43 protein-coding genes and 5 pseudogenes are annotated in these 50,646 nt (G+C 57.6%); 25 read left to right on the forward strand and 23 right to left on the reverse strand.

Annotated elements, in window-relative coordinates:
- Nucleotides 1–292 (forward strand): annotated as a pseudogene (locus tag ACI2KA_RS23545) (transposase); the annotation flags it as partial.
- 11 nt (nt 293–303) lie between these two features.
- Here the strand turns inward: ACI2KA_RS23545 and ACI2KA_RS23550 are convergent.
- A pseudogene (locus tag ACI2KA_RS23550) lies at nt 304–1,689 on the reverse strand (hypothetical protein); the annotation flags it as partial.
- A gap of 238 nt (nt 1,690–1,927) precedes the next feature.
- On the opposite strand from ACI2KA_RS23550, the gene ACI2KA_RS23555 reads away from it, so the two are divergent.
- Nucleotides 1,928–3,109, forward strand: coding sequence for a Fic family protein (locus ACI2KA_RS23555; protein ID WP_404504884.1), 1,182 nt, complete (start codon nt 1,928–1,930; stop codon nt 3,107–3,109).
- Between the two features lie 121 nt (nt 3,110–3,230).
- On the forward strand, nt 3,231–4,325 hold the full coding sequence (locus tag ACI2KA_RS23560) for a GSU2403 family nucleotidyltransferase fold protein (RefSeq protein ID WP_404504885.1): 1,095 nt from the start codon (nt 3,231–3,233) through the stop codon (nt 4,323–4,325).
- A 122-nt stretch (nt 4,326–4,447) separates the two neighbouring features.
- On the opposite strand, the gene ACI2KA_RS23565 is transcribed toward ACI2KA_RS23560, so the two are convergent.
- Both ACI2KA_RS23565 and ACI2KA_RS23570 read right to left on the reverse strand, forming a co-directional pair.
- Nucleotides 4,448–5,503 carry a Fic family protein gene (locus tag ACI2KA_RS23565; RefSeq protein WP_404504886.1) on the reverse strand — a complete coding sequence of 352 codons (1,056 nt, stop codon included), beginning with the start codon at nt 5,501–5,503 and terminating at the stop codon, nt 4,448–4,450.
- Between the two features lie 383 nt (nt 5,504–5,886).
- Nucleotides 5,887–6,093 carry a hypothetical protein gene (locus ACI2KA_RS23570; RefSeq protein WP_404504887.1) on the reverse strand — a complete coding sequence of 69 codons (207 nt, stop codon included), beginning with the start codon at nt 6,091–6,093 and terminating at the stop codon, nt 5,887–5,889.
- 353 nt (nt 6,094–6,446) lie between these two features.
- Between ACI2KA_RS23570 and ACI2KA_RS23575 the strand changes: the two genes are divergently transcribed.
- Nucleotides 6,447–7,058 carry a hypothetical protein gene (locus ACI2KA_RS23575; RefSeq protein ID WP_404504888.1) on the forward strand — a complete coding sequence of 204 codons (612 nt, stop codon included), beginning with the start codon at nt 6,447–6,449 and terminating at the stop codon, nt 7,056–7,058.
- 23 nt (nt 7,059–7,081) lie between these two features.
- On the opposite strand, the gene ACI2KA_RS23580 is transcribed toward ACI2KA_RS23575, so the two are convergent.
- The 7 genes from ACI2KA_RS23580 to ACI2KA_RS23610 form a co-directional block, all read right to left on the reverse strand.
- Nucleotides 7,082–7,675 (reverse strand): hypothetical protein, encoded by a 594-nt coding sequence (locus ACI2KA_RS23580; protein ID WP_404504889.1) that lies wholly within the window; start codon nt 7,673–7,675, stop codon nt 7,082–7,084.
- A 103-nt stretch (nt 7,676–7,778) separates the two neighbouring features.
- Nucleotides 7,779–8,180 (reverse strand): SyrB-like regulator, encoded by a 402-nt coding sequence (locus ACI2KA_RS23585; protein WP_404504890.1) that lies wholly within the window; start codon nt 8,178–8,180, stop codon nt 7,779–7,781.
- A 118-nt stretch (nt 8,181–8,298) separates the two neighbouring features.
- On the reverse strand, nt 8,299–8,763 hold the full coding sequence (locus ACI2KA_RS23590; protein ID WP_404504891.1) for a nucleotidyl transferase AbiEii/AbiGii toxin family protein: 465 nt from the start codon (nt 8,761–8,763) through the stop codon (nt 8,299–8,301).
- Between the two features lie 3 nt (nt 8,764–8,766).
- The gene (locus tag ACI2KA_RS23595) at nt 8,767–8,904 is read right to left on the reverse strand and encodes a hypothetical protein (RefSeq protein ID WP_404504892.1); all 138 of its coding nucleotides are present in this window, start codon (nt 8,902–8,904) and stop codon (nt 8,767–8,769) included.
- Nucleotides 8,882–9,481, reverse strand: a complete 600-nt coding sequence (locus tag ACI2KA_RS23600) for a DUF6088 family protein (RefSeq protein ID WP_404504893.1) — start codon at nt 9,479–9,481, stop codon at nt 8,882–8,884. The genes ACI2KA_RS23595 and ACI2KA_RS23600 overlap by 23 nt, the downstream gene beginning before the upstream one ends.
- Nucleotides 9,482–9,700: 219 nt before the next feature.
- A complete protein-coding gene (locus tag ACI2KA_RS23605; RefSeq protein ID WP_404504894.1) occupies nt 9,701–10,096 on the reverse strand; it encodes a type II toxin-antitoxin system HigA family antitoxin in 396 nt (131 codons plus the stop codon).
- Nucleotides 10,096–10,392, reverse strand: a complete 297-nt coding sequence (locus tag ACI2KA_RS23610) for a type II toxin-antitoxin system HigB family toxin (RefSeq protein ID WP_174033810.1) — start codon at nt 10,390–10,392, stop codon at nt 10,096–10,098. Before ACI2KA_RS23610 ends, ACI2KA_RS23605 begins: the two co-directional genes overlap by 1 nt.
- Before the next feature lie 213 nt (nt 10,393–10,605).
- Between ACI2KA_RS23610 and ACI2KA_RS23615 the strand changes: the two are divergent.
- Nucleotides 10,606–10,991: pseudogene (locus ACI2KA_RS23615) on the forward strand (DUF4172 domain-containing protein); the annotation flags it as partial.
- A 192-nt stretch (nt 10,992–11,183) separates the two neighbouring features.
- Here the strand turns inward: ACI2KA_RS23615 and ACI2KA_RS23620 are convergent.
- A complete protein-coding gene (locus ACI2KA_RS23620) occupies nt 11,184–11,960 on the reverse strand; it encodes an HpcH/HpaI aldolase/citrate lyase family protein (RefSeq protein ID WP_404504895.1) in 777 nt (258 codons plus the stop codon).
- A 138-nt stretch (nt 11,961–12,098) separates the two neighbouring features.
- Between ACI2KA_RS23620 and ACI2KA_RS23625 the strand changes: the two genes are divergently transcribed.
- The 8 genes from ACI2KA_RS23625 (at nt 12,099) to ACI2KA_RS23660 (ending at nt 20,146) form a co-directional block, all read left to right on the forward strand.
- Nucleotides 12,099–13,016, forward strand: a complete 918-nt coding sequence (locus tag ACI2KA_RS23625; protein ID WP_404504896.1) for a proline iminopeptidase-family hydrolase — start codon at nt 12,099–12,101, stop codon at nt 13,014–13,016.
- Nucleotides 13,013–13,873, forward strand: coding sequence for a carbon-nitrogen hydrolase family protein (locus tag ACI2KA_RS23630; RefSeq protein WP_404504897.1), 861 nt, complete (start codon nt 13,013–13,015; stop codon nt 13,871–13,873). The genes ACI2KA_RS23625 and ACI2KA_RS23630 overlap by 4 nt, the downstream gene beginning before the upstream one ends.
- Nucleotides 13,870–14,538, forward strand: coding sequence for an RraA family protein (locus ACI2KA_RS23635; protein ID WP_404504898.1), 669 nt, complete (start codon nt 13,870–13,872; stop codon nt 14,536–14,538). The genes ACI2KA_RS23630 and ACI2KA_RS23635 overlap by 4 nt, the downstream gene beginning before the upstream one ends.
- A 113-nt stretch (nt 14,539–14,651) precedes the next feature.
- Nucleotides 14,652–15,500 carry an alpha/beta hydrolase gene (locus tag ACI2KA_RS23640; protein ID WP_404504899.1) on the forward strand — a complete coding sequence of 283 codons (849 nt, stop codon included), beginning with the start codon at nt 14,652–14,654 and terminating at the stop codon, nt 15,498–15,500.
- 4 nt (nt 15,501–15,504) lie between these two features.
- Nucleotides 15,505–16,596: an ABC transporter substrate-binding protein gene (locus tag ACI2KA_RS23645; RefSeq protein WP_404504900.1), complete on the forward strand. Its 1,092-nt coding sequence runs from the start codon at nt 15,505–15,507 to the stop codon at nt 16,594–16,596.
- 109 nt (nt 16,597–16,705) lie between these two features.
- Nucleotides 16,706–18,388 carry an ABC transporter permease gene (locus ACI2KA_RS23650; RefSeq protein WP_404504901.1) on the forward strand — a complete coding sequence of 561 codons (1,683 nt, stop codon included), beginning with the start codon at nt 16,706–16,708 and terminating at the stop codon, nt 18,386–18,388.
- Nucleotides 18,381–19,472, forward strand: coding sequence for an ABC transporter ATP-binding protein (locus ACI2KA_RS23655; protein WP_404504902.1), 1,092 nt, complete (start codon nt 18,381–18,383; stop codon nt 19,470–19,472). Before ACI2KA_RS23650 ends, ACI2KA_RS23655 begins: the two co-directional genes overlap by 8 nt.
- A 23-nt stretch (nt 19,473–19,495) precedes the next feature.
- Nucleotides 19,496–20,146, forward strand: coding sequence for a GntR family transcriptional regulator (locus tag ACI2KA_RS23660; RefSeq protein ID WP_404504903.1), 651 nt, complete (start codon nt 19,496–19,498; stop codon nt 20,144–20,146).
- Nucleotides 20,147–20,218: 72 nt separating this feature from the next.
- Here ACI2KA_RS23660 and ACI2KA_RS23665 read toward each other — a convergent pair whose 3' ends face one another.
- Genes ACI2KA_RS23665 through ACI2KA_RS23680 form a run of 4 tightly spaced genes read right to left on the reverse strand, consistent with a single transcriptional unit; the run spans nt 20,219 to nt 25,245 of the window.
- Nucleotides 20,219–21,835: an ABC transporter ATP-binding protein gene (locus ACI2KA_RS23665; protein ID WP_404504904.1), complete on the reverse strand. Its 1,617-nt coding sequence runs from the start codon at nt 21,833–21,835 to the stop codon at nt 20,219–20,221.
- Nucleotides 21,836–21,854: 19 nt separating this feature from the next.
- On the reverse strand, nt 21,855–23,486 hold the full coding sequence (locus tag ACI2KA_RS23670) for an ABC transporter substrate-binding protein (RefSeq protein ID WP_404504905.1): 1,632 nt from the start codon (nt 23,484–23,486) through the stop codon (nt 21,855–21,857).
- Nucleotides 23,483–24,322, reverse strand: coding sequence for an ABC transporter permease (locus ACI2KA_RS23675; RefSeq protein ID WP_404504906.1), 840 nt, complete (start codon nt 24,320–24,322; stop codon nt 23,483–23,485). Before ACI2KA_RS23675 ends, ACI2KA_RS23670 begins: the two co-directional genes overlap by 4 nt.
- Nucleotides 24,322–25,245, reverse strand: a complete 924-nt coding sequence (locus ACI2KA_RS23680; RefSeq protein WP_404504907.1) for an ABC transporter permease — start codon at nt 25,243–25,245, stop codon at nt 24,322–24,324. The genes ACI2KA_RS23675 and ACI2KA_RS23680 overlap by 1 nt, the downstream gene beginning before the upstream one ends.
- A gap of 298 nt (nt 25,246–25,543) precedes the next feature.
- Here ACI2KA_RS23680 and ACI2KA_RS23685 point away from each other — a divergent pair, with 298 nt between their 5' ends.
- The gene (locus ACI2KA_RS23685) at nt 25,544–26,212 is read left to right on the forward strand and encodes an RraA family protein (RefSeq protein ID WP_404504908.1); all 669 of its coding nucleotides are present in this window, start codon (nt 25,544–25,546) and stop codon (nt 26,210–26,212) included.
- 344 nt (nt 26,213–26,556) lie between these two features.
- Nucleotides 26,557–27,897 carry a leucyl aminopeptidase family protein gene (locus ACI2KA_RS23690; RefSeq protein WP_404504909.1) on the forward strand — a complete coding sequence of 447 codons (1,341 nt, stop codon included), beginning with the start codon at nt 26,557–26,559 and terminating at the stop codon, nt 27,895–27,897.
- Here the strand turns inward: ACI2KA_RS23690 and ACI2KA_RS23695 are convergent.
- From ACI2KA_RS23695 to ACI2KA_RS23715, 5 genes and pseudogenes are all read right to left on the reverse strand, one after another.
- The gene (locus ACI2KA_RS23695) at nt 27,894–28,646 is read right to left on the reverse strand and encodes an autoinducer binding domain-containing protein (RefSeq protein ID WP_404504910.1); all 753 of its coding nucleotides are present in this window, start codon (nt 28,644–28,646) and stop codon (nt 27,894–27,896) included. The genes ACI2KA_RS23690 and ACI2KA_RS23695 overlap by 4 nt on opposite strands.
- 501 nt (nt 28,647–29,147) lie before the next feature.
- A pseudogene (locus ACI2KA_RS23700) lies at nt 29,148–29,306 on the reverse strand (helix-turn-helix domain-containing protein); the annotation flags it as partial.
- A 75-nt stretch (nt 29,307–29,381) separates the two neighbouring features.
- Nucleotides 29,382–32,843, reverse strand: a complete 3,462-nt coding sequence (locus tag ACI2KA_RS23705; protein WP_404504911.1) for a DNA methyltransferase — start codon at nt 32,841–32,843, stop codon at nt 29,382–29,384.
- 383 nt (nt 32,844–33,226) lie between these two features.
- Nucleotides 33,227–34,369 (reverse strand): Fic family protein, encoded by a 1,143-nt coding sequence (locus tag ACI2KA_RS23710; protein ID WP_404504912.1) that lies wholly within the window; start codon nt 34,367–34,369, stop codon nt 33,227–33,229.
- A gap of 443 nt (nt 34,370–34,812) precedes the next feature.
- The gene (locus ACI2KA_RS23715) at nt 34,813–35,016 is read right to left on the reverse strand and encodes a cold-shock protein (RefSeq protein ID WP_404504913.1); all 204 of its coding nucleotides are present in this window, start codon (nt 35,014–35,016) and stop codon (nt 34,813–34,815) included.
- Between the two features lie 368 nt (nt 35,017–35,384).
- On the opposite strand from ACI2KA_RS23715, the pseudogene ACI2KA_RS23720 reads away from it, so the two are divergent.
- Nucleotides 35,385–35,771, forward strand: a pseudogene (locus ACI2KA_RS23720) (serine recombinase); the annotation flags it as partial.
- A gap of 142 nt (nt 35,772–35,913) precedes the next feature.
- On the opposite strand, the gene ACI2KA_RS23725 reads toward ACI2KA_RS23720, so the two are convergent.
- On the reverse strand, nt 35,914–37,746 hold the full coding sequence (locus tag ACI2KA_RS23725; RefSeq protein WP_404504922.1) for a methyl-accepting chemotaxis protein: 1,833 nt from the start codon (nt 37,744–37,746) through the stop codon (nt 35,914–35,916).
- Between the two features lie 485 nt (nt 37,747–38,231).
- Nucleotides 38,232–39,152 (reverse strand): 2-dehydro-3-deoxygalactonokinase, encoded by a 921-nt coding sequence (locus ACI2KA_RS23730; RefSeq protein ID WP_404504914.1) that lies wholly within the window; start codon nt 39,150–39,152, stop codon nt 38,232–38,234.
- A 115-nt stretch (nt 39,153–39,267) separates the two neighbouring features.
- Between ACI2KA_RS23730 and ACI2KA_RS23735 the strand changes: the two genes are divergently transcribed.
- The 9 genes from ACI2KA_RS23735 (at nt 39,268) to ACI2KA_RS23775 (ending at nt 48,995) form a co-directional block, all read left to right on the forward strand.
- Complete coding sequence (locus ACI2KA_RS23735) at nt 39,268–40,176, forward strand: dihydrodipicolinate synthase family protein (RefSeq protein ID WP_404504915.1); 909 nt, start codon at nt 39,268–39,270, stop codon at nt 40,174–40,176.
- A complete protein-coding gene (locus ACI2KA_RS23740) occupies nt 40,173–41,339 on the forward strand; it encodes a mandelate racemase/muconate lactonizing enzyme family protein (protein WP_404504916.1) in 1,167 nt (388 codons plus the stop codon). Before ACI2KA_RS23735 ends, ACI2KA_RS23740 begins: the two co-directional genes overlap by 4 nt.
- Nucleotides 41,340–41,363: 24 nt before the next feature.
- Nucleotides 41,364–42,635: a sugar ABC transporter substrate-binding protein gene (locus ACI2KA_RS23745; protein ID WP_065116468.1), complete on the forward strand. Its 1,272-nt coding sequence runs from the start codon at nt 41,364–41,366 to the stop codon at nt 42,633–42,635.
- 83 nt (nt 42,636–42,718) lie between these two features.
- The gene (locus ACI2KA_RS23750) at nt 42,719–43,645 is read left to right on the forward strand and encodes a carbohydrate ABC transporter permease (RefSeq protein WP_065116467.1); all 927 of its coding nucleotides are present in this window, start codon (nt 42,719–42,721) and stop codon (nt 43,643–43,645) included.
- A gap of 10 nt (nt 43,646–43,655) precedes the next feature.
- A complete protein-coding gene (locus ACI2KA_RS23755) occupies nt 43,656–44,486 on the forward strand; it encodes a carbohydrate ABC transporter permease (protein ID WP_046800465.1) in 831 nt (276 codons plus the stop codon).
- A 2-nt stretch (nt 44,487–44,488) separates the two neighbouring features.
- Nucleotides 44,489–45,571, forward strand: coding sequence for an ABC transporter ATP-binding protein (locus ACI2KA_RS23760; RefSeq protein ID WP_404504917.1), 1,083 nt, complete (start codon nt 44,489–44,491; stop codon nt 45,569–45,571).
- Entirely contained in the window at nt 45,568–46,551 is a 984-nt protein-coding gene (locus ACI2KA_RS23765; RefSeq protein ID WP_404504918.1) for an NAD-dependent epimerase/dehydratase family protein, read from the forward strand. Before ACI2KA_RS23760 ends, ACI2KA_RS23765 begins: the two co-directional genes overlap by 4 nt.
- A complete protein-coding gene (locus ACI2KA_RS23770) occupies nt 46,548–48,230 on the forward strand; it encodes an SMP-30/gluconolactonase/LRE family protein (RefSeq protein WP_404504919.1) in 1,683 nt (560 codons plus the stop codon). The genes ACI2KA_RS23765 and ACI2KA_RS23770 overlap by 4 nt, the downstream gene beginning before the upstream one ends.
- A 3-nt stretch (nt 48,231–48,233) precedes the next feature.
- Nucleotides 48,234–48,995 carry an SDR family NAD(P)-dependent oxidoreductase gene (locus tag ACI2KA_RS23775; RefSeq protein WP_404504920.1) on the forward strand — a complete coding sequence of 254 codons (762 nt, stop codon included), beginning with the start codon at nt 48,234–48,236 and terminating at the stop codon, nt 48,993–48,995.
- Between the two features lie 477 nt (nt 48,996–49,472).
- Here ACI2KA_RS23775 and ACI2KA_RS23780 read toward each other — a convergent pair whose 3' ends face one another.
- The gene (locus ACI2KA_RS23780) at nt 49,473–50,474 is read right to left on the reverse strand and encodes an IS30 family transposase (RefSeq protein ID WP_404504921.1); all 1,002 of its coding nucleotides are present in this window, start codon (nt 50,472–50,474) and stop codon (nt 49,473–49,475) included.
- Nucleotides 50,475–50,646 lie beyond the last annotated feature (172 nt).

Below are 50,646 nucleotides of genomic sequence, written 5' to 3' on the forward strand. Positions count from 1 at the left end.
GTCGCCGAGGATGCGCACGCCATCCTCATCATGGATCAGGCAGGCTGGCACATGTCCAACACTCTCGTCGTGCCGGAAAACATCACCATCCTGCCCACTCCCGCCGAAATCGCCGGAGCTGAACCCGGTCGAAAACCTCTGGCTCTTCATGCGCGAAAACTGGCTCTCAAACCGTATCTTCAAATCTTACGACGACATCGTTGATCATTGCTGCGATGCATGGCGAAAGCTCGAAAGCCAGCCTTGGCGCATCATGTCCATCGGACGAAGAGAATGGGCGAATGAGTTTTGATCAGCGAGGCGGCGTATAAGAGCCTGGGCGACCATCAGCATGTCTTCTTCCCACTTGGTATAGAAACCGCGTCGCTGTTCCCGCCACTGCAGATACCAGTCCCAAACACCGGGGAATACGAGAAGCCCAAAGCTCAACTGGCTAAGCGGTACGCCGAAACCTCTTACTGCGCCATTCGGTGAGGAAGCTAGTGCGCCGAACATCAAGCCGAGATGTTCTATCTTCTGAGAGGCCGTTTCCTCCCCCCAGACGCCATTCCGTTGAAAGCCAATGGCAGTCAGGGTCGAGGTTTTGAAACGGATGAGGTCTGCCATTTCCATTGCAAGCCTTGGCGGCGCATCGATAACCCCGGACAGCAGATCCGGATCATCGTTTTCTGCTGCTGCATTTTGATAGGTGCTGGCTACGGGTGCCAAGGACCGGGGTGATATGGAACTGCCGCCATAAGTGACACCGGGAAAGCGAATGGCATAACGTTGCTTGCTGGCCGCTGCCTGATATCGGCGATACTCTGTCGATCCGGAAATGATCACTCGGCGCACCCAATCGAGAATCTCCTCCCGCTTGGTAAAGGGCAGGCTGCTGAAGTCATCTGGCAGATGCACTGAAATCCTGCGCCGCTCAGCCGGGCTGATATCGCCGAGATCATGACCATAAAGCGAGCGCGCCTGGTGCGGTAGCTTGTCCTTGAAATATCCTTCCTGCAACCGATAGCGCCGCTCAATGCGGCGCAGGATATTAAAGCTGGCAACGGAGCGGGGCACGCGCTCCCCCTGCATCCAGGATAGCAGCGTCTTGTTATCGAATGTCTCATCCAGATGAACAACGGCGCGGTACAGCTGCCAATATGTGTCGCCGAACCGACGCATATGGTAGACCAATGCGTCCTGAAAGCTCGCCGGATCTTCTGTCGCTTCAAAGAGTGCTTCTGGGAAAGGGCTTATCGGTTTTAGTGCAGGCCCGCGCTGTGACGACGCAGACCGGGTAAAGGCACCGTCGATCGCCGCGGATTGCGGCTTTCTGGTCAAGGATGCGGAAGCTGCCTTCCTGGCGGGGGCCATTTTGCCCGAGCTAACTGTCGGCTTTGGCGGTCGTCGTTCTTCGGCCGCTGGTGGTGCACCCAGCCAGCGGATGATTGCATCCAAGCCCGGCCGGAGCTGCTTTTTCACTTCTGCCGTCAGCTCGGCTTCGATCCCACAGGCCTGACTGATCATCGTCCAGTCGATATGGCCATTCAGAAGCGGGGGCGATTTCCGGTAGATGATCAAACTGGCCAGATAAGGCCGTATGTTCTCCAACACCCGCCTGGATGCGATTGGAGCGATGCGAAGCTCGCAGAATTCCGAAATTTTTCGCTGAAAATGACGTGATGAAATGTCGTGTTTGGTCATGCTCATTCCGTTTCTCTCGGCATCAGTACCAAGGGCGAGCGGGAATATGAGGCGAGCTTTAACAAAGGATGTATCGGGCTGTCACTTTAATGGCGCCAAATCATCGTATTAGGCGCCTGTGCCGCCTGGACCAAGGCTCAGGAGTTCAATGTCGGTGCGTTAATTAAGCGCACTTATCTACGTCTGCTGCTTAATTAAATGAAATGCGCCTTGCTTAAATAATGGGCGCGGTTGATATTGGGTTATGTCTGATTCCGAATCCAAAAACCGCCTGGGTCGTTTCGTCGAGACGGTCGCTGCCAGTGAAACAGTGCGGGCGTTCGTCCCCCCACCATTGCCGCCCGAGCCGGCGATTGATGTGCTTTCATTGCTAGAGAGCCTCAGCTTGGCTGAGCGAGCGCTAGGACGCTTGGATGGTATCACAATGCTGCTGCCGAGACAGGAGCTTTTTCTTTATATGTATGTAAGGAAGGAAGCCGTTCTTTCCTCGCAGATTGAAGGCACGCAGTCGACGCTTTCTGATCTCTTGCGGTTTGAGACCGAAGCTCAAGCCGGGCAGCCGGTTGATGATATCCGTGAAGTCTCCAACTATGTTGACGCCATGATGTATGGTCTACAGCGGCTGGAAACGTTGCCCATGTCGTTGCGTCTGATCCGTGAGATGCACGCCAGGCTCCTGCACAGTGGGCGGGGAGGCACCAAGGATCCAGGAGAGTTCCGTCGCTCGCAAAATTGGATTGGTGGCACGCGCCCCGGTAACGCCCTCTTTGTACCGCCACCCGTTACTGAAATGGCCGGTTGCCTGGATGCGTTCGAGCGCTTCATGCATGACGACCAATCGCGGTTACCGGCGCTAATCAAAGCTGGCCTGCTGCACGTGCAGTTTGAAACGATCCATCCGTTTCTCGATGGTAATGGTCGTATCGGCCGGCTGCTTGTAACCCTATATCTTTGCATGAACGGCGTTTTGCGAAAGCCGTTGCTCTACCTCAGCCTCTATCTGAAGTCCCATCGGAGAGAATACTATCGGCTACTGCAAGAGGTTCGCGAACATGGTAATTGGGAAGCCTGGTTAGAGTTCTTCCTGACGGGTGTCGCCGACACTGCCAATCAAGCGTTTGAGGCTGCCACTCAGATCGTCGATCTTTTCAAGGAAGATCGGGAGCGGATAACGATGGAGAGTGATAGAGCAGGGTCGGCCCTTCGCATTCACGAGCTTTTCCAGCAGAATCCTTTTCACACAGCGAACCAGATTGTTCAGGTGACGGGTTTGTCCGCACCAACGGTCAACGCCGCACTCGCCGATCTGGAGCGATTAGGCATCGTTGAGGAGGTTACCGGCCGCAAGCGCGGCCGCGTGTTCAGCTATCGAAGATATCTTGCAATCCTGAGCGAAGGCACCGATCCCTTGCCTCTTAATTCATGACAAATAGATGAGCTGAAGGTTCGATTTTCATCAAGGCGATAAAATCGCGTTCCGTATTGCGACCTTTCCCCTCGATCGTTATACTGTTTTTGAAAAACAGTATAACCTCGGAATCGAGCTTATGAAATCCGTCGATCTCATGTACCAAACTATGCTCGCCGAGCTAGGTCAGCGCTCGCTCGACGCCGCCTGGACGGCTGATTTCCCTCCGGAGGGTCGATTCACCCCGGCAAACATCAAGGGAAGGAAGTATTGGTATTTCGACATCCCGGACGGACACGGTGGTACGAAACGTCGTTATGTTGGTCCTGCCGACGATCCGGATATAGCGCAGCGCGTATCTGATCATAAGCGGGACAAGGACGATCTACGCGCTCGCAGGCGGTTGGTAAATACCCTTACCCGCGAAGGCGGCATGATTTCCCCCGACGCAATGTCGGGCGACATCGTCGAAGCTCTAGCCAAAGGGGGTCTCTTTCGACTCCGTGGCGTTCTCATCGGCACGGTGGCCTTTCAATGCTATTCAGGGCTGCTGGGCGTGCGCCTTCCCATGGCTGCCATACTGACCGGCGATGCGGACATCGCTCAGGATTATGCCATCAGTCGAGAGGTTGAAGATAGTCTGCCTCCGATCGTGGAGTTGCTGCAGGACGTCGACGCCAGTTTCCGGCCCGTTCCACATAGATCGGGATCAGCGGCTTCGTCGGCATTTCAGAATGCCGACGGCTACAGGGTGGAATTCTTGACATCGAACCGCGGCTCGGACGATTACATCGATCAGCCAGCGAAGATGCCCGCCCTTGGTGGTGCCAGCGCGGATCCACTACGCTTTCTCGACTTTCTCATCAGGGAACCCGTAAGGACAATACTGCTCCACCGAAGTGGCATCCCAGTCGTGGTCCCCGATCCAACTCGGTACGCGGTCCATAAGCTCATAGTCGCCAGCCGCCGCCACACTGACGGGCAGGGGCCAGCGAAGCGCGAGAAGGACATTCGCCAAGCCGCGCTGCTTTTTGAGGCATTGCAGCAGACAAGGCGATCCGCCGACTTGGCCCTCGTCTACAACGAAGCATGGGAGCGAGGGCTGGCGTGGCAAGAAGCTATCCGAGTCGGGGCGGGGATGCTGCCGGCACCAGATGCAGACCGGTTCAAAACGGTCCTAATCGACGGCGCAAAGAAAAACCGCGAAGATATTGAGCTTCCATTTGGCGAATAGACCGCCCTCGCATTGAACGCCAGGCTGCTGATTTCGTTTGAAGTGGCGCAGACAAATAGGGTGTCGAGGGTCCAATTCTGCTCAAGAGCAAACCCAGTCAGATTTGCCTGACATCTGATTGATCAGGAAAGGCCGTACCAGGCACCGCGGCCCGCACCGTGCAGGACGAGGTGCCGTTGATCGACGAGGGCCTTAAGGTGATCTTTAATGGTGTGACGGCTCGCATCGGTGATCCTAGCAGCCTCCGCAACCGTGATCCGCCCATGCTCGCGCGCTAACTCGAGCAATGTGAGGGATAGTTCCGGCATGTCGGCGAGGATGATGCGCTCGCGCTCCATTTTCTTCTCAAGTCGGGTCTTCTGCTGATGCAGGGCTCTTAAAAAGAACTCGATCCAGGGGTTCCAGTCCGGCTCTGTGCTTCGGATCGTTCCCTGCGTACGCCGAAGAGAGATGTAATAGCTCTCCTTGCTCTGTTCGATGATGCTTTCGAGCGAGCTGTACGGGACGTAAGCGTAGCCGGCCCGCAGTAGCAGCAAGGTGGTCAGAATACGCGAAAGGCGGCCATTGCCATCTTGGAATGGATGGATTTCGAGGAATACGACAACGAAGATCGCGACGACCAAAAGTGGATGGAGGCGCTTTTCTCGTCCTTGCTCGTCCAACCATGCGAGAAGTTCTTCCATTCGACGCGGCGTATCGAACGGCGATGCCGTTTCGAAAACGATGCCGAGGCTCTCGCCCTGTTCGCTAAACGCTTCCACGTTGTTGGAGAGGGTTTTGTAGGCGCCGCGATGCCGCTCATCCTTGGTCGAATGCGCAAGAAGGTCGCGGTGGAGCTGACGGATATGATTCTCGGTGAACGAGATAGCTTCATAACCACTGAAGATGGTCTCCATCACCTCCGCATAGCCGGCAACCTCTTGCTCGTCGCGCGTCGTAAACGACCCTAGGCGAATGTTTGCCAGCAACTTTTCGACCTCTCGGTCGGTGAGGCGCGCTCCTTCGATACGTGTGGAGGAACCGACACTTTCGATCGTCGCCACGCGCCGGAGGCTCGACAGTCGCTCCGGCGCGATCCGGCCGATCGCGCGCCAAGCACCTTTGAATTCGTCAATTTCCGCGATAAGCAAAAGGATTTCGGGCGTGATCCGGACGGTCACCGTATTTAGACTCTCCATTATTCCATCCATTTCCATCCATTTCCCTGCATCCTGTCATGCACTATTTTCTCATCCAATTCCATCCAATTTCGAAGAGGTGGTCTTTCATTGTGTCTGCTGATCGCGAGTCAGACGATTTGCCACTCTTCGCTAGAGCGGATCCAGACTTCTGCAGCGAGATAAAAAAGGGGTTCGAGAGTGGCTGCTGGGCGAAGTTGAGACGGTCTTCGGATCTCATCGGCAAGGCGATAGCGACCAAGAACGAGGACCTGGCTTTCTAGGTCTCTAACATCTTTACGAAATCGGGTGACGTGGAAGCGAAACAACAGCGGGTCACAGGTTCGCATCCCTTCAAGACCTTTCGGGAGCGCTGGGCATCGATTAAAGGAGGGATACCGGCTTCATGCGCGCGATGCGATCTGCCCAAAAACCCGCGCGAAAACCGTGATGGAATGGTCCTCCCGGCCCGACTGATGTAGCTGGTCGGTCGACATCCCTAGGTTCGCGAAGAGGACGATTCCAACAGACTGGAGCGCACCGTCACGACGTTCGAGCTGCGGCATGACGTCGCGGCCATTCTGGTCGAAAAGGCGAGTACCGTCCAGCATGAGCCATCGAGATCGTAATAGCATTCGATCTCGCAGACCCTTCCTTCCTCATAGTTGACGATCGGGGTGCGGTCGCCACGATATTCCGTCTCGTCACTTTTACGACGGCTGTCGGGTGGTCCGAGGACGGCCTCAACTTCTGACGGCGTCATGCCGAAACGGATAGGGCCAACGCTTTCGAACGGTTTGATTTCCTAGGTCATCGAAGTCCCTTGTGTAATTTCCAAATGCAGCACTGAGCACCTGACTTAATCTGCAATATGGAGAAGACGCCTGACATCGTGTATGTGTTGCAAATCATCGCATATCGAAGGTCGTTCGTGTTGCGTTCCGCAAGGTTTTTGAACTGATCTATGAAACAGCCAAAGCGCAATTTTGTCATCGAGTACAAGTCCGGTCGTCGCCGGTCATCGACTGTCCAATCCAATTCCATCTGGGGTGATCTTGATCTCAAGTCCGTGGCTCGAGCGGTTGAGACGGATCTGCCAAAACAAGCCGTAGGAATCGACGGTCCTGCGGAACATGCACCTTCAAAACGCCTGGCACAGGATATCGTCTCTGAGGCCGATACACCGACGAATATTGTCTCGCCACCAGATGGTCAAAATGTCGCTGGGGATGTAAATCAGGGCGCGTTCGTCGACTACGATGCATTGATCGATGACGAAGAAGCAGTAGACGGAAACTACTCGAGAGGTTTCGCCGAGATTGCTTCAACGCGGGAACCTGCCAGATCAGAGCCAATTGGTGTCAAGCATGAGGTCCGCCGCGTGCGGCAAGTCGGCGCTAGCACAGGCCGTAAACCGGCCAGAACGGTGCGGACGCAGCCGACATTGTCGGACGCTGATAAGGAGCTGGCAGATCTCTTTCAGCTTGAAGAAGAGAACCGCCAGTTGAGACGCTTATTGGTTACGAAATTACGCGGAGAGAATGGCTGGTTACGCGAACGGCTTCGAGACGGTTAATCCGTAGCCGTACCGCGGTCCGGTTATTTCGCATCGAACCGGGCGAGCATTTTGCGCAGTTGCGCATTCTGCTCGGAAAGCTTTTCAGCAAGCTGGCGCCGCAAGGCATCAACCTCTGCATCGAGATCGGCCATCTCACTGATAAACGATTTCGGGATGGCAGAAGTGTTTTCCTCGACCTGGCTCAGAGGTGCCGGTCGCTTCACAACCGGTCGGGTCGTTTTCTGGCGCTTGAGTTCTGGCGTTTCCACTGGCTCGGCCAAAGCATCTGCGGTCGGCCTTTCTTCTTTTGCAGCGACGTTTTCATTGATCTCAGTCGGTGCATCTATGACTGCCGTATCTTTGGCATCTGCGGACGTAACAGAACTTTCCGCCGCTGCAGATGCGTCGTCGGAAATCTGAGCGGGCTCAAGGCTGATATCCGAGTTGGAGCGAGCCGCAGCACCCTCAACAGGTTGCTCCGCAGGCTTCACATCGATCTCTGCAGGTGCTTCAGTGGTCGTCGGTTGATGTTCGAGAGCAATGAGTTCGCGGGCAGCTGCTGGATGCTCCTGCCGAGCATCCACCTTCGGGGTACGCGACACTAGGTCAGCAACAAATCTCCACGGTGTTCTCATCGAATTCGCACTCTGCATGGCGACAGAATACTGTCGCAGTCATTTAGATAGGACAGGCCCACCGGGCCTGCCAATTTCGCGGATGGGTTGACGGCGTTGAGCGTCAAGCTTTACCGAGACGCTTGCGCAGATCAGCATTCTCAGAACGCAGCTTGTCGGACAGCTCCTTACGCAGCTGCTTGTTCTCTTCCTCAAGCTTGATGAGGTCGGCGATGTCGTCGATGAGAGCGACAGGAGCCGGGGCAGCGGCCTTCGCACGTGGCGTTTGTGTGGCGACTTTCTTCGGCTCGGCGGCAGCCTTCTCGGCCTTGACTGGAGCAGTCTTTGAACCGCGTTTTGCACGCGTCTTCTTGACGGGTTGTTCGGCAGCTGACGCATCTACCTCCGAGGTGGCGATTTTGGCGACAGCCTTTGGAGCACGAGGTTTGCGTGTCTTCTTTTCAGCAGGTGCGACGGCCGGTGCTTCGGTCGTGTCATTTGTCTCAGTCACTCTCTCGTCGGCCATCCGGGTTCTCCTCTGTCAGGCGCAAAAGTATGTGTTAGAGCATTACGTTAAGTCAATCCGCAGGTATACCCATCGGCCAGAATTAAGCCCACAAATTCCATGAGGTGCGGAATTGAACTCATTCGATGGCGAGCAGTGGAACCTTGCAGGGAACGGCCAGTGCGCGATTATCGATCAGGTCCACACGCGATGCCGCGTAATCGTAGGCCCAGGAGCTGATGTCCTTGTTGATGTTTGGAGCCACCGTGTCGAAGCCGGCTTCGAGCAACACGCCGTCCTTGAGACCCGATTTCGTACCGGTCGTCTCGGGGTAGTAGAGGCGGATGCCGCCGCTGCGATACGTCTCGTTATCGAATTCGGTATCGCGCTCGATCTTCTGGATACCGTCGATCGTGATCGTCTCGGCCAGCCAGTCATAGAAGCCCTTCCGGCTTTCACGATGCGCTGCCTTGTTGTGATGGGGGCCGGCTTTTACCTCCATCGCCTTCGGTGGTTCGATACGGATATCGATATCCTCCGAGAAGCGGTTGATGATGCGGTATCCTTTCGAGAGCGAGGTACCGCCCTTCAGCTCGAACGTCATCTCCTACTGCTGCAGGCCGTACAGGCAATGCATGATCCAATAGTCTTTTTCGACCAGCACCGGCTGCACCTTCATCTGGTCAGCGACGATGCGCAGCAGGGAAGCAAAATCCTTGTGCCTATGGAGGAAACCAGCTGGCATGTGGATCTGCGGCGAGGGTGTTGAAGAATTTCCGCGTGCGCACCATGCCGTACTCCTTGGCAGCACGTGTGAGGGCGGTGCGATTGCCTTGTAGGGCACGTTCCTTTACTCGGGCCAGCACCTGATCGCGGTCCTCGGCCAGCTGGTCGAGATTGTTGACCAGGTCGACCAGTAGGAATTCTTTAGTCAGGGTTTTGGGGAAGGCTGGCTTTCTGCGGAACTCGAACTCTCGGCCGCCCAGCATGAAGTTGCCGTGGCGCTTATGGTTATAGACGACGGTCTTGTTATAGAGCTGCGTCGCGCCGACACCCAGACTGTTATAGGCATTGGGCGAGGTGACGAGGTAACGGTCATCCTTTAGGAAAGCCTCAACGAGCGCATCATCCTCGGCGGGGGCTTTGCCGAACGCGGTCTGCTTCGGCCGGTGATAGACGCCGGTCGATAGCTTGGTCAGGTATCCCTCTGCCAGCAGCTGCTGAAGATGCCGATCGACAGACGACGACCATTGGGCGAGATCCTCCCGACGGTAGACCTTGCCTGGCCGCAGATGCTTTTTCAGTTCCTGTAACTTCGTCATGGGTTAGCTCCTGCACTCACCATAGCGACATATGGTAGTGAATGCATTTTTTTCAAATTTAATGCAAAGTTCGGCGGGCGAAATAGCATCTATCTTACTGAAGTAATTGAATTATATATGGTTTTTTAGAGGCCGACACTACTCGAATATCGAAAATCCCGGAACTGACTTTCCCTCCGAAAGGTCATGGTGTTGATTATGGAATGACGCTGGCAGTCGTCAGGCGTATTTCAGTTCCGGACCGGCGAGATGATAAGGCTCAACAAGGCAATCGGCAGGAATTCCCCATTCCTTGTGCAGCCGGTGAATCATTTGGACAGTCAGGGCGCGTTTTTTGTTCAGCACTTCGGATGCACGGGAGCGAGAACCTAACAGCGTCGCGAGGTCATTTTGGCTGCGTCCCGTCAGCTCCATGTGGGCCTTGATAAGTTCAATCGGCTCGGGCGCATCGATGGGGTAGTGCTTATCTTCGTATGCTTCGATGAGATCGGAAAGGACATCGAAGCGCATACCATCGGTGCTGAAAGGATCAGGCGGGTTATCGAAATACTGACTGACCTCTGCAATGGCCCATGCGAGGTCATCATCGTTTCTGATGGCGCGAATGTTATCCATTACACTGTCTCCGGGTTAATCTGGTCGTATTCCTTGTGAGTGCCAATGAACTTGATCAGCACTCGTTTGTAGGGGTAGGCGACGTGGACGATAAGCCGGTATTTGTTGCCCGATATGTCGAAAATGATGCGATTGTCGGAAACAAAATCTACCGCCGCGCCAAATGTTGCCTTCACATCGGCCGGCGTCGCCCATTCAGCCTTGCTGACGATCGCGTGCCACGTTTTTAGGGGCGTCTCGGCTTGAGCGTGAAGCTCCCAGAATTGTCTCAGTGTGGACTTGGCGATGATCTGCATAGTTTTTGCTATCATATTCCCAAATTGGGAACAAGAGAAATGTTTCCCGTAACGGGAACAATCGGGCATTAACTGGAATTTGGTGGAGGGAATATTGCAATCCGCCGTTAAATTGGCGCGGGGAAATGGGCTTTGCGTACAAAGCGAAAGGCCCGAACGCAGAAGATGTCGCGTCGGTGTCTCGAGCGAGTTGTCGAGGCGCAGATGATGCTGATAGGGCAGCCAAGTCTCATTTCACTCGCCTTCACAATCGAGAAGAACTGGGGGCCTACTATTCCGAGCTTGAGCGGCACCAGCGCACGCTTGATATCACCGACTGGATCATTTTCTTTTCAGAAACTATCCTGGATGCTCAACGGGCGACGCTTGAGCGCATCGACTTCTTCATTCAGAAAGTAAAGTTCTATGATCGTTTTCGAGGCCGGTTGGACGAGCGGCAGGCTTCAAAAGGGGGGCTAAGCGCCGAAAACTACATCTCGATCACAGATACGTCCCGGGCTACAGCAACACGCGACCTTCAGCAGCTTGGGGAGATCGGTGCACTTACGCGTCCGGGTGAACGTCGGCACACCCGGCACTCGCTTTCGTTGCAGAAATGAATTGCTGCCAGTCCAATGAACTCCACCAAAATCATCATCTAGGTGAACGGCTGTTCGATTCTGTTCGGCTGCAAAATATGGACCTCAAGTGGGCAATCCGATAGCCTTGGTTCATGACCAGTCCTACAAGCGCCATCCCATCGACCGGTAAAACGGTATCTGACGCTAGCCCCGGTATGCTCGGGGCATACTTTAACTTGTCTTAGGCCGTATCGCCGCCCTTGATGCCTGTGTGAGTAGGCCTGTATCGCTTGCAGTTGTCACGAGGCTGTAGCCTCTATCAAACATGTTACCGAGATCAGAAGGGTCGATCGCAGCGCCGCCGAGCAACCGGCCGGATGCGAGAACGCGCTCCTCGATATGGGCGATCGCTTTTTTAAGTTCGCTCGAACCGAGATCGCCGTAAGGCCCGAAGCCGGAGGTGAGATCGAGCGGGCCGATGAACAGCATATCGATGCCTTCGACCGCCGTAATGGCATCGATCGCTTCGGCTCCTTCGCGCGATTCGATCATGGCGACAACCAGTGTCCGGGATCGGGCCTGTTCCACATAGGTGAGCCGGTCCACGCCGTAACGCGCGGCACGGGAGACTGTGAACTGGGCGCCACGTCGCCCGAGGGGCGGATAATGGGCGGCTTCGACGAGCGCGCGCGCCTGTTCCGCGCAACGGACATCCGCCGAGACGATGCCGTCGAACCCGGCATCCAGCAGCGGTTTGATGTCCGCCGCCGAGGCGCCGTGCACGCGCGCGAGCACTGGCACGGTGCTTACGGACTTTATCGCGCGCAACTCGTGCAGTGCTCCGGAAAGGCCGGCTGCCGCATGTTCCCTGTCTATGACGAGCGCGCCGTAACCCGCCAGGGCCATGATTTCCCCCACGTCGGGAGAGGCCAAAAATAAGAATGCACCCTGCACCTTTGCGCCGGCGTGCAATTGCGCGCGGAGATCGGGGTGATCGGTTTCAGGCATGCTTGCGTCTCCAGAAGATTTCTGTCGAAAAGAGCGCGCGTTGGCACGGGACGCAATCCTGTAATTCTTTGCAGGTAGGCAGCCGGTTTCAGCACTGGCATGCTGTGGGCATATTGAACTCACAGGGATGACATATCGATGCAGCAGAGGCCTGAAGTCCTTGAGGGATATGCCCCTTTCCGGGAATACAAGACCTGGCTTCAGGTAACGGGAAACCTGAATTCCGATAAGGTGCCGCTGATCGTGGCCCATGGTGGTCCCGGCTGCACCCATGATTACGTGCTGTCTTTCGCAGATATTGCGCAGAGTGGCCGTTGCGTCATTCACTATGACCAGATCGGAAATGGCCGCTCGACTCACCTGCGCGATGCGCCGGAGGGTTTCTGGTCCGTCGATCTGTTTCTCGACGAGCTGGACAATCTGCTGCGCCATCTGGGAATAGGGCAGTGCTATAATCTGCTTGGGCAGTCATGGGGTGGAATGCTGGCAGCGGAACATGCGGTCCGGCGCCCGGAGGGGCTCAATGCCCTCGTCATTGCTTCCTCACCATCCTCCATGCCGGTCTGGGTGGCCGAGGCGCTGAGATTGCGCAAGGCCCTTCCGCTCGACGTGCAGGAGACGCTTGCACGCCACGAGGCGGACGGCACCTATGATCATCCCGACTATCAGGCGGCAAGCGATGTCTTCTATCGGCGTCATGTGTGCCGCCTCGATCCCTGGCCTGATGACGTGGTGCGAACCTTCCGGGCGCTCGCGGAAGACCCCACCGTCTATCATGCGATGAACGGACCGACGGAGTTCCACGTCATCGGAACACTGAAGAACTGGATCGTGGATAACCGGCTTCACCGTGTTGCCGTACCGACGCTCGTCATGTCCGGTTATCATGACGAAGCGACGCAGGCCTGCGTTGAGCCCTTCGTGCAACTCATCCCGAATGCGCAGCAGATCGTGATGCCGAACTCCGCGCATATGTGTCATCTGGAGGAGCGCGCCGATACCATGACTGCCGTTGAAGGATTTCTGAGCCAACACGACCTGAGGGTTTCCGCATGACAACCGCCACCCGTTTTGCCGCCGTTCAGATGTGCAGCACCGCCGATGTCGCATCGAATAATCGCGCCATCGAAGGGTTCGTCCGCGAGGCGGCCGGACTTGGGGCGACCGTTGTCAGTCTGCCGGAAGCCGCCAATATCCTGTTGAAGGATAATATACAGTATGCCGGCATCTGCGTTGCCGAAGATGACGATACGACCCTGGCGCTTTGCCGCCGACTGGCCGCCGAACTGCGAATATGGCTGCACGATGGATCGCTTCTGATCAGAACCGAAGACGGTACGCGCATCTGGAACCGCACCCATGTCATCTCTCCAACGGGAGAGATCGTTGCGCGTTACGACAAGCTGCACACTTTCGACGTGAAGCTCGGCGAGGGGCATGATTTCCGGGAATCGCGGGCCGTGCAGCCGGGCGAGGGCCCGCCTGTCGTCGTTGATCTCGGCGCCTCAAATGTCAGGCTCGGATTGTCGATCTGCTATGATGTGCGGTTTGCCGCGCTCTTCCGCGTGTTGGCCAGCGCTGGTGCAAATGTGCTGATGATCCCGGCATCCTTCTCGCCTGTTACCGGGCCGGCGCATTGGGAAACCCTGCTGCGGGCGCGTGCGATCGAAACCGGAAGCTATGTCGTTGCTGCGGCCCAGTGCGGCACGCGGGATGGTGTACAGACGCATGGTCATGCCATGATTGTCTCTCCGTTTGGAGAGGTCATTTCTTCACTGGGTGAAGAACCCGGTGTCATCGTTGCGGATATCGATCCGGCAGAGGTGGAGGAAACCCGCCGTCGTTTGCCCGGTCTCACCCAGGGCCGGGATCTGCGGCCGACAATGACAGTGTTTGCCGGAAGTCTCTCATGACGGCGTCGCTTTATCAGGTCAACCCGCCCGCAGCGCCGCTTTCATCTGATCTTGTCGACCTGATGTCGCGGACTGAAACGGCAACCATCGGCCATATCCTGCATGATGGTTTCTGTGATCCGACCCTGGCCCCGGTGGTTACCGGCAAGCGTGTGGCCGGCACGGCGTTCACGGTTCGCATTCCGGGCATGGACTCGGCGACATTGCATTATGCGCTGTCCATGGTTCGCCCCGGGGATATCCTCATCATCGATCGCGCCGGCGATGATACGCATGCCTGCTGGGGCGGAGTGGTCACCCTCGCGGCCAAGCTGGCCGGCGTTGCCGGCGCCGTCATCGATGGGCGAGCGACCGATTTTGCCGAGATACGCAGTCACGATATGCCCGTCTGGTGTCGTGGAACCTCGTCGAAAACGACAAAATTCGTCGGCCTCGGTGGTGCCATCAACATCCCTGTCAGCGTCGGCGGAATATCGGTGATGCCAGGCGATGGCGTTCTCTGTGACGAAAATGGCGTCGTGGTGCTGAAACCGGAACAGATCATGCCGATCTGTTCGCGCGCAATTGCCATGCAGGAGAACGAGGCATCCGTTATTGCCCGCCTGCGGCGCGGCGAGCGCCTCTGCGATATTTCCGGCGCAACCACCATGGTCGAAGGTCGCTAGAATATGAGCAACGGCACCCGCCTCAGTTTCCGCAAGCAAAATTGGCGCCAATTTTGTTTGCCTTATTGGTTTGATAAGTCCAGATTGCTTGGGCCAACAGGAGCAAGAACGACGTGACGTTTCATTCGACGAGCCCGATCCATGCGTTTACCGACGGTGAGCCGCGTTTCGGTTTCCTGTTCTCTCCGGCAGGCGGTCCTGTTGAGGAGGGGGCCGATCCGAGCGCGGCCAAGGCGTCTCTGGTCATTGTCGCTCACGGCTCCGATCGCGATGCAGCCGGCATGCTCGAGGCCATGCGCGAAGGGCTTGGGGGGAGGGCAGTCTCCATTCTTGCACCTCTCTTTGCCTCCGAGATCGACGGAGAGGATCATTCCGACGGTTATAAATTCCTGGTGTCGGCCGGTATCGATTATATTTCGGTGACGAAATCCATGATTGCCGCAGCCTCCAGGCTGAGCGGAGGTTTCGGCAGCGTCTATCTCTTCGGATTTTCGGGCGGCGCGCAGTTTGCCCATCGATATGCGCTGTTTTGTGCATCGGAACTGTCAGGGCTTGTTGTCGCCTCACCCGGAAATGTGACGCTGCTTGATGAAACGCTCGAATGGTGGCCGGGGCTTGGCGGCGCTGCCGCGGCGATTGGCCGTGCAACGGATATTACTTCGCTGCGCAAGCTTCCGGTCGGGATCATCATCGGATCGGAAGACCGGGCAGGCGGCCTCGTTGCGCGGCCCGCCGGTGCCCCGCATGGATCCCTTTACGAGGGCGTGGCCGGGGCCAGTCGTCTGGAGCGTGCGCATAGCCTGAGCCTGAGCTTCCGTAGCCACGATATTCAGACCGTTTTCCATGAAATCGAGGGTGTGGGTCATGAACTCAGGCCCGTCACCTTGAAAGCTGCGGAGTTGATCTCGCGATGGATCGATGCCGGGGAATGCCAGACATCGCTGATAAAAAAAGGGGAATGAAGCCGTGAAATACAGATATCTTCTGACTGCCGCCGTCATACTCACCGCCGGTGCCGTCAAGGCGCAGGATGTGCCGGCGGGTTATCCTGCCAGCTATTCCAAACTCCTTGCGGAGGCGAAAGCCGAGGGCAGCCTGCGCATCTACACGAACCTCAGCGAAGACAATATCGCGCCGGTTATCAAGGCTTTCAACAAGGCCTATCCAGACATCAAGGTCGGGAGCCTGGAAATGGGACCTTCCGAAGCCTTTTCCCGCTATCGTGCCGAGGTGGGGAGCGGTGTTGAATCTGCCGATCTCCTGATCTCCAGCACGATCGTCGACTGGATGAGCGTGATCAAGGATGGCCTTTTAGCCGACTACAACTCGCCGGAGCGGGAGAAGCTGCCGGAATGGAGCTATCCGCACGCCGGCCTTTATACATTCTCCGCTGACCCCATGGTGACCATCTACAACAAGCTGACGGTTCCGGCGGAGCTTCAGGTCGACAGCATGGAGGCTTATTTCGCCAATATCTCCGCGCATCCGGACGTGTTTTCCGGCAAGGTCGGGACCTATGACGGCCGTTATGCCTTTGGCGGCGCGCTCAATTATGCTCTGGTGGAGCGATATGGCGACAAGGCCTGGGGCTGGTTCGAAAAGGCCGGTCCGTCCATCAAGCCCGGCGGCGGTGCGGGTGGCATGATCGAGCGCACGTTGAGCGGAGAACTTTCTTCGGCCTATTTCGTCTCCGGGCCGGTGGTGTTCAGCAAGATCACCGACGGGCTTGGTGACATCATCGGCTGGAATTTCCCGAAGGATGGCACCGTCATCTTTCCGCGCGGAATGGGCATAACGTCGAAGGCTGCGCACCCGGCCGCGGCCAAGGTTTTCCTTGATTTCCTTCTCTCCGAGGCAGGCCAAGCGGCGGTTGCCGCCGGAAAACTCACGCCATATCGCCCCGGCTTTGTCGCGGAGGGAGACCTGTCCTATTCGCTGGACGAGGTGGCCAAGGCCGTGGGCGGAAAACAGAACCTGCTGATGATTAGCTACGACCGAAAAATGATCGATGGCAATGCGGCCTTTTCGGCCCGCTGGGGCGCTGCTTTCAAAATGTGATTGACGGTCCGGCGTGATGTCGCGCCGGACCCTGACAAAAGGGTGGACAATCATGGGCCGCAGCCCTCGTATTTCTTCGGCGATCCCTCAAGGGGAGGCGCCGTCAACCTTGCCGGACTACTCACGGCTCATTCAACTGCTGATCTTCGTCGTGACGGCGATCCTCATGCTGGCGCCGGCAATTCCCATCGCCGTTCAGGTTTTTATCGATCGGCCGCTTTATTCCGAAGGCTGGGTCTTCACCTTCGCCAATTTCGGCAAGCTCTTTGGGTCTGAGCAGCTCGTTTCGGTTCTTGGCACAACGGCTATCTTCGCCGTGATCACCGTCGTCATCGCGCAGGTCGGTGGCGTGGCGGCCGCCCTGCTGCTCGGGCGCACCGATCTTCCCGGCAGACAATGGATAGGCGGCGTCCTGATGTGGCCGCTTTACCTTTCCCACCTGATCTTTGGCATGGGATGGGTCATCATGTATGGACCGTCCGGATTTGTGACCCAGTGGCTCGCGCGTATGCTGGGTGGTGCCCCCTGGAATCTCTATTCCCTGACGGGTATGGGGATTGTCGCCGGCGTGTCGCAGATCCCGCTCGCCTATCTCTATTGTCTTTATGGCGCCGTTCGATCCGTCGACCCCGCGCTTGAACATGCGGCGCGAACGGTCGGTGCCCGTCCCCTGAGTGTCCTAGCGCGCGTAACCCTGCCGTTGATGATCCCTTCGATCATAACCTCCGCCGCACTCAACCTCATCATCGCGGTCGAAACGCTGTCCATCCCGCTTTTTCTTGGCGGACCTGCGCGGATCGAGACGCTGTCGACCTTCCTCTATCATCAGGGCATTGCGGCAAGCGATCCGGACCATGGTCTGATTGCGGCCTCCTCCCTGCTTCTCGTTGTGCTCGTGGCGGCGACACTGTTTGTCCAGCGGTTATTACTGCAGAACAGCCATCGCTACGAGACGGTAAAAGGCAAGGGCAGCCGTCCTGCCCTCCTCAAGCTCGGCAGCTTGAAATGGCCGCTTGTCGTTATCGTGGCACTATTGGCTTTCTTCCTCGTCATCGTGCCGGTCTTCGGCGTTGTCCTGCGTGCATTCACCACCTTCCTTTCGCCGCTCGTGGCGCCCTGGACCACGTTGACCTTGAAGAATTTCAATACGCTGCTGGCTTCTGAGGCTTTCGTCCGGGCGATCCGCAACACCTTCTTCGTGTCTTTCTTTTCCGCATCGGCGGGAACTATACTGGCAGTGATGGTGGCGTTGCTCATTCAGCGGTCGGACTTTCCGTTCAAGCGCACGCTGGAGACGCTCGCCTATTCGCCACGCGTCATCCCCGGCCTCATTACCGGACTGGGTATCTTCTACGCGACAGTCATCTTCGCACCGTTGGGCTGGCTGCGTGGCAGCCTGTGGATACTCGTCCTCGCTTACGTCATGGCGACGCTGCCGCTCGCGCTCGGCGCCATACAGCCGGCCGTCATCCAGATCAGCGCGGATCTCGACAAGGCGGCGCGCACGGTGGGGGCGAACTGGTTCAGTTCGATGCGCATCGTCATGGTGCCCCTTCTGCGATCGGCCATGCTGGGCAGCTTCGTGCTGTTGTTCATCTTCCACCTCAAATCCTACATCATCGCCATTTTCCTCATCGTTCCCGGGCTGGAAGTGATGGGTGTGACGATGCTCAGCCTCTGGACAAATGGTGATGTCGGCGTAACCGCCGCCTTTGCAACGCTTCAGATGGTTCTCATTGCTCTCTTCCTCGTCGCGATGCGGCTCGTTTTCCGGGTAAAACTCTATGACTGATCTCGTCCTTTCCGATCTTACCCGCAGCTATGGTGCCATCAACGCCATAGACAACATTAACATCACGGTCGGCGCCGGAGAGTTTCTCACCCTGCTTGGTCCGTCAGGCTGCGGCAAATCCACGACGCTTGCGGCGATCGCCGGCCTCGATCAGCCGACCCATGGCCGCATCAGCTTTGCGGGCCGCACATTATTCGATGCCGCTACGGGAATTGCGCTTCCGCCCGAGGCACGGGGGTTTGGCGTCGTTTTCCAATCCTACGCGCTCTGGCCCCACATGACGGTGGAAGACAATGTCTGCCTCTCCCTCAAGCTGCGGAAGGTCGCGGCGCCCGAGCGAAACCGGCGGGTAGGGGAGGCACTCGAACTCGTCGGATTGACCGCCTATGCAAAACGTTATCCCGGCGAACTGTCCGGTGGGCAGCAGCAGCGTGTGGCCCTGGCACGCGCGGTGGTGTTCCGCCCGACACTGCTTCTGCTGGACGAGCCACTGTCCAATCTGGATGCCCAGCTTCGTCAGGAAGCACGCGTCTGGCTGAAGAACATTCAACGCGAGCTCGGCCTGACCGCGATCTATGTCACCCATGACCAGGAAGAGGCTCTATCGATGAGCGACCGGATCGTGGTGATGCGCGGAGGCCATATCATTCAGATGGGCACCCCGCAGGATATTTATGAAAGGCCTGTACATCCCTTCTCGGCGAGTTTCATCGGCAGCGCCAATCTGATTGCGGGCGGGTCTGTTTCTGAGGTTTCCGAGAAAGAGGCGGTCATCACGTTCGGGGACGGGCAGGCCATTCGCGGAGTTGCGCCATTGCCGCTCCAGTCGGGCAGCCCGGCTGTCGTTGCGGTGCGGCCCCAGAATATCCGGCTGGCCGAGGTGCCAGATGCAAATCGCCTTCTTGTTCACTTCGGCCCCGCGAATTATCTCGGCGACCGGTTTGAGCAGGAAGCCTTTCTCGGAGAATGCCGTCTTCGTCTTCAGGCAATCCGGCCGGCGCCTGAAGGACAAGGTAATATCTGGATCGATCGGGCGAATGCGCTTATTTTCCCGCCGGATGAACGCGCGAAAGACAAGACCTGATGAACGGCGGCAAGGACAGAGATTTGGATAGGCCGGAAACGACGAGACCGGCCGAAGTGGTACGCCCGCTTACCGAGCGTATCCGTTCGGACGTTTTGGTGGGCACCTATCGCCCCGGTGAGTGGTTGCGGCAGGTCGATCTGCAGGAGACTTACGGTGTAACCCGGGCGCAGATCCGCCGGTCGCTGGACGATCTGGTGCTGATGGGCATGGCGGAGCATGTGCCCAATCGCGGTATCCGCCTGGTGGTACCCAGTACCGAGGCACGGTCGCAGATTTCGGAGATCCGCACCATTCTGGAGCGGGAAGCGGCGCTCCTCATGGTCAAGGATATACGATCGAGTGATATCGAGAAGATAGCCGCGGCGGCGGCGGCTTTCGAACAGGCCATCGAAGTCGGATCGTATGTGGAATTACGACGCCTCAACCACGAATTTCACAGGACCATGAATGCCTCGCTTGCCAATACAATGATGGCGAACCTGCTCAATGATCTGAGGGAACGCGATCTGCCGGGCTCCTGGTCGGGTTGGGTCAGCACGAGCACTCTAAAAGCCTCGTCGGATGATCATTTCGACATGGTGGAGGCGTTGCGCAGGCGCGAAGGTCCCCGGCTTGCGGAAATCCTTGGTCGACACATCAACCGCTGGCGTGCGCATATGGCCGAGGCGTAGAGAACCGGCGCGGCCGTTGCCGGATGAAATCCTGTGATTGTGTTTCAGTATCGCGACAAATTATGCCGTGATTTATTCGGTGGTTCCCGGCACGGCACGTAAAAGACGCTCGGTATATTCGTGTTCCGGATGTCCGAACAGCCGGCTCGGCTCGCCGATCTCGACCAGTTTTCCGCGCTGCATTACTGCTATTAGGTCACAGATCGAGCTTGCCACTCTGAGATCATGGGTGATGAAGATCATGCCGAACCCGTGCTGTTCCTGCATACGGCTAAGAAGTTCCAGAACCTGTGCCTGAACCGATACGTCGAGCGCCGAAACGGCTTCGTCTGCAATCAACAGCTCAGGCTCAAGCGCAAGCGCGCGGGCAATGCAGATGCGTTGTCGTTGCCCGCCGGAGAATTCTCGCGGATATCGCATTGCCGCGTCGGGGCTCAGCCCCACGGCCACTAGCAGGTCTCGGGCGCGCGCATTGGCCTCTGCCACAGGCATTCCGTGAATGATGGGGCCTTCGGCAATCGCAGTGCCGACCGCCTGGCGTGGATCCAGCGCGCTGTATGGGTCTTGGAAGACGATCTGTACTGACCTGCGCAGATGGCGCAACCTGCGCCCGTATAGTCTGGTAATATCCTGCCCGTTGATCCGGACTTCACCCGAATCTGCCTCGATCAGCCGGATGATGGCTCGTGCAAGGGTCGATTTGCCGGACCCCGATTCCCCCACGAGACCGATCGTCTCTCCCCGGCGAAGCGCAAGACTGACATCGTCGAGTGCAGCGAACTTTCGCCCATCTGAATGAAAGGTCTTGCGCAAGTTTTGCGCCTCCATGACAGGTGGCTGCGAGTTCGGCCGGGCGTTGCGTGGATTGAGCCTCGGAACCGCCGCCAGCAGGGCTTGGGTGTAAGGTTCCCTTGGCGTGTATAGAACGTCATCAACCCGTCCGCATTCGATGAGCCGACCTTTCTGCATCACTATCACCCGGTCGGCTATATCTTTTACAACGCCGAAGTCGTGAGTGATGAAAATCACCGCAGTATTGTGGCGTTGTTGCAATTCATCGACCAGATGAAGAATCTGCGCCTGAGTGGTCACATCAAGTGCCGTCGTCGGCTCGTCGGCAATCAGGACCGCAGGTTCGAGGGCGAGCGCCATAGCTATGACGACCCGCTGGCACTGCCCACCTGATAATTGATGCGGATAGGCGTTGTAGATATGTTCAGGATCGGGAAGGTGCACCTCGCCGAGCAGGTCTATGACCCGCTGGCGGATAGCCCACCGGTCGAGATTCGTATGAATCCTGAAGACTTCGGCAATTTGGTCGCCCACACGGTATACGGGGTTGAGCGACGCCATTGGCTCCTGGAAAATCAGGGCTATCCTGCGCCCGATTACATCCCGGTGGCTTGCGGCGTCGAGCCCCAGAATGTCTCGCCCTTCAAAACTGATCTCCCCCGAGGTAACGCGAACCCCTGTATCCAGCAGCCCCATGATGGCCAGCGATGTGACCGACTTGCCTGATCCCGACTCACCGACCACACAGAGCGTTTCACCGGCATGAACCGCGAAGGATACGTCTGTTACGGCATGCGTACGATCGGCTGATTTCGGCAATGCGATCGTCAGACGCCGGACCTCGATAATTGGCTCGGGGACGGCATCAGTATCGTTACCGGAGTTGTGGTTCATCATCACCTGTTTCCGATCCGCTTCAGAGTTTCAGATAGCTGCCATGCAGGCGCATCTCGAATTCCGATATGCCGATCCAGCCATATTTCGCTTGATGAGCCCAGTTGGCGACTGACTTCCACATGTATTGACCCGGCATCACCCGCTGCCACTCCGCCGAGAGCTCTTTGAAGAGACGTTTGCGCTCATCGAGATCGACCGCTCTGGAGTAAGCCTGTCCGATCTCGACGAATTCCCGTGGCGGATCCCAGGTTTTCCAGGCAGCCGAAGAGATAACTCCAGTCGGGCTCCAGTCCAGCCAGAGCGGTTGGTAGGGATCTCCGGGGATGAAGGTCGTACCGCCGGACACTGCGAGCATGTGGAAAGGTCGTGAATAGGCGAGTTGGAAATTGTCACGGAACCGGGCCTCGACATTGAGGCCGACCGCACGCCACATCTCCACCATGATTTCTGCAGCAGCATCGTAATTAGTCCAGAAACCGCGGGTTATGTGCCAAATCAGCTCTTGCCCCTTATAGCCGCTCTTTGTGACAAGCGCCCTGGCGGCGTCGGGATCGAAAGGCAATCGTGGTTTTGCCGCCGGATCGTAATAGCGGCCATATTCCGGAAAATTGAATGGTACGGCCGGGAAGAAGGTTGTGTCTCCAAAGAGAGACTTGACGATGGAATCCATATCGATCGCCTGAATCAGCGCATATCGTAAATCCTGGTTCTGAAGCGGATTGTCTTCGGGATCGTTCCTCATGTTGAACAGCACGGCCGTATAATTTCCGACCCGCTGCCGAACGAGTTTGACGTCAGGCAGGCCTTCGACCTGTTTTTCCTGATCAGTGGGGATAGAGCAGATGAAGTCGAACTCGCCCGTCGCCAGACCCGCAAGACGTCCGGCATATTCCGGCACCAGCTTGAATGTAAGCGAACGCGCGGGTGGCGGTCCATCCCAATGGTCATCAAATGCGTCAAGTATTGCGGCCTCGTTGCCGCGATAACTCCGCATCTTGTAAGGCCCGGTCCCGACGGGTACCTGGCCGAAGCCGTCCACGCCCTTCTCCAGATAATAGGCTTTCGGCACGACATAACCAATGTAGCCGGAGAGTTTACCGGGAACATTGATATCCGGTTCAGCTGTTTCGATCTCGATGGTCAGCGGTCCGACGGCGTCAACTCGTACAAATCCGGCCGCAAATGTACGCCCACGGGGTTCATACGCCGTCTTCCCCCAAAGCCGTTCCTCCGACAGGGTAAAGGCGACGTCTTCTGCTGTCATGGGCGCGCCGTTATGGAACTTGACGTTCGGGCGAAGCTCTATGGTCCAGACTTTGTCATTGCGGCTCCAACTGGTTGCAAGGCGTGGGGAGAGCGTTTGACCGGCTGGATCTTTCAAGTAATCGATCTCGATCAACCGATCATAGACATTCGGGAAAATCCGGGCGCTTGCATTGGAGATGCCATTGATCGGTGCGATATTCTGCCATAGAGCCTCGACAGCGACGGTGAGAGCCGGTCTTGATGTGTCGCCCAGCGAAAGGGCATTTCGAGGGGCCGCAAGCGAGGTTACACCGCCCACAAGAGCAAGTTTACCAAACTCTCTTCTTTTCAGCATTTCGGTATCTCCTTGTGTGTGATTATCCGGGCAGCCGCTGGGTTTCTTCATCCAAATTCCCGTTTCAGCGTGGGATCGAGCCGATCGCGCAGCCAGTCGCCTACAAGGCTGACGGAGAGGGCGATGATAAAAATCACGGCGCCAGGGATCACCGAGATCCACCATGCAGTGGAAAGATAGTCGCGCCCGTCGCCCATGATCTGGCCAAGGCTGGTAAGCGGTGGTTGTATGCCGAGACCAAGAAAGCTCAGGGCGGATTCAAGCAGGATGATCTGCGGGAAAGTCAGCGTCACCTGGACGATCAGGACACCCATGATATTCGGCAGGATGTGCCGGAAATACAGCCGCCAAGGCGTGGCACCAAGTGTGTCTACCGCTTCGGCGTAGGGCTGGGAGACTGCCGAAAGAACCACACCGCGTGTGAGCCGGGCATAATTCTCCCAGCCGTAGAGCGCCATGAGCACAATCGTCAGCGGAAGCGAGTTTCCGAAGAAGGCAAGCATGGTCAGGGCGACGAGGATGAAGGGCAGGGAGGCCTGCATGTCGACGAACATCATGAGGGCCTCTTCGACCCAACCGCGGAAGTGGGCGGCGATAAAGCCGACAGTACAGCCGAAGACGGCGCCCGTGACTGTTCCCAGCAAGGCGACGGCAACCGATACCTTGAAGCCGAAGGCCAGCCTGGTAAAAATGTCGCGTCCCAGCCGGTCCGTTCCCAGCGGATGTTCAGGTACTCCACCCAGACGCAGCGGTGGGCTGAGGCGGGCAAGGAGGTTCTGGTCCGCAATGCCGTAAGGGGTAAGAAAAGGCGTCAGAAGCGCAACGACAACAAGCGCGAGTAACATAAGGATGGTCAGACGAATAGGCCAAGGCATGGATGTGAACATCAGCTTCGGCTCCTGATACGTGGGTCAAGGATGCCGTAGAGGAGGTCAACGAGGAGGTTCGAAACGATCATGCAGACCGAGATCACCAGTACCAGGCCCTGGACCAGGGCGAGATCACGAGCGGTAACCGCAGTAACCAGAAGTCGACCGATCCCTGGCCAACCGAATACGGTTTCCACGACGACGGCACCGCTCACGAGGGACCCGAGATTGAGGCCGACGATCGTTACTATCGGGATGGCGGCATTCGGCAGCGCATGTATGAAAACACGTCGCAATGGCGACGCGCCTTTCGCCTGCGCCAACCTCATATAAGGCTCGTCCAGCACTTCGAGCATAGCGGAGCGCGTGAAGCGCGCCAAGGTTCCGGCAACGTAAACACCGAGCGTAAAAGATGGCATGAGGAGATGATAAAATGTTCCCATGCCTGCACTCGGCAACATTCGGAGGCCGAGCGAAAAAGCGAGTATGAGCAGGATTCCCAGGAAAAAGTTCGGCATTGCAAAGCCGAATACCGCCAGCGACATCACCGCTCGGTCAATCAGACGACCCCTGTTCAGGGCCGCAATTATACCAGCAGGAATTCCGATCAGGATGGCAATGAGATAGGAAAAGCCGCCGAGCAATAAGGTATTGGGGAGCCGCTCCAGAACACTCTGCAGCGCCGGTCTGCCGTCCTGATAGGATCGACCGAAATCGCCTGTCAGAAGGTTCGCTCCATACGAGAAATACTGTTCGATCATCGGCCTATCCAGCTTCCACCGGATGCGGAATTGCTCGATTTCGGATGGCAGTGCATCGGGGCTAAGCAACGCTACGACCGGATCTCCTGTCATACGGAGCACTACGAATGTGAAGGTCACCACGAAACAGATCGTGGCAAGCGTCCTCAACAGGCGAGAGACCCAGAATCTCGTTCGCATTGGTTTCATGTCCCTTCGACGCGTCGGATGATCGGCCCGAAGGCGCATTGGCGCTTTCGTTTGATTGGAAGCGCGCTGGGGTCGGCATTCCTGAAAAGTTTCTGCCGGAACCTTGCGGCGCTTCATCCGATTCAAGGCTATCGGGGTATTTTCACGGCTTCTATCTGTAATATGTTACAGATTGAGAGATGCCATTCGCATCTTCATTCTCTTTGGTGATGGGGGTGTCTTCGAACAGGTTGATATCCTCAGTAGGTCTATCGAACGGCTAAGCCCACTTTTCCGAGGAGCTTTTGAATTGACCCAATCCATTCTGGTAAAACCGCATAGAGCCGGCTTCGACAATTCCGTGCAGCAATCTCTGGCGGATGTCTCAAGCGCACTTCTGGCCGATGCGGATTCCCGCGTTGCTTGCCTGGGAACACCGATACGGCCGTTCGGAGGCAAATTGTCTTTTGTCGGGACCGCGGTGACAATTGGTTCGGGAAGCATGGCTCAGTGGAAATCGCTAGACTTGTCGAAACCAGGGCAAGTGCTTGTCATTGCCTCCGGTGGCCGCCGGGACAGGGCGGAATTCGGGGCGATCTTCGTTGAACTTGCCCGACGCAGAGGCGTTGCCGCGATCGTGACCGACGGCCTCCTACGTGACAGCGCCGAGATCGGCCGAATGAATCTGGCTGTATTTGCTTGCGGAACACACCCGTTCTCACCACGAGACGATACGCAGGGGCGCATAGGGATGCCCGAAGCACTGCTGGGTGTGACGATAAACACTGGGGATCTACTGGTCGGCGACGATGATGGAATTGCCGTTATCCCTGCGGCAGTGGCGTCGGCTGTGCGTGCGATCGTTCCAAAACAACATCAACGGGAAGCACGCCTGCTTGAGGCGCTGGAGACGCCAGGCGGCTTGTTGCCGGAGCGTATCGTTGACGCGTTGGCAGCTATTCCGATCATCGAGTCCTGACTTTTCTGAAGGGATTGCACATGCGGGTCGAAACGTTTCGAATCGCTTATTGCGCGGTTTGAAGACAGGAAACGACGGCTGATGTCTGAGGCGGTGGCTATTTGCGTCGCGTAACGAATTCGTACTTGCGGCCGGCAACTCTCAAGATAAGGATAGTGCCATTGTCGTGCGGACTGTCAATTGATCGGCCTAGGTAAGGTCGCATGCGTCTCAAACGGCAACATTGTCACGCGATCTGGAAAGGCGCGAGCAATGGCCTCAGGTCCAGACCACCCGGCATGTTGGACAGGGTATGGCAATATCTCCGCGCATACCATTTACGGTTTTGAAAAAGAGAGCTTGCCATGGAGAAGCCAGTCCCGCTTTTTTGTATCTCTGAATCGTCCTGCCCGCCATTAAAGGGAAATGCGAAGGCAAATCGCTGGGCTGTCTCGAACGGTTTCCGGGGGCAGAAAGGACGTCTGCTTCCCGTTCCAGGCAGTGATGGCGCCATTGCTGCCTGGTTGTTTGGCGTGGGCAAGGGATCAGAAGCCTGTGACATGGCTACTGGTCTGGCGGCCATGGCCTTACCGGAGGGGATTTATGCACTTGAGGGTAGTTTCGGAAACCCAACCGCCGCAGCGCTCGGGTTTACTCTCGGCGCCTATCGATTTTCCAGCTACAGGAAATCTGCTGGGTCGCCGCAATTGGCTTTTGGTTCTGGGGTCGATCGGTCTGAAGTCGAAAGGCTCATGACATCGGCCTTTATCGCGCGCGACCTGATCAATCTCCCCGCCAATGAGCTAGGTCCCGATAAGCTGGACACCGCGATAAGGAAATTTGCGCAAAGCCATCGAATGAAGGTCACATCCTTCGTCGGCGACGAGCTCCTGGCCCATGGTTTTCCTTTGGTTCACACGGTAGGGCGTGCATCGGCTCAGGCACCGCGTCTCCTGGACCTGACCTGGGGTAATGCCAATGCCCCTAAGGTCACTGTTGTGGGTAAAGGCGTCACATTTGACACGGGTGGCCTCAATGTAAAGTCCTTTGATCATATGGCCTTTATGAAGTGCGATATGGCGGGCGCAGCTAACGCCCTTGGCGTTGCCCATGCGGTCGTCTCTGCAAACTTGCCTGTTAGGCTTCGCGTCGTAATCCCGGTCGTCGAAAATGCCCTTTCAGGTTCAGCGTTTCGTCCGGGCGATATCATTCGGGCGCGAAATGGTATTACCGTCGAAGTAGGCTTCACCGATGCTGAAGGGCGCCTTATACTGGCGGACGCCTTGGCATATGCGGATGAGGAGGCGCCGGCCACCTTGATCGATCTTGCAACCTTGACCGGAGCAGCGGGTGTGGCACTTGGTTCCGATATTGCCGCACTCTACTGTCAGGACGACGAGTTTGCGGCGTCTATTTGTGAACAAGGCATGCTTTGGGACGATCCGGTATGGAGAATGCCGCTTTGGAGCGATTATGAATTCATGCTGTCTTCCGAACTGGCAGACTACAACAATTTCAGATCGGAAACTTTTGCAGGATCGATAACGGCGGCGCTTTTTCTGAGGAAGTTCGTTGCAAAGTGTGGTGTTTGGGCTCACTTCGACATTCCCGGATGGACAGAAAGGCAAACGAATTCACGTCCCGTGGGTGGCACGGATCACGTGATCCGAGCCATCTACATGGCCCTCAGGCTTGGTAATCTTTAGCGTAATATTCCGTAATGGGCGGCGCGGGCGATCGCCTGCGCCCTGTTACGTGCTCCAAGTTTCCTCATGGCAGACTGGAGATGCATCACGACCGTGGAAATCGAGCGGTCCAGCGTGTACGCAACCTGCTTGTCCGACATGCCTTCCGCGCACAGACGAACGCATTCGGTTTCTCGCGGCGTCAGCCGCACGGCAACGGTTATCAGACTTTCCTCGTTAGCCTCCAGCAGCAGCTTCCCATGTAGCTTGTGAGCGAACAACATGAACTCGGCAACGAACAGGCTTTCCAAAACTTTCCTGTTAGGTGGGCGTCGCCAGAACCCGGTTACTGTGGCACACCCTTTCGATGGGGTTTGGACGGGTATGGTCAGGCCACGCGCCATATGAGAGTCGCGAAGATAATTCGCGACCGCGCCCTGTGCCATTGGCGTGAGAACGGACGGCTCCTCGAAATGATAGGACCAATAGAGTGGTTGAATCGATCTAAGTGCCAGTATCTGTACGGGGTCAGAGAGATATAGCCCCTCCTCAAACCACATGGATTCCATATCTTTGGGCATGTTGCGCATCCCGATGATGGTTGGAGGTACCACTTGCCCATCGGGAGTGAACGGTACTGGCGTATAGTCATAAATCAGGCCTTCAAGCCCGAATCCCGCAGCCTCCACCATCGCACAGTCGAAAAAACCTTCGAGGTCTGGTGGCAGATCGGTTTGCCTTCTGCTTTGATCCTGAACAGCGCTTTTCATTCCGATCCCGCCAGTTGCCTAAATCCAGACCTCCATGATCTTATGCTGAAACTTTGATCCATCGCAATGAACTTCGGCAACTCTTGCAGATCGGATACGCAGAAATATTCGGACTTCCAGCGAGTTCCCTCACGTAAGCATACATGTTTGTGCCCGGCACCAAAGGGCTAGGAAGTGTGGACTCCTATTCTTCGTGACGACCAATGGGAGCGGACGTTGCGACACATTATGGGGCCGGTTCCGGCTGGGGGCGAAATGACACTTTAAGGAATTCACGACTGAAGACGAAATTTTTTCCGAACTGCGCGGCGTTCGTCAGGGGCGGCCCATCGCTTTTGAAATCATTTCTAGCTCATTCGTCATAATGCCGCTAATCCAGCCTTCAGGCAGAGACCGTGGATCCTCAACTGTATCGACGCCGGTAGAATAATTGCCGCCGGCTTAGGGGCCGATGACGAAGACTTCACTGCCTGCCGAGCGAAGCCGAGCCGTTCGAGCCGGATAGCGAACGCACAGATCAAGACGCTGCTCGTACTCCCGGTACCAGTCTTTTAGAGCATCCTTGGTGGGATAACCCAACTGGCGAATGGTTGCCTTAACCCGCTTGCCAAGCCTGATGTAAAGCTCGACGGCTCGAAGTCTGTCGGAACTGGAATACATGAACTACCTCCTGGTGGTCCAAGTTTTCGTCCGCATCCCCACCGGCTCAGTTCCGCGTGGAAACCAACAATTGGCTTAGCCGAAAACCATAATATAGCTTCGGCCGTTGTCAAAAGTCTCTACATCGCCGAGGCGATTCAGCGATGCCAGAACGTCTTGTACCTCAGAACCGATCTGGCTGGATTCACTGAATTCTTGGGCGATCTCGTTTGCCGTCAGCGGTGACCGGTTGCGATTGAGCAAAGCAAGGATCTGGGCCGCCTGTACTTTTCTCTTGTCCGAGAACCGCGGCTTTGGTTTGGATGGTCTCGCCGTCGCAAGCGATTGGATCCGGTCAGCACGATGAGCCAAAGGTCCCATCTTTTCGATCTGATATTCTGGGCGCAGCCAACGAATGAGTCCACGGCGCTCCTCCGTTGCGCGTTGAAGATTCAACTGAACGAGTTGTTGAAGGATTTCATCCTCAGCGAGCGCGGTGTCCCACCCGTAGGCTTGCATCACGGCGTGGTCGATCTGCTCGTGTAAATCTCTGAGAATGAGGACGCGGGCTCGTCTATGGAGCTCGCGCTCTGTGGTGGTAAGAGGACCGCCCGAACGAGCGGTATCCAGCATGTTGTAGAGCCCGGTGAGCGTCAGATCGGGATTTTCCGTCAACACTAACTTGCGCGTCGCATCGAGCTCTTCTGCCAAGGCAGCGATATTCGACCTGGAGATCATTGTTGCATCAGGGAATGGGAATGGATCGAAGCAACGGGATTTCGAGTAACGAGGATCATTCCCTACGCCTTGGCGCCCCCCGGCACGAAGCGCCCAGAGCACGTGTGGGCGAGAAGATAGGACACCAAGATGAAAGGCGTCATCTGAAGCGATTGCCACCAACATGTTATCCGGCATCACCCCGGCGTCGAGAAATTGGAAGACTCGGTGCTTCGCAGTCTCAACTGTTGCAATGTATCGGTTGATGTAGTCCAGCGCCGGCCGCAGTTCAGTCCTGGGTTTTCCGAACAGCCACCACCGTTCCAGGTATTCACGTGCATCCCGAGTCGCGGACTTTCGGAATGTTAGTGCGCGCTGTTCCCTGACGGTCTCATACAGATGTTGGTGGATTTCTGGGTAAGCCTGTCGCACGAAAGCTGCGTCAAGTCCGAAGAGATCAATCACCATGACATCTCTAGACCGTGCGGTCAGATCTCGACCGTTTCTGTATTCTCTGATGCGCAGTTCAAGACCGGGTCGAAGGCCTAAGCCAAGTTCTCGGGCTTTGGCCCGCGTAACGATGAAACCGTCACCGTGAAGCTTGACGCCTGGAGAGCACAGGCCTACGTTTGCTGATAAAGACAGTGCTTTCGTGACATCCGCGCCGATCGTAAGATCAGCATTGATCACCCCGCTTCTTTCATGGAAGACAATTTTCGGTTCGTCGGTGTCGAGATCTTTCTCACCGACAACTTGTCGCAACGTACCTTGGAGTTCCCCCGCCGCAGCAACAGTGATGGCGATGCGGACTGCAGCTGCATCCTTGGTCGCCTTGGTCCAAGGATGATCTGGAATGGCGAGCAATATGGATATAGGTGGTGTTGCAGTCAGGTGCCGTTCTAGCACCCGGCGCTGAAACACCTGCGTGATCGAGTTGGTAGTTACGAAACCGAAGCGCCGAAGCCGTGTTCCCTTCTGAGTCAATAGCTCGGCGGCACGATCCCACCAATACATAACGAAGTCTGCTGAAGGGTTGATACGCGGATTTGCCTCCCATAGAGCCTCAGCGTACCCGTTAGGAAGACGGCCACGAATGTCTTTGCCTCCGATGAATGGCGGATTCCCGACGATGAAATCCGCCATGGGCCAATCGGGTCGGGACACATTCGGAAACGCGTAGATTTCATGGCCCTGCTGGTCGGACATTGGGCGGCCCATCCTGTCCCGCTTCAAATGTCGATTTGGATAATCGGCCCAGATTAGAAGTGCATCTTTTTCCTGCACATGGTCGGCACTGCCAATGACGGGTTCCGGTGGAACCGTTGTTCGTGTTCTCAGGTGCCACTGAATATAGCCGATCCACAGAACAAGTTCGGCGATTTCCACCGCACGTCCGTTCAGCTCCATTCCAAAAAACTGCTCTGGCTTCACTGATAGATTATCAACCTCAGCGATAGCTTCGTCGCCACCGATGTCGTGAAGTTGCTTCAGGACCTCGCCCTCAAGCTGCTTCATCCGTCGCAATGCGACATAGAGAAAATTGCCTGTGCCGCAGGCAGGATCGAGCACGCGAACCGACGAAAGTTCCTTAAGGAAGTCTTCCATCTCGCGAATGGCGGCGGTTTTCATACCGGATCGCAATGCGCGCTCAGCAGCTGACTGATATCCAATCCAGTCCTGCATCAGGGGTTCGATAATAGTCGCGTTGACTACACGTTCGACATACGCCCGTGGAGTATAATGCGCCCCGAGGCGCCTGCGCTCGTTTGCGTCCAGCGCCTGTTCAAACAACGTTCCGAAGATTGCAGGCTCGAGGTCGCACCAATCCGCGTCCGAGGCATCACGTAGCAGGCGAATCTCGTCGACCGTCAGGGGCAAGGCTGCGGCATTCTTGAAAAGCTTCCCGTTGAATCGCAACAAACGTTCGCCGATTCCGGGAGAGTAGCCGCCCTGGTCCATGTGCTTCCAGAGGTCATCGATCTCAAAGGTAAAGCGCCGGGGATCATCGAGACAACGATCGAGGAGTTCGGTGAATCCTTTCTTTCGCAACAGTCCGACGTCTTCGACGAACATTGTAAACAGGCAGCGCATAAGGAAAATAGCTACGTTTCGAGGCTCGAACCCGCGGCCTTCGAGCGCTTTTGATATCGTGGCGAGGCGTCCGGCAATTTCCCGTGTAACTTTTCCAGTTTGTTGTGCTGGATCGAGAGTAAAAGGGGCTTCCCAAACAGTTCGGAGAAGATTTCGCTTTACTGGATCCTGGAGATCAGCAAGCTGGATTCGAAACGTCTTGGCGTCAGGAAACTGTGCATAGTGCCGTCCGTTGCCCGAAAAATCCGCATAGATTTCGAGAACGCGGCCGACATCACATACGATGAGAAATGGCGGATAGGGATGATCCGCTGGCAAGGCTGCAGCATAGCGTTCCGCCTGCCGCCGCGCCTGGATCATCAAATGATCGATGGCGTTTAATTCTACTGCGTGCGTACGTCGCGTATGGGAATTGAACAAATCTCCCTGCGAGATGCTCGCCGTCGGTTCAAGCCCTGAGCGCTGGCGGCTCTGTTTCGCCTCCAGGATGAAATGCCCACGTTTATAAAGGTCGATCCGTCCAACTTCCGACCTCTCGTCTGCCATGCGTCGTTCGACGCGGCGTTCAAAGACATAGTCGTTCATTTCATGAGAGGCGCTGGCGGGGTCGGGGTGAGCGACGCCTAGGACATCACAAAGCTCTGTCAGGAAAAGGGAATAGTTTGCTCGCTCTTGCCCGCCTTCTCGATCTGACCAGCGCGCGACGAACTCGGAAATACTTAAAGGTATATTACCTTGTGCTCCATTCATAAAACAATAATGTGGAAAACATGTAAATTATTATTTAAAGACGAGCGAGTGGTGGCCTGCCCTACAGCCCTGACGCGTCATCCATCAAATTGGACGCCACTGACCCGACAACGGAACATGTGCTGTTGTCCACAGGATCCGCCGGCGGCGTCTTAACGAAATGTCAAGTCGCGGGTTTTCTGTGCTTCCGATCGCCTGTCTTGCGAACGCGGCAGTTGATAACATAAATTATAAATCAACACCTTAGAAAAATTGCTACGCCCCAACGGTTCGATTCCGTTCAAGAGCTTAACCTGCCCCTTCAAGGGCAACTGTCCTCTTGATAAATTCGCGGCGCTGAATACGTGCACAAAGTGGTCTCGGGCATCATCGGCGACTGGATTTTATCCAGATGAGGGAACGTGGTTCCTGGGGAATTTTAAAACCAGCTCATAGGCCGTGCTTCGTCCTCCAGCCGCGCCTTTTTGCAGGATGCCTTTCGCCATCAGTTCCGCTATATCGCGAGAGGCAGTGTCCTGGGATGCGTTCGTCAACTTTGCCCATTTTGTCGACGTGAGCTTGCCCTGGAAATTTCCCTCTAGCAGCCGGTTTAGGACCTTGGCTTGTCGCGGATTGAGATCGCTTGCAGCATGCGACTGCCAGAAATCATTTTTCAGCATCACGTTATCGAGGGTCAGCAGCGCCTCGCTAACAGCATTGCCCAAACGATCGAGGAACCACTCGATCCAGCTCGTGATGTCGAGGCTTTCCTTGCCGGTAACTGATTGCAGGGCTTTATAATACCCGATACGGGATCGCTCGATTGCTGCGGACATGGAATAAAGCCGCTGGGCGCCCCCACCACTACGTGCAAGCGTCATGTCGGCGATTGCGCGAGTTATGCGGCCGTTTCCATCGCCGAAAGGGTGGATAGCAACGAACCAGAGATGAGCAATGGCTGCCTTAATGAGAGGATCCAGTTCGTGCTGTCCATTAAACCACTCAAGGAAGGCTGACATCTCAGCTTCCACGCGATCTGCGGGCGGAGCGACATAGTGGACTCTCTCGTGCCCGAATGGACCGGAAACGATTTCCATACGACCGCCAGAGTCGTCACGCCAATCGCCGACGCGAAGCTTATGGCCCCATTCGTTGCGACCCGTCGGAAAAAGGGCCGCATGCCATTGGAATAGTCGCTCTGCCGTCAGTAGCTCTGCGCAATTGATCGTGGCATCGAGAGTGATATGGACGATGCCCTCAACCGAGCGGTTTGGCGTCACAAACCCATCGATATCGATACCGAGCCGCCTGGCGAGCGAGGAACGAACCTGTTGCTCATCCAGCTGTTCTCCCTCAATCGCTGACGACTTTACCACGTCATCGGTCAATGCTCTTAGAAACGTCGCCTCGCGTGTACGAAAACCGAGGCCCTCGACGCGGCCAATAAGACGTCCTTGATCAAGGCGTACGGCCGCAATCCTTGATATAAGGCGGTCAATACTCCACTCGAATTTCGGCCATAGGGCGCACTGCCAGATATAACTCATATCCCACGATAGATCTCATCTGCGGAGAATAGCAAGATTTATCTCCGCAAAATTGCGGAGATTTTCTCCCGTAACCTCCGCACCCACCCGAATCTGGCGCACAAAACAGCGTCGCCACGCTTGTGTAACGGCTCTGGCTAAGAGAACCGATGCTCGCTGACCAGATCCTTACGTTGAGGCAGCCCAGTCCAACATTCTGGGATATGAAAATAAAATCGGATCAATAATTTAAGTAGATCAATGAGGGCTGCGCTCCTGAAATAATGCAGGTTTGCATTCGTATATCGCGGGTTCGAATCTCTTCAAGAGCTGGGCGGTACGACGTCGTCCCTGCACCCGAAAAGGTCGCGCACAGATCTTCAGCCCGCCACTCCGGTCTGCAACAATATCGTCGTGCTGAGCTCAACCCGCCAGAGGCAGGCTGGGAAATCTACGACTCTCGATCAGAGGACTGAGACGTTCTCAGCCTTCGATTTTCCAGTCTTGCGATCCTGCCCCACCTCAAAGCTGACCTTATCGCCTTCGCGGAGCGAATCGCTGCGTTGCAAGGCAGACACGTGAACAAATACATCTTGTCCGCCATTCTCGGGCGTTATGAAACCGAAGCCCCTGTCGTCGTTGAAGAATTTAACCGTACCCGTTGGCATGAGAGACCTATCCCCTGTGTCCTTCGTCCAAATTGCGAAGCGGAAACTACAGCGGTGACGCTTCTCTAGCAACTGTGAGCATGCAGTTGGCGTTGGCCACATGTCCGGGCTGTGATCGATCGCGAGGCCCTCGCAGCCGCTTTTCAGCGCGCGGCGCATGAATACGCCGCCACCGCAGCTGATCTCAGCAATGCGGTCTTCAGCCTTTGGCGGGAGCCGGTCGAGCACGAGGTCGAAGCCGGGCTTGTGACCCAGCGGAAAACGAACCCCATCGACCAACGTTTATCGCCGTCTGGCACACCAATCCCTTCAGTGGGAAACTGGAATGCCTCTGGACCACTGGCGCGCGAGCGACCGCCGACGGGGATCGGAGCATGGCTGGCCGCTGGTCCGATGAAGATATCGCCGCGTCGCTCAATCGAATGGGCATGTCGACAGGGCAAGGGGAAACCTGGACCGCTCACCGTGTCGCTTCGGTGAGGCGGGTAGCGCCACTCAAGCGTACAAATCAGCCGACAAAGACGGCGAATGGCTGACCATGACCGAGGCTGCGGCGGTATTGGGCGTGACCAATCATCCGATTCGACATCTGATCAAGACGAAGGTGTTGTTTGCCGAGCAGGTAGTTCCCGGCGCCGTATCAAATCCGCGCCAGCGACCTCAATTCTGCGCCCTTCCGAGCTGCGATAGCGCGAAAGGGGCGCCCGTGTCGCCTTGCTGACGCGGACACGCTTCCAATATTTACAGAGACTTAGAGAAGGAGTGCACAATGACTCAGGTCCAGTAATGGGTCGGACCGCCTCGGTCGTTCCGGATTTTTGCGGCAGACATTTGAGATTGTCGCCCAGCCGCGAAGATCTCCCCCCGGCGTCGCTGTCGTCCCAAGTTGAAATTCGGTCAGCTCGCTATGCGAATTTGATGCGCCATCCCATGCGGTGAACCGGACTGATTGTGCGAGACGCGGAAAGTACTGATCAGGCTGATCAGTTCTTCAGTGTCTGCGGCCAGCGATTCTGCCGAAGCGGTGGTTTCTTCGGCCATGGCAGCGTTGTGCTGTGTGGTTGCGTCCAGTTGGTTCAGCGACGTGGAGATCGAACGCAGGGTCGTGTCCTGTTCGGCTGCCGAATGGGCGATCTTGCTAACGATTTCGCTGGCGGATTTGATCTGGTCCGAGATGCGCTTTAGCGCATCACCTGTTTCGCCGACAAGGCGGACGCCGTTTTCGACCTGGCCGGAGGAACGGGCGATCTGGTCCTTGATTTCCTTGGCGGCGGCGGCGGATTTCTGCGCCAGTTCGCGCACTTCCTGCGCCACTACGGCAAAGCCCTTGCCCGCTTCACCGGCACGCGCTGCTTCCACGCCGGCATTCAGCGCCAGAAGGTTGGTCTGGAAGGCGATACTGTCGATGACGCCGATGATCTTGGAGATTTCTTTCGCGGACTGCTCGATGCCACTCATCGCGCCGATTGCTTCTTCGACGATCGTATCGCTGCGGCTGGCATCGGTGCTGACAGAAGTGACGCGCTTGGCTGCTTCGCGTGCGCCTTCGGATGTCTGGCGCACGGCAACCGTCAGTTCGTCCAGAGCCGCCGAAGTTTCTTCGAGACTTGCGGCCTGACGTTCGGTGCGCTGGGAAAGCTCGTTGGACGCCTTTCGGATTTCATCCTTCGAACCGCCAATATCGAGGCTCTTCATGTTAACCTTGGCCATGGCCGCATCAAGATGGGAAATCGCCTCATTGAAATTGTCGCGAAGATCGGCGTAGCGTGTGCCGAGATCACGGCAGCGAACGGTAAGATCGCCAGCGGCAAGCTTTTCCAGCGCTTCACCGATGGTAGAGACAACGCGTGCCTGAAGCTCCGTTTCGTTACGCTGCATGTCGATATTGGCCTGGCGTTCACTATCAAGCTGAAGCTGCTGCTCTTCCTGGCGCGCTTGCATGGCGTGACGCTCACTCACCTTGTGCTGAAGTGACGCCGTGGCTTTCGCCATCAGGCCCACTTCGTTCTTCATATCCGTGTGAGGAATCGTCATCGCAACGTTTTCGTTGGCCACTTCGCCAAGTGCTGTGTGAATCTCGCTGAGAGGCTTGGTGATGCCGCGAATGATGACAATTGCAGCAGCAATTGCAAACAAGAGAATGCCGAGGCCGATGCTGATCGCCTTCCAGATTGCGCTGTTTACCTCTGCTTCGAGGTCATCCATGTAGAGGCCAGTATTGACGATAACACCCCATGGCTTGTATTCCGCCGCATAGACGGTCTTGCGGAAATAGTCGTCCGGTGCTTGACCCGGCTTGCTGGCCATGAAGTCTACACGACCGCCGCCCTTGATGGCGAGATCGACCAGCTTTTCTCGATAGAGATTGCCAGTTGGATCTGGCTTGTTGCGGAAATTCTGTCCCACACGCTTGGTGTCGTAGTGGAACAGCATGTTGATGTCACGGTCGTATGCAAAGAAGTAGCCATCCGGCTCGTAGCGCAGGGTGACGAGAAGCTCGAAAGCCTGCTTGCGCGCCTGATCGGTGGTTAGCTCGCCAGCCTTCACCTTGTCATCATAATGTTTCAGAACGGAAATGGCTGTCTCCGTCTCTGTCCGCAGCATCTCGTAGCGCTGCTGGTAAATCGTCTCGGAAGAAGAGCGGATTTGAAAGAAGGTGGCGACGGAAAAGGCAAGGACAAGCCCGCCCACGAGAAGGCCGAGTTGGGTAGAAATCTTGAGACGTTTCATAACGACCTGCGAATGCATCAATTGACCGCCGTCACATCCTCCTCGGAATGCCCCATGACAGCAAGCGGTGCTCCGCCAATGCTCAATCGCATCGATGGATTTTAGGCATGTGATTATTAAAAAAATACCAGCTTGCCGATAGCTACCGACAAATTCATGCGGCATTGGTACGATGAGAATAGACTGTCTTATATAATCAAGCGGTTCGGTAAGTCAAAAATCGCTAGTATAAAATACTCACATCTTGTCCGTTGCGAGGTGCAACTCCTGAGGGGCATCAACCCACAAGAGCCCATTTCTGCCGTTGCACCAGCTGCGCCGGCAACCATAGCTGGTCGTGACATTGGCGCATCTGCTCGGGTTCGTGGAACCGTTTCTTCCTGCAAAGAGCAGGCGCAAATTCCGTCCGTCCCATGTCCCACTTTGTCAACACGACCTGATACATATCGTCTTCTTCGAAACTGAAACGGGTTAAGTTCAGGACGTCAAATTCTCAAAAAAAGTGCCTGATGCAGGACCATCAATGCGCCTTTGGTCAAATCATCTTCGGCACCCATGGATCTCTTCAGATCAAAGATTTCCGCTGCCTGCCTGTAAAAGTCGTTCAGCCCATCATTGCCGACGATCGCTGCCTCGTCTCCCTCCGCATACCATCCGGCATCGCGGGCCTGCCGAAACTCCTGCCCGATGACCAATCCCCGCACATAGGAGCGCAGCTGATCCGGCGAAAGCCGGCCGGCAAGCCCGCCGGTTCGCGCCGAAAACAGCAGCGACAGCATGGCGGCGGATCGTTTTGCCTCTTTCAGACCCCAGCGATAGGCCTCCGGATCGTCGACCGGCGGCTGCGTTGAACCGCGCGCGATGAAGGAATGATTGATGAGCAGGTTGAAGATTTCACCGGTCACGAATGTCTGGAAACCTTCGATCCGCCCCGCCTTCACCCGCGCCCATTTGCTGTGGGTTCCGGGAATGATGAGGGTGGCGTCTTCGCCAAGGCCGTGGCCGACGATCTGGGTTTCTTCGCCGCGCATCACATCCGGAAAGGGCTGGCGGGCGGGGTCGTTGAGACCCGGCAGGAAGACGAGGTCGGAGCCGTTCGGCAGCGTCCTGCGCACTGTGCCGGCGGCAAGTTCCGCCGGGCCTGCGGGGCACGGCACGTAAGCGACTTCAACCCAGCCGTTGCGGCTGGTGATCATGCCGAGTGCGGCGACTGGCAGGGGCCCGTGGCGCGAGAACCAGGGTGCGAGTGCAGCCATCAGCGCGGCCTCATGCTCACCCTTGCCAAGGCTCGAAATACCGTCGGCGGTTTCCAGATGATCGAGTTCTTTGCCGTCTTCACCAACGAGCGCCGCCCTCAGTGATGTCGTTCCCCAATCAACGATGATCGACGTCGCCGTTGCTGCCATGTCTTGAACCTCCTCGTTCATTTCATCTCGGGGCTTGTCATAGGGTGCGAGTCTATATAGTGTCAATTAGTGAATTCAATGTATCAAAATATGATACTTAATTGGGAGGAGAAAGATGGTGGCTGGCCTCAAGGGGATTTTGCCTGTTCTGCCCACGCCGTTTCTGGCTGATGGCGGCATTGACGAAGCGGGTATGAAGCGGCTGGTGGTCTTTGCGCTCGACAAGGGCGTGGACGGTGTCGTGTTTCCCGGTTTCGCCAGCGAGGTGGAGGCTTTGAATGCCGCCGAGCGTGCAACGCTGCTGAAGATCGTCGTGGATGCGGTGGCCGGCCGGGTGCCGGTTGTGGCCGGCGCCAGTGCGGCCAACTGGCGTGAGGTGGTCGAGCATGGGCGGGCGGCATCGGCGCTTGGCATTCGCCACCTGATGGTGCAGCCGCCCAAATCGGTCGGCACGGATGCGCCGGCGCTGATCGAATTCCTCGGCAGGATCGTCGAGGCACTGCCCGAGGTCGAAATCATCCTGCAGAACGCGCCTGCGCCGCGCGGCTCCGACCTTTCGCCGCAGGCAATCGTGGAGATCGTGCGCGCCTTGCCGCAGGTGACCTATGTCAAGGAAGAAACGCTTCCCGCCGGCCCGGCCATCAGCCACATCATCGCCCATGCGCCGTCGACGCTGAAGGGCGTCATCGGTGGCGGCGGCGCGCGTTACATTCTCGACGAATATGCCCGAGGCGCTACGGCGGCCATGCCGGCGCTGGAGATCGCCGAGGAACATGTGGCCATCGACCGGGCGCTTGTCGCCGGGCGGCAGGAAGAGGCTCGCCGGATCTATGTCCGTACCCTGCCGCTTCTGGTGTTGCAGGCGGTCTATCGCATGCGGCTGACCAAATATGTGCTCGCCCGTCGCGGCGTGATCGAAGGTGTCGGCGTGCGTGCGCCAACACCCGAGCTTGATGCGGCGGCCATTGCCGATATTGACGCCAATCTGGTCGAACTCGGCCTTGTTGCTGCGGAGGCCGCATGAACAGCCCCATCGCAACCGTCGAAGTCTTCACGCTGACCCAGCCGCGCAAGGTGCCCTATCTTGGCGCGCTCAGGGAAGGCGAGGTGGTCAATCCCAACGGCTATATCGTGCGCAAGGGCAATCGCACGGTCTACCCCACCTTCGACCGCAGCGTGCTGGTGCGCATGACCACTAAGGCCGGCACTGTCGGCTGGGGCGAGACCTATGGCATCGTCGCCCCCGGCGCGGTCGCCGCCCTCGTCAATGATCTTCTCGCCGGTTTCGTGATCGGCCGCGATGCGTCCGATCCTTCGGCTGTTTATGACGACCTCTACGACATGATGCGGGTGCGTGGTTATACCGGCGGCTTTTACGTCGATGCGCTCGCCGCACTCGATATTGCGCTCTGGGATATTGCCGGGCAGGAAGCCGGAAAATCGGTTCGCGACCTTCTCGGCGGCGGGGTAGATACGTTTCCGGCCTATGTTTCCGGCCTGCCTGAAAAAACGCTGAAGGCGCGCGGGGAACTGGCGAAATACTGGCAGGATCGCGGTTTCAACGCCTTCAAATTCGCAACGCCGGTGGCCGATGACGGCCCGGCGGCGGAAATTGCCAATCTCCGGCAGGTGCTTGGGCCGCAGGCGAAGATCGCCGCCGACATGCACTGGAACCAGACGCCGGAACGGGCGCTGGAACTGATTGCCGAAATGCAGCCCTTCGATCCGTGGTTCGCCGAAGCGCCGGTCTGGACGGAGGACATTGCCGGTCTGGAGAAGGTTTCGAAGAATACCGACGTGCCGATTGCCGTCGGTGAGGAATGGCGCACCCATTGGGATATGCGCGCCCGCATCGAACGCTGCCGCATCGCGATCGTGCAGCCGGAAATGGGCCATAAGGGCATCACCAATTTCATCCGCATCGGCGCACTTGCTGCCGAACACGGCATTGACGTGATCCCGCACGCCACCGTTGGCGCCGGCATCTTCCTTGCCGCCAGCCTGCAGGCGTCGTCGACATTGTCGATGCTGAAGGGACACGAATTCCAGCACTCGATCTTCGAGCCGAACCGCCGCCTGCTGGAAGGCGACATGGATTGCCGCGAGGGCAGATATCACCTGCCGTCCGGACCGGGACTTGGGGTAAGACCGTCGGAGGCGGCGCTAGGTCTGATTGAACGTATCTGATTTGGTTTTTTGGAGGAGGAAACCATGACCAAAAGAATGAAAAAGCTGGCGCTCAGCACCGCGACCGCCGTTTTGATGACCATGGGCGCTGTTGCGCCCGCCATGGCCGATACCGTGCTGAAGTTCATTTCCTGGCAGACCGACGATGCCGGAACGGGCGAATGGTGGCATTCCGCCATCGCCGCCTTCGAGAAACAGCATCCGGGGGTGAAGATCGAATTCACCAAGGCGGAGCGCAGTTCCTACGCGGATACGATGACCACGCTTTTCGCCGCCAACCAGCCGCCGCAGATCGTGCATCTGGCGTCCTTCGAATTCCAGATGTTTGCCGATAGCGGCTGGCTGGAACCGCTCGACCCGTGGCTGAAGAAGGATGGCATCGACATGACCGGCTGGGCCGGCCAGCAGAAATGCGAATGGAACGGCGAAACCGTCTGCATCATGACCAACTATTTCGGTTTCGTCATGGCCTATAACAAGAAGCTGCTGGAAGAAGCCGGCGTTGCGGTTCCGAAAACCTATGACGAGTTTCTGGCCGCTGCAAAAGCCACGACCAAGGATCTGAACGGCGACGGCATCATCGACCAGTTCGGCACCGGCCACGAAACCAAGGGTGGTCCGGGGCAATATCTGACGGAAATGCTGAACTACATCATCGATGCCGGCGCCTACTGGACCGACAAGGATGGCAACATCACCATCGATACGCCCCAGATGGTCGAGGGCCTTTCACGCTGGAAAACCGTGATGAAGAGCGGCATCAGCCCGGTGGACATGAGCGCCAGCGACGTGCGCAAGCTGTTTGCCGATGGCAAGATGGCCATGCGGCTCGATGGACCGTGGCTTTATGGCACGACTGAAAAGGGTTCGGCCAAGAGCGACATCGTTTATGTCGCGCCGCCGCTTCATCCGCCACTTGGCGGGTCTTCCAACGTGCTGGCGATGCCTGCCGATATTCCCGACGACCAGAAGGCATTGGTCTGGGATTTCATCAAGCTGACGATGACGCCGGAATTCCAGCGCAGTTACGCCACCCTTGGCGGCAACACCCCGCCAAGCCCGAAAGCGGATGTCTCGGGTGTTGAAAAGACCATCCCGCATTTCCCGGTGCTGATCGAAACGATGAAGGCCGCGTCTGAAGCCGGTATCGACCGCATTCCGACCGGGCTTGAGCTTTTCTACAACGAGTTCAGCAAGATGGTGATGGAAGAAAGCCAGCGGATGATCATTCAGGATCTCGATCCGGCGGAGGTGGCGAAAACCATGCAAGCAAAGGCCGAAGCCATCAAGGGTTGATCCGCCATTGTCCTGATCTTGTTGTCCTGCCATGGCCCGTAAAGGGCCATGGCCATCATTCGCATCCGGCAGGAGGACCATCCATGACCGAACCCGTTCGGGCTGGGCGTCGCAAGTTCTTCGATCTTGCGCGTCCCAGCCGGCAACATCTCCTCGGCTATATTCTGATCGCGCCCGCGGTCCTGATGGTTGCCGCCATCATCGTCTGGCCGCTCGTGCTGGCCGTTGACCTGTCGTTCCAGCAGGTCAAGATACCAAGGCTTGGCGGTGCCAGCCGGCCGTTTTCGCTGAGCAATTACACCTGGCTGTTCTCGTCGCCGGAATTCTGGCTGGCCTGCTGGGTAACACTGAAACTGGTCATCGTCGTTACCGCCGGCAGCGTCGCCGTCGGCCTCAGCACGGCGCTTCTCGCCAATAACCGTTTCAAGGGCCGCACCGTCGCACGGCTGGGAATGGCGCTGCCCTGGGCGGTGCCGGAAATCATCGCGGTCGTCATCTTTGCGTGGATGTTCGACACTTCATTCGGCCTGTTCGGCTGGCTGGCGATCAAGCTCGGTTTCACCGACCAGATGATCCCGTGGGTCAGCAGTTCCACGGCCGCCTTCTGGGCAGTGGCGATCACCATGGTGTGGAAGGGTTTTCCTTTCGTCTCGATCATGTGTCTGGCTGGCCTGCAGTCCATCCCCGCCGATTATTATGCGGCGGCCAAGGTCGATGGCGCGAGTGTGTGGCAGCGTTTCCGCTGGATCACCATGCCGCTTTTGATGCCGGTGCTGGGCGTGACGCTGGTGCTGACGCTGCTTTGGGTATTCCGCGACTTTTCCATCATCAAGGTTCTGACCGGCGGCGGGCCGCTGCGTTCAACCCAGACGCTGTCGATCATGACCTATGACCAGGCCTTCCAGTATCACAATTTCGGTCGTGCCGCCGCCGTCGGCGTGCTGACGCTGGTGATCTGCATCGTCGCGAGCCTCCTGATGCTCGGCCGGCGTTCGAAATCGATCTATTGAGGAGGCTTTGATGAAACGGACATTTTTACAGAGCCTTGCCCTTTACGCGACTGTGATCTTCACGCTGGTGATGATCCTGTTCCCGGTCTACTGGTTGCTGGTCACGGCACTTTCCACCACCGATGAGCTTTACCGCCTGCCGCCGACCTTCTGGCCGGACGATCCGCAGTGGGACATCTTCGCCCGCGTCTGGGCGGCAAAACCGATCCTGCTGTGGCTTTGGAACTCGATGCTGGCGGCCATCGGCTCGGTGGCGCTGTCGATGCTGGTCTCGGTCAGCGCCGGCTATGCGCTGTCGCGTTATTCCATGCGGGGTGGCGCGACCATGGGCCTCTTCGTCCTGACGGCGAAGATGCTGCCCGCGACGCTGCTGGTCATTCCGCTGTTTTCGATCTTTTCCAGCTTCGGCCTGATCGGCAGCCTGTGGACGCTGGTTCTGGCGCATTCGACAATGATCATTCCTTTCGCCACATGGATGCTGAAAGGCTATTTCGACACCATTCCGAAGGAACTGGAACAGGCTGCCATGGTCGACGGCTGCTCGCCGATCGGCGCGATGGTGCGCGTCGTGCTTCCCATCGCCACGCCGGGGCTTGCCGCCACAGCACTTTATGCCTTCGTGCTCAGCTGGGCAGACTATGCCTATGCGCGCACCTTCCTTGTCAACTCGCCGGACAACTGGACGGCCAATCTCGGCATCACCACGATGCAGGGCGAATATGTCACCTACTGGAACGACATTTCCGCCGCATCCGTGTTCATCGCGCTGCCGATCATCGCAATCTACCTGTTCCTGGAACGTTATTTGGTCGGCGGCCTCACCGCTGGCGCGGAGAAATAAGCATGGCCAATATTTCCATTCGCAACGTCAGCAAGTCCTATGGCGCGCTCAACGTGCTCAGGCCGTTTTCGCTTGAGATCGAGAACGGCGAGTTCGTGGTGCTGGTCGGGCCTTCCGGCTGCGGCAAGTCGACGATGCTGAAAATCCTCGCCGGCCTCGAACCGGCAAGCGAAGGCCAGATCTTCATCGGCGACAACGAAGTGACGGATCTGGCGCCGGGTGACCGCGACATCGCCATGGTGTTCCAGAACTACGCGCTTTATCCGCACCTCACCGTTCGCCAGAATATCGGCTTCGGCCTCAAGATGCGCGGCACGGACAAGACCGAGATCGACCGCCGGGTTGATGATGCGGCGCGCATTCTGGAAGTGACACCCTATCTCGATCGCAAGCCCAAGGATCTCTCGGGCGGCCAGCGCCAGCGCGTGGCGCTTGGCCGTGCCATCGTGCGCCAGCCGCAGGCCTTCCTGATGGACGAGCCGCTGTCCAACCTCGATGCCAAGCTGCGCGTCCACATGCGTGCCGAAATCGGTGCATTGCACAAGCGCATCGGTGTCACCACCGTTTATGTGACGCATGATCAGGTCGAGGCGATGACGATGGCGGACCGCGTCGTCATCATGCAGGGCGGCATCATCCAGCAGATCGCTGCACCCGACGAGCTTTTCAACAATCCGGCCAATCTTTTCGTAGCCGGTTTCATCGGCTCGCCGGGCATGAATTTCCTCAATGCGGGACTGCGTGACGGCACTGTTACCCTGTTTGGGCAACAGGTCTCCCTGCCGGGTGCCGTCGGCCGCCAGGGCAGCGTGATTGTCGGCCTGCGGCCGGAACATCTCGTTCTGGGCGATGCGCCGGTCACTTTCGATGTCCGTCCGACGCTGGTGGAAAGCCTCGGATCGGAAAAATACGTCTATTTCGATGCGGAGGGTGCAAGGGTCGCGGATGGCGAGGAGGGCAAGTCCAAGGGGCTGATCGCCCGCGTCTCGCATACCGGCAGCCTTCCCGGCAATGAGGCGCTCCGGCTCGGTTTCGATCCGGCCCAGCTTTATCTCTTCGATGCAAAGACCGGAGCACGGCTATGATCCTCGTCACCGGATCGGCAGGCCGTGTCGGCCGTGCCGTTGTCGCCGCTTTGCGCACACAGGGCCGCGCCGTTCGCGGTTTTGATTTGAGGCCATCGGCAACCGGCGGCGAGGAAGTCGTCGGGTTGCTGGAGGATGCGCAGGCATTGTCCGAGGCAATCAAGGACGTGAGTGCCGTCCTGCATCTGGGCGCCTTCATGTCATGGGCTCCGGCGGATCGTGACCGCATGTTCGCCGTCAATGTCGAGGGCACGCGTCGGCTTCTGGACGCGGCGTCAGCAGCTGGCGTGCGGCGGTTCGTTTTCGCTTCGTCGGGTGAGGTCTATCCGGAAAACCGGCCGGAGTTCCTGCCGGTCACCGAGGACCATCCGCTTTGCCCCAATTCGCCCTATGGTCTGACCAAGCTTCTGGGCGAAGAGCTGGTGCGCTTCCACCAGCGAAGCGGCACCATGGAAACGGTGATCCTGCGGTTTTCGCATACGCAGGATGCGACGGAACTGCTGGATGAGGAGAGTTTCTTTTCCGGTCCCCGGTTTTTCCTGCGGCCGCGCATTCGCCAGCAGCAGAATTTCGGAAACACTGCCATCGCCGAACTGCTCCAGTCCCGCGATATCGGTGAGCCGTCGCACATTCTGGCGCGCAATGAAAACGGCCGGCCGTTCCGTATGCATATAACCGATACGCGCGACATGGTGGCGGGCATTCTGCTTGCTCTCGATCACCCCGGGGCGGCGGGCGGCACCTTCAATCTTGGCGCCGATGAACCGGCCGATTTCGCCGCGCTTCTGCCGAAAATTGCGGCGCTGACCGGCCTGCCCATCGTGACAGTCGATTTTCCCGGCGACGGCGTTTATTACCATACGTCCAACGAGCGGATCAGAAACACTTTGGGGTTTGAAGCGGAATGGACGATGGACCGGATGCTGGACGACGCGGCGGCCGCAAGGCGGCAGCGACTCGCGAAGGAGCAGAGGCAATGAAACCGGAGACGCCGGGCGGCACGGCGGCACTGGCCAAGGGCCTGACCCTGCTCGACATGGTCGCCGATGCGCCGGAACCGTTGCGTTTTGCCGAGCTGCTGCGCGCCTCCGGTCTGCCGAAGCCGACATTCGCGCGCATCCTGCGCACCCTCATCGCTTATGGCCTCGTCCGTCAGGATGAGGCTCGCGGCACCTATGTGCTGGGCCAGCGTTTTCTGGAAATGTCCCATAAGGTCTGGGAGAGCTTCGATCTCGTCTCGGCGGCGACACCGGAACTGGAGCGGCTGGCCGCCGAACTGGGGGAGACGGTTGCGCTGTGCCGGCTTGACGGCACCATGACGCAATATCTCGCCGAACGCTCGCCGAACGGTCTTTCGGTGCGCGTCGAGGTGGGACGCCGTGTTCCCCTGCATTGCACCGCACCGGGCAAGGCGCTGCTCGCCTTTCAGGACCCCGCCGTTGGCCGCGCGCTGCTGGATCGCCTGACGCTCGATCTGCAGACACCTAAAACCATTACCAGCCTCGATGCGCTGCAGGCCGATCTGACGCTGACGCGGGCGCGGGGCTATTCGATTTCCTACGAGGAGCATCTGCCGGGCGTGAATTCGGTCGCCGCCCCTGTCATGGGCCGTGACAATACGCCGATGGGCGTGCTCGTTGCGCTCGGGCCGTCGTCGCGGCTGGATTCCTCCAATATCCATCCCGCCGGGCGTGAATTGATTGCTGCCGCCCGCCGCATTACCGGTGCAGCCGGGGCCGTGGCGATCAGCTCGCGGCCGCGCCCGCGTTCGGCAACGGGCCGCCCCAGCGCCGAACTCAGCTGTGTTCTGCCATGGGGTGCACAGCTGGGGGAAAGCCCGGTCTGGCACGAGGGGGAAAACGCGCTCTACTGGGTGGATATTCTGCATCCGGCGGTGCACCGCTTCGATCCCGCCACCGGCCGCAATGAAACCTGCGAGACCGGCAAACTGGTCAGCGCCGTCATTCCGGTCACCGGCGGGCGATTGCTGGTGGCGTCGCAGGATGGCGTCGAATGGCTGGATTTCGCCTCCGGCCGGCTGACCCCCTTCGTCAGCCCGGAGGCGGGCATTGCCGATAACCGCCTGAACGATGCCAAATGCGGGCCGGATGGCGCGATCTGGGTCGGCTCGATGCGCATCGATGCCTCCAAGCCCACGGGGGCGCTTTATCGCATCAATGCCAATGGCGCATCCGAGCGCAAGGAAGGCGGCATCATCGTTTCCAACGGTCTCGGCTGGAGCCCTGATGGCAGGACGTTCTATTTCGTCGATACCGTGCCCGGCCTCATCCACGCCTATGATTGTGATCCGGCGACGGGTGCCTTGTCACAGCGCCGTGAATTCGCCCGCATTCCGGTGGCCGATGGCCGACCGGATGGTCTGGCCGTAGATGCGGAAGGCGGGGTCTGGTGCGCCATCTGGGATGGCTGGTGCGTGCGCCGTTATCTTCCAAACGGCAAGCTCGACCAGGTGATCGACATGCCGGTGCCGCGCCCTTCCAGCATCGCCTTTGGCGGGCCGGACCTGTCGACGCTGTTCATCACCAGCGCCCGCACGCGCCTGCCTGCCTCCACACTCGCCGATGCGCCGCTCTCCGGCGGCCTGTTTTCCTGCCGCCCGGGAATTGCCGGCGCGCACATATCGCTGTTTGAAGGATAGAGGATGCGTCTCGAAAGCGTCTTTGGATTGACGGGCCGCACGACGCTGGTCACCGGTTCCAGCCGTGGAATAGGCGCTGCCATTGCCGAGGGGCTGGCGGGCGCGGGAGCCCATGTCATCCTGCATGGCGTAAAGCCGGGTGCCACCGCAGCCGTGCAGCACCGGATCGTCGCAGGCGGCGGCACGGCGCAGGAACTGGCGGGCGATCTTTCCGAACCCGGTGCCGGTCGTGACCTCATCGAACGGGCCGAGGCGATAGCACCGGTCGATATTCTTGTCATCAATGCCAGTGCCCAGATCAACGCCGTGCTTTCGGAACTGACACCGGACGATCTGGCCTTTCAGCTGGCGGTCAATCTGGGCTCGACGGTGGATATGCTGCAGGCGGCCCTGCCGCGCATGGCGGCCCGCAAATGGGGCAGGGTGGTTTCCATCGGGTCGGTCAATCAGCTGCGGCCAAAGGGCATCGTCACCGCCTATGCCGCCACCAAGGCTGCGCAGCATAATCTGATCCAGAGTCAGGCGCGGGATTATGCGCGCGACAATGTGTTGCTCAACACACTCGCGCCCGGCCTCATCGACACCGACCGCAATGCCCATCGTCGTGATGAGGACCCCGACGGCTGGGCTGAATACGTCCGGACGCTGAACTGGATGGGCCGTGCCGGGCAGCCGGAAGAAATGGTGGGTGCCGCCATCTTCCTGTCGTCGCAGGCCTGCAGTTTCATGACAGGTGAGACTATCTTTCTCACCGGTGGTTCGTGACGCAGATCGGATGACGCTCCAACCGCATGCGGCCGGCGATCCGCTGTGGCGACCAGTCATGGATGATCCGCTCAATGACCGATGGGGCATATCGGAAAAACGTGCAAGCGTGGGTAGCGTAGCTCCGCGCTCCCGCGCCACTTCGTTGGCGGTCACGCCATAGTAGCCGCTCAGACCTAGCATCTGTGGATCCTCAAACGCATTCCGCTTGAGCTCGCCAACGGCAATATCGATGCGACCATTATCGATGCGATCGCCAGAGCATGGGCGATCAAGAATTCCGGCCTTCCTCTCGAAATTACGCCGGATTTCGTCAACCATGTCCAGAAAGGTTTCGCCATCAAGAAGGGCAAGCCCGAACTGGTCAAGGCGGCGAACAAGGCGTTCGCCGACAGCACCTACGCGAAACTGACGTTTTGGAGAATTTTTTGGACATCCTACCCCAAGTGCATCACGCCTGTTTTGCAGGGTAGGGGATCAGGCCTCCTCCTGCAAATGGGCCTTGAAGGCCTCGGCCGGGGTTCTATAGTTCAGGCACTTTCTCGGCTGGTCGTTGAGAATGTGTGTGAGCTGGTTCAGCGTCGCCTGCGACATTTGATTGAGGTCTGTATCCGGCGGCAGGAAACGGCGGATGCGCTTGTTGGCGTTTTCCACCGCACCTTTTTGCCAGGGCGCACTCGGATCGCAGAACCAGCTTCGTGCGCCAATGCCATCTTCCAAAGCCCGGAATGCGGCAAACTCCGTACCGCGATCAAAGGTGAAGCTTTGACGCGCGAAGGCGGGCAGGGAAGAGAATGCACGAATGATCTTGTCCATGATCGGACGCGAGTGCCGGCTCGGGTTCTTGATCAGGACGGTATAGCGGCTTTTGCGCTCAACGAGTGATGTGACATTGGCATGGCCAAACGGACGCTCGAATATGATGAGGTCGCCCTCCCAATGACCAAACTGCGATCTGTTTCCAATGAAATCAGGCCTTTGGCCGATACGATGGCTTGCTGGAAAAGCACCATTGTGCGGTTTTCTGGAGCGGAGAGGACGACGCTTGCGGCGCGCTTCCGGCAGATATTGATAGAGGCCGAGCGCATAATCTTCCTTGCTGTAAATGAACCGGTAGATGGTTTCGGCGGACACGCGAACAGGGCTTATTCCCTCCGACAGCAGACGCCCGGCGATCTGCTCGGGAGACCATCGAGCCTTGAGTTGACGGATGACGTCGGCTCGCAGATCCGGATGGCGTCGCAGCTTGCGCAAGCGTCTTCGTCGCTCGCGGGTCAGTTGATCAGCGATCGTCCCGAAGTAACCGGTGTACTGGGGAAGCTCACGGTCATGGAAGGTGTTGCGACGGATTTCGCGATAGATGGTTGAACGATGACGTCCCAGCCGCCGGGCCATCTCATTGATCGCGACTTTCTGATCAACGAGACGGTGAAGAAGGCGACGATCGGCGAGGGTCAATTGCTGATAACATCCGGACATGCCAAAATCTCCAAAATGAAGCCATTGAAATTACTGGCATGTCGCACTTGGAATTAGAATGTACCCGGCTACAAACGATGTGGCGGGGGAGTTGAAACGTCCGCCGATGTGCAAAGTAGAAATGTCCAATTTGGGTGTCCCGGCCATTTAGACATGCGACACTGACACCGCG

It is taken from the genome of Agrobacterium sp. NPDC089420 (genome assembly GCF_044900305.1).
GTDB lineage: Bacteria > Pseudomonadota > Alphaproteobacteria > Rhizobiales > Rhizobiaceae > Agrobacterium.

Excerpts from the sequence above, each read along its gene's own strand:
- ACI2KA_RS23555 (WP_404504884.1), top strand. The coding sequence starts at position 1,928 with ATGTCTGATTCCGAATCCAAAAACCGCCTGGGTCGTTTCGTCGAGACG.
- ACI2KA_RS23560 (WP_404504885.1), top strand. The coding sequence starts at position 3,231 with ATGAAATCCGTCGATCTCATGTACCAAACTATGCTCGCCGAGCTAGGT.
- ACI2KA_RS23565 (WP_404504886.1), bottom strand. The coding sequence starts at position 5,503 with ATGGAGAGTCTAAATACGGTGACCGTCCGGATCACGCCCGAAATCCTT.
- ACI2KA_RS23570 (WP_404504887.1), bottom strand. The coding sequence starts at position 6,093 with ATGCTGGACGGTACTCGCCTTTTCGACCAGAATGGCCGCGACGTCATG.
- ACI2KA_RS23575 (WP_404504888.1), top strand. The coding sequence starts at position 6,447 with ATGAAACAGCCAAAGCGCAATTTTGTCATCGAGTACAAGTCCGGTCGT.
- ACI2KA_RS23580 (WP_404504889.1), bottom strand. The coding sequence starts at position 7,675 with ATGAGAACACCGTGGAGATTTGTTGCTGACCTAGTGTCGCGTACCCCG.
- ACI2KA_RS23585 (WP_404504890.1), bottom strand. The coding sequence starts at position 8,180 with ATGGCCGACGAGAGAGTGACTGAGACAAATGACACGACCGAAGCACCG.
- ACI2KA_RS23590 (WP_404504891.1), bottom strand. The coding sequence starts at position 8,763 with ATGACGTTCGAGCTGAAGGGCGGTACCTCGCTCTCGAAAGGATACCGC.
- ACI2KA_RS23595 (WP_404504892.1), bottom strand. The coding sequence starts at position 8,904 with ATGCCAGCTGGTTTCCTCCATAGGCACAAGGATTTTGCTTCCCTGCTG.
- ACI2KA_RS23600 (WP_404504893.1), bottom strand. The coding sequence starts at position 9,481 with ATGACGAAGTTACAGGAACTGAAAAAGCATCTGCGGCCAGGCAAGGTC.
- ACI2KA_RS23605 (WP_404504894.1), bottom strand. The coding sequence starts at position 10,096 with ATGGATAACATTCGCGCCATCAGAAACGATGATGACCTCGCATGGGCC.
- ACI2KA_RS23610 (WP_174033810.1), bottom strand. The coding sequence starts at position 10,392 with ATGCAGATCATCGCCAAGTCCACACTGAGACAATTCTGGGAGCTTCAC.
- ACI2KA_RS23620 (WP_404504895.1), bottom strand. The coding sequence starts at position 11,960 with ATGCCTGAAACCGATCACCCCGATCTCCGCGCGCAATTGCACGCCGGC.
- ACI2KA_RS23625 (WP_404504896.1), top strand. The coding sequence starts at position 12,099 with ATGCAGCAGAGGCCTGAAGTCCTTGAGGGATATGCCCCTTTCCGGGAA.
- ACI2KA_RS23630 (WP_404504897.1), top strand. The coding sequence starts at position 13,013 with ATGACAACCGCCACCCGTTTTGCCGCCGTTCAGATGTGCAGCACCGCC.
- ACI2KA_RS23635 (WP_404504898.1), top strand. The coding sequence starts at position 13,870 with ATGACGGCGTCGCTTTATCAGGTCAACCCGCCCGCAGCGCCGCTTTCA.
- ACI2KA_RS23655 (WP_404504902.1), top strand. The coding sequence starts at position 18,381 with ATGACTGATCTCGTCCTTTCCGATCTTACCCGCAGCTATGGTGCCATC.
- ACI2KA_RS23665 (WP_404504904.1), bottom strand. The coding sequence starts at position 21,835 with ATGATGAACCACAACTCCGGTAACGATACTGATGCCGTCCCCGAGCCA.
- ACI2KA_RS23670 (WP_404504905.1), bottom strand. The coding sequence starts at position 23,486 with ATGAAGAAACCCAGCGGCTGCCCGGATAATCACACACAAGGAGATACC.
- ACI2KA_RS23675 (WP_404504906.1), bottom strand. The coding sequence starts at position 24,322 with ATGTTCACATCCATGCCTTGGCCTATTCGTCTGACCATCCTTATGTTA.
- ACI2KA_RS23680 (WP_404504907.1), bottom strand. The coding sequence starts at position 25,245 with ATGCGAACGAGATTCTGGGTCTCTCGCCTGTTGAGGACGCTTGCCACG.
- ACI2KA_RS23690 (WP_404504909.1), top strand. The coding sequence starts at position 26,557 with ATGGAGAAGCCAGTCCCGCTTTTTTGTATCTCTGAATCGTCCTGCCCG.
- ACI2KA_RS23695 (WP_404504910.1), bottom strand. The coding sequence starts at position 28,646 with ATGAAAAGCGCTGTTCAGGATCAAAGCAGAAGGCAAACCGATCTGCCA.
- ACI2KA_RS23705 (WP_404504911.1), bottom strand. The coding sequence starts at position 32,843 with ATGAATGGAGCACAAGGTAATATACCTTTAAGTATTTCCGAGTTCGTC.
- ACI2KA_RS23710 (WP_404504912.1), bottom strand. The coding sequence starts at position 34,369 with ATGAGTTATATCTGGCAGTGCGCCCTATGGCCGAAATTCGAGTGGAGT.
- ACI2KA_RS23715 (WP_404504913.1), bottom strand. The coding sequence starts at position 35,016 with ATGCCAACGGGTACGGTTAAATTCTTCAACGACGACAGGGGCTTCGGT.
- ACI2KA_RS23725 (WP_404504922.1), bottom strand. The coding sequence starts at position 37,746 with ATGAAACGTCTCAAGATTTCTACCCAACTCGGCCTTCTCGTGGGCGGG.
- ACI2KA_RS23730 (WP_404504914.1), bottom strand. The coding sequence starts at position 39,152 with ATGGCAGCAACGGCGACGTCGATCATCGTTGATTGGGGAACGACATCA.
- ACI2KA_RS23735 (WP_404504915.1), top strand. The coding sequence starts at position 39,268 with ATGGTGGCTGGCCTCAAGGGGATTTTGCCTGTTCTGCCCACGCCGTTT.
- ACI2KA_RS23740 (WP_404504916.1), top strand. The coding sequence starts at position 40,173 with ATGAACAGCCCCATCGCAACCGTCGAAGTCTTCACGCTGACCCAGCCG.
- ACI2KA_RS23745 (WP_065116468.1), top strand. The coding sequence starts at position 41,364 with ATGACCAAAAGAATGAAAAAGCTGGCGCTCAGCACCGCGACCGCCGTT.
- ACI2KA_RS23750 (WP_065116467.1), top strand. The coding sequence starts at position 42,719 with ATGACCGAACCCGTTCGGGCTGGGCGTCGCAAGTTCTTCGATCTTGCG.
- ACI2KA_RS23755 (WP_046800465.1), top strand. The coding sequence starts at position 43,656 with ATGAAACGGACATTTTTACAGAGCCTTGCCCTTTACGCGACTGTGATC.
- ACI2KA_RS23760 (WP_404504917.1), top strand. The coding sequence starts at position 44,489 with ATGGCCAATATTTCCATTCGCAACGTCAGCAAGTCCTATGGCGCGCTC.
- ACI2KA_RS23765 (WP_404504918.1), top strand. The coding sequence starts at position 45,568 with ATGATCCTCGTCACCGGATCGGCAGGCCGTGTCGGCCGTGCCGTTGTC.
- ACI2KA_RS23770 (WP_404504919.1), top strand. The coding sequence starts at position 46,548 with ATGAAACCGGAGACGCCGGGCGGCACGGCGGCACTGGCCAAGGGCCTG.
- ACI2KA_RS23775 (WP_404504920.1), top strand. The coding sequence starts at position 48,234 with ATGCGTCTCGAAAGCGTCTTTGGATTGACGGGCCGCACGACGCTGGTC.
- ACI2KA_RS23780 (WP_404504921.1), bottom strand. The coding sequence starts at position 50,474 with ATGTCCGGATGTTATCAGCAATTGACCCTCGCCGATCGTCGCCTTCTT.